General features: G+C 46.8%; 53 protein-coding genes, 1 tRNA gene and 1 pseudogene (1 of these 55 running past the window's edge). 31 read left to right on the forward strand and 24 right to left on the reverse strand.

Features of this window, described 5'->3' with window-relative positions:
- The 5 genes from BM202_RS05065 to BM202_RS05080 all read left to right on the forward strand — a co-directional run.
- On the forward strand, window positions 1–413 hold a 413-nt coding region (locus BM202_RS05065), incomplete at its 5' end, for a T9SS type A sorting domain-containing protein (RefSeq protein WP_143100634.1).
- A 358-nt stretch (window positions 414–771) separates the two neighbouring features.
- Window positions 772–915: a lasso RiPP family leader peptide-containing protein gene (locus tag BM202_RS36555; RefSeq protein WP_143100635.1), complete on the forward strand. Its 144-nt coding sequence runs from the start codon at window positions 772–774 to the stop codon at window positions 913–915.
- A 166-nt stretch (window positions 916–1,081) separates the two neighbouring features.
- The gene (locus tag BM202_RS05070) at window positions 1,082–1,294 is read left to right on the forward strand and encodes a PqqD family peptide modification chaperone (protein ID WP_245776530.1); all 213 of its coding nucleotides are present in this window, start codon (window positions 1,082–1,084) and stop codon (window positions 1,292–1,294) included.
- A gap of 27 nt (window positions 1,295–1,321) precedes the next feature.
- A complete protein-coding gene (locus tag BM202_RS05075; protein WP_093823695.1) occupies window positions 1,322–2,233 on the forward strand; it encodes a phosphoenolpyruvate carboxykinase (ATP) in 912 nt (303 codons plus the stop codon).
- Complete coding sequence (locus BM202_RS05080; protein WP_093823697.1) at window positions 2,234–3,403, forward strand: nucleotidyltransferase domain-containing protein; 1,170 nt, start codon at window positions 2,234–2,236, stop codon at window positions 3,401–3,403. It abuts the gene before it with no gap.
- Here the strand turns inward: BM202_RS05080 and BM202_RS05085 are convergent.
- Window positions 3,393–5,363 carry an asparagine synthase-related protein gene (locus BM202_RS05085; protein WP_093823699.1) on the reverse strand — a complete coding sequence of 657 codons (1,971 nt, stop codon included), beginning with the start codon at window positions 5,361–5,363 and terminating at the stop codon, window positions 3,393–3,395. The genes BM202_RS05080 and BM202_RS05085 overlap by 11 nt on opposite strands.
- A gap of 216 nt (window positions 5,364–5,579) precedes the next feature.
- On the opposite strand from BM202_RS05085, the gene BM202_RS05090 reads away from it, so the two are divergent.
- Entirely contained in the window at window positions 5,580–6,281 is a 702-nt protein-coding gene (locus tag BM202_RS05090) for a hypothetical protein (RefSeq protein WP_093823701.1), read from the forward strand.
- Here the strand turns inward: BM202_RS05090 and porU2 are convergent.
- From porU2 to BM202_RS39010, 5 genes and pseudogenes are all read right to left on the reverse strand, one after another.
- Window positions 6,278–9,529 (reverse strand): putative type IX secretion system sortase PorU2, encoded by a 3,252-nt coding sequence (gene porU2 / locus BM202_RS05095; RefSeq protein WP_093823703.1) that lies wholly within the window; start codon window positions 9,527–9,529, stop codon window positions 6,278–6,280. The two genes, BM202_RS05090 and porU2, sit on opposite strands and share 4 nt — an antisense overlap.
- A 445-nt stretch (window positions 9,530–9,974) precedes the next feature.
- Complete coding sequence (locus BM202_RS05100) at window positions 9,975–11,318, reverse strand: histidine kinase (protein WP_245776531.1); 1,344 nt, start codon at window positions 11,316–11,318, stop codon at window positions 9,975–9,977.
- A gap of 207 nt (window positions 11,319–11,525) precedes the next feature.
- Window positions 11,526–11,723 (reverse strand): hypothetical protein, encoded by a 198-nt coding sequence (locus tag BM202_RS37105; RefSeq protein WP_177236508.1) that lies wholly within the window; start codon window positions 11,721–11,723, stop codon window positions 11,526–11,528.
- Window positions 11,724–11,896: 173 nt separating this feature from the next.
- Window positions 11,897–12,373 (reverse strand): hypothetical protein, encoded by a 477-nt coding sequence (locus BM202_RS05110; RefSeq protein WP_093823709.1) that lies wholly within the window; start codon window positions 12,371–12,373, stop codon window positions 11,897–11,899.
- Window positions 12,374–12,492: 119 nt separating this feature from the next.
- Window positions 12,493–13,345 (reverse strand): annotated as a pseudogene (locus BM202_RS39010) (dienelactone hydrolase family protein).
- Between the two features lie 202 nt (window positions 13,346–13,547).
- Here BM202_RS39010 and BM202_RS05120 point away from each other — a divergent pair.
- Window positions 13,548–13,745, forward strand: a complete 198-nt coding sequence (locus BM202_RS05120) for a hypothetical protein (RefSeq protein ID WP_093823711.1) — start codon at window positions 13,548–13,550, stop codon at window positions 13,743–13,745.
- A 189-nt stretch (window positions 13,746–13,934) separates the two neighbouring features.
- Here BM202_RS05120 and BM202_RS05125 read toward each other — a convergent pair whose 3' ends face one another.
- Window positions 13,935–16,682, reverse strand: coding sequence for a M14 family zinc carboxypeptidase (locus BM202_RS05125; protein ID WP_093823713.1), 2,748 nt, complete (start codon window positions 16,680–16,682; stop codon window positions 13,935–13,937).
- 288 nt (window positions 16,683–16,970) lie between these two features.
- On the opposite strand from BM202_RS05125, the gene fumC reads away from it, so the two are divergent.
- The 5 genes from fumC (at window position 16,971) to BM202_RS05150 (ending at window position 23,259) form a co-directional block, all read left to right on the forward strand.
- Window positions 16,971–18,383: a class II fumarate hydratase gene (fumC, locus tag BM202_RS05130; RefSeq protein WP_093823714.1), complete on the forward strand. Its 1,413-nt coding sequence runs from the start codon at window positions 16,971–16,973 to the stop codon at window positions 18,381–18,383.
- A 325-nt stretch (window positions 18,384–18,708) separates the two neighbouring features.
- Complete coding sequence (locus BM202_RS05135) at window positions 18,709–19,140, forward strand: MarR family winged helix-turn-helix transcriptional regulator (protein WP_093823717.1); 432 nt, start codon at window positions 18,709–18,711, stop codon at window positions 19,138–19,140.
- A 1-nt stretch (window position 19,141) separates the two neighbouring features.
- Window positions 19,142–20,473: a TolC family protein gene (locus tag BM202_RS05140; protein WP_093823718.1), complete on the forward strand. Its 1,332-nt coding sequence runs from the start codon at window positions 19,142–19,144 to the stop codon at window positions 20,471–20,473.
- Window positions 20,474–20,501: 28 nt separating this feature from the next.
- Window positions 20,502–21,614, forward strand: a complete 1,113-nt coding sequence (locus BM202_RS05145) for an HlyD family secretion protein (protein ID WP_093823720.1) — start codon at window positions 20,502–20,504, stop codon at window positions 21,612–21,614.
- 85 nt (window positions 21,615–21,699) lie between these two features.
- On the forward strand, window positions 21,700–23,259 hold the full coding sequence (locus BM202_RS05150) for a DHA2 family efflux MFS transporter permease subunit (RefSeq protein WP_093823722.1): 1,560 nt from the start codon (window positions 21,700–21,702) through the stop codon (window positions 23,257–23,259).
- 158 nt (window positions 23,260–23,417) lie between these two features.
- On the opposite strand, the gene BM202_RS05155 is transcribed toward BM202_RS05150, so the two are convergent.
- From BM202_RS05155 to BM202_RS05165, 3 genes are all read right to left on the reverse strand, one after another.
- Entirely contained in the window at window positions 23,418–24,041 is a 624-nt protein-coding gene (locus tag BM202_RS05155; RefSeq protein WP_093823724.1) for a DUF2306 domain-containing protein, read from the reverse strand.
- A gap of 56 nt (window positions 24,042–24,097) precedes the next feature.
- Window positions 24,098–25,351 carry a DUF819 family protein gene (locus tag BM202_RS05160; protein ID WP_093823725.1) on the reverse strand — a complete coding sequence of 418 codons (1,254 nt, stop codon included), beginning with the start codon at window positions 25,349–25,351 and terminating at the stop codon, window positions 24,098–24,100.
- Between the two features lie 482 nt (window positions 25,352–25,833).
- Window positions 25,834–26,388 carry a hypothetical protein gene (locus BM202_RS05165; protein ID WP_093825104.1) on the reverse strand — a complete coding sequence of 185 codons (555 nt, stop codon included), beginning with the start codon at window positions 26,386–26,388 and terminating at the stop codon, window positions 25,834–25,836.
- Between the two features lie 531 nt (window positions 26,389–26,919).
- Here BM202_RS05165 and BM202_RS05170 point away from each other — a divergent pair.
- From BM202_RS05170 to BM202_RS05180, 3 genes are read left to right on the forward strand one after another with little or no spacing between them, the layout of a single operon-like run.
- On the forward strand, window positions 26,920–27,447 hold the full coding sequence (locus tag BM202_RS05170; RefSeq protein WP_093823726.1) for a YbhB/YbcL family Raf kinase inhibitor-like protein: 528 nt from the start codon (window positions 26,920–26,922) through the stop codon (window positions 27,445–27,447).
- A gap of 55 nt (window positions 27,448–27,502) precedes the next feature.
- On the forward strand, window positions 27,503–28,393 hold the full coding sequence (locus BM202_RS05175) for a helix-turn-helix domain-containing protein (RefSeq protein ID WP_177236509.1): 891 nt from the start codon (window positions 27,503–27,505) through the stop codon (window positions 28,391–28,393).
- Window positions 28,394–28,419: 26 nt separating this feature from the next.
- Window positions 28,420–28,944 (forward strand): DinB family protein, encoded by a 525-nt coding sequence (locus tag BM202_RS05180; RefSeq protein WP_093823730.1) that lies wholly within the window; start codon window positions 28,420–28,422, stop codon window positions 28,942–28,944.
- A gap of 311 nt (window positions 28,945–29,255) precedes the next feature.
- Here the strand turns inward: BM202_RS05180 and BM202_RS05185 are convergent, their stop codons facing one another.
- The gene (locus BM202_RS05185; protein WP_093823732.1) at window positions 29,256–29,693 is read right to left on the reverse strand and encodes a hypothetical protein; all 438 of its coding nucleotides are present in this window, start codon (window positions 29,691–29,693) and stop codon (window positions 29,256–29,258) included.
- A gap of 572 nt (window positions 29,694–30,265) precedes the next feature.
- Here BM202_RS05185 and BM202_RS05190 point away from each other — a divergent pair.
- The 3 genes from BM202_RS05190 to BM202_RS05200 all read left to right on the forward strand — a co-directional run bounded on the left by BM202_RS05190 (window position 30,266) and on the right by BM202_RS05200 (window position 32,750).
- Window positions 30,266–31,090 carry an SDR family NAD(P)-dependent oxidoreductase gene (locus BM202_RS05190; protein WP_093823734.1) on the forward strand — a complete coding sequence of 275 codons (825 nt, stop codon included), beginning with the start codon at window positions 30,266–30,268 and terminating at the stop codon, window positions 31,088–31,090.
- 74 nt (window positions 31,091–31,164) lie between these two features.
- A complete protein-coding gene (locus tag BM202_RS05195; protein ID WP_093823736.1) occupies window positions 31,165–32,052 on the forward strand; it encodes a helix-turn-helix domain-containing protein in 888 nt (295 codons plus the stop codon).
- A gap of 239 nt (window positions 32,053–32,291) precedes the next feature.
- Window positions 32,292–32,750 (forward strand): nuclear transport factor 2 family protein, encoded by a 459-nt coding sequence (locus tag BM202_RS05200; protein WP_093823738.1) that lies wholly within the window; start codon window positions 32,292–32,294, stop codon window positions 32,748–32,750.
- Window positions 32,751–32,922: 172 nt separating this feature from the next.
- On the opposite strand, the gene BM202_RS05205 is transcribed toward BM202_RS05200, so the two are convergent.
- Together BM202_RS05205 and BM202_RS05210 are read right to left on the reverse strand one after the other, a co-directional pair.
- On the reverse strand, window positions 32,923–33,297 hold the full coding sequence (locus BM202_RS05205) for a P-loop NTPase family protein (protein WP_218160517.1): 375 nt from the start codon (window positions 33,295–33,297) through the stop codon (window positions 32,923–32,925).
- Between the two features lie 45 nt (window positions 33,298–33,342).
- The gene (locus BM202_RS05210; RefSeq protein WP_093823742.1) at window positions 33,343–33,588 is read right to left on the reverse strand and encodes an ATP-binding cassette domain-containing protein; all 246 of its coding nucleotides are present in this window, start codon (window positions 33,586–33,588) and stop codon (window positions 33,343–33,345) included.
- A 189-nt stretch (window positions 33,589–33,777) separates the two neighbouring features.
- On the opposite strand from BM202_RS05210, the gene BM202_RS05215 reads away from it, so the two are divergent.
- The 7 genes from BM202_RS05215 (at window position 33,778) to BM202_RS37110 (ending at window position 37,499) form a co-directional block, all read left to right on the forward strand.
- Window positions 33,778–34,368 carry a Crp/Fnr family transcriptional regulator gene (locus BM202_RS05215; RefSeq protein WP_093823743.1) on the forward strand — a complete coding sequence of 197 codons (591 nt, stop codon included), beginning with the start codon at window positions 33,778–33,780 and terminating at the stop codon, window positions 34,366–34,368.
- 73 nt (window positions 34,369–34,441) lie between these two features.
- Window positions 34,442–34,894 (forward strand): nuclear transport factor 2 family protein, encoded by a 453-nt coding sequence (locus tag BM202_RS05220; protein ID WP_093823745.1) that lies wholly within the window; start codon window positions 34,442–34,444, stop codon window positions 34,892–34,894.
- Between the two features lie 66 nt (window positions 34,895–34,960).
- Window positions 34,961–35,353 carry a barstar family protein gene (locus tag BM202_RS05225; RefSeq protein WP_093823747.1) on the forward strand — a complete coding sequence of 131 codons (393 nt, stop codon included), beginning with the start codon at window positions 34,961–34,963 and terminating at the stop codon, window positions 35,351–35,353.
- 540 nt (window positions 35,354–35,893) lie between these two features.
- A complete protein-coding gene (locus tag BM202_RS05230) occupies window positions 35,894–36,154 on the forward strand; it encodes an iron chaperone (protein ID WP_317039686.1) in 261 nt (86 codons plus the stop codon).
- Between the two features lie 203 nt (window positions 36,155–36,357).
- A complete protein-coding gene (locus tag BM202_RS05235; RefSeq protein WP_093823749.1) occupies window positions 36,358–36,783 on the forward strand; it encodes a YybH family protein in 426 nt (141 codons plus the stop codon).
- 37 nt (window positions 36,784–36,820) lie between these two features.
- Window positions 36,821–36,931 (forward strand): VOC family protein, encoded by a 111-nt coding sequence (locus tag BM202_RS37770; protein ID WP_143100636.1) that lies wholly within the window; start codon window positions 36,821–36,823, stop codon window positions 36,929–36,931.
- 394 nt (window positions 36,932–37,325) lie between these two features.
- Window positions 37,326–37,499, forward strand: a complete 174-nt coding sequence (locus BM202_RS37110; protein WP_177236510.1) for a hypothetical protein — start codon at window positions 37,326–37,328, stop codon at window positions 37,497–37,499.
- 461 nt (window positions 37,500–37,960) lie between these two features.
- Here the strand turns inward: BM202_RS37110 and BM202_RS05240 are convergent.
- The 8 genes from BM202_RS05240 to BM202_RS05275 form a co-directional block, all read right to left on the reverse strand.
- Window positions 37,961–38,037, reverse strand: a tRNA-Asp gene (locus tag BM202_RS05240).
- Between the two features lie 185 nt (window positions 38,038–38,222).
- Window positions 38,223–39,431: a cellulase family glycosylhydrolase gene (locus BM202_RS05245; protein WP_093823751.1), complete on the reverse strand. Its 1,209-nt coding sequence runs from the start codon at window positions 39,429–39,431 to the stop codon at window positions 38,223–38,225.
- A gap of 72 nt (window positions 39,432–39,503) precedes the next feature.
- On the reverse strand, window positions 39,504–40,568 hold the full coding sequence (locus BM202_RS05250; protein ID WP_093823753.1) for a glycoside hydrolase family 43 protein: 1,065 nt from the start codon (window positions 40,566–40,568) through the stop codon (window positions 39,504–39,506).
- A 68-nt stretch (window positions 40,569–40,636) separates the two neighbouring features.
- Complete coding sequence (locus BM202_RS05255; RefSeq protein WP_093823755.1) at window positions 40,637–41,128, reverse strand: Fur family transcriptional regulator; 492 nt, start codon at window positions 41,126–41,128, stop codon at window positions 40,637–40,639.
- 121 nt (window positions 41,129–41,249) lie between these two features.
- Entirely contained in the window at window positions 41,250–41,546 is a 297-nt protein-coding gene (locus BM202_RS05260) for a hypothetical protein (RefSeq protein WP_093823757.1), read from the reverse strand.
- Window positions 41,543–41,896, reverse strand: a complete 354-nt coding sequence (locus tag BM202_RS05265; protein ID WP_093823759.1) for a DUF6686 family protein — start codon at window positions 41,894–41,896, stop codon at window positions 41,543–41,545. Before BM202_RS05265 ends, BM202_RS05260 begins: the two co-directional genes overlap by 4 nt.
- 23 nt (window positions 41,897–41,919) lie before the next feature.
- Complete coding sequence (locus BM202_RS05270) at window positions 41,920–42,255, reverse strand: hypothetical protein (RefSeq protein ID WP_093823761.1); 336 nt, start codon at window positions 42,253–42,255, stop codon at window positions 41,920–41,922.
- A gap of 348 nt (window positions 42,256–42,603) precedes the next feature.
- The gene (locus BM202_RS05275) at window positions 42,604–47,319 is read right to left on the reverse strand and encodes a translocation/assembly module TamB domain-containing protein (RefSeq protein ID WP_093823763.1); all 4,716 of its coding nucleotides are present in this window, start codon (window positions 47,317–47,319) and stop codon (window positions 42,604–42,606) included.
- A 132-nt stretch (window positions 47,320–47,451) separates the two neighbouring features.
- Here BM202_RS05275 and tsaD point away from each other — a divergent pair, with 132 nt between their 5' ends.
- The 5 genes from tsaD (at window position 47,452) to BM202_RS05300 (ending at window position 52,444) form a co-directional block, all read left to right on the forward strand.
- Entirely contained in the window at window positions 47,452–48,450 is a 999-nt protein-coding gene (gene tsaD / locus BM202_RS05280; protein ID WP_093825106.1) for a tRNA (adenosine(37)-N6)-threonylcarbamoyltransferase complex transferase subunit TsaD, read from the forward strand.
- An 87-nt stretch (window positions 48,451–48,537) separates the two neighbouring features.
- Window positions 48,538–49,440 (forward strand): MOSC domain-containing protein, encoded by a 903-nt coding sequence (locus BM202_RS05285; RefSeq protein WP_093823765.1) that lies wholly within the window; start codon window positions 48,538–48,540, stop codon window positions 49,438–49,440.
- Between the two features lie 76 nt (window positions 49,441–49,516).
- Window positions 49,517–50,287, forward strand: a complete 771-nt coding sequence (locus tag BM202_RS05290) for a UbiA prenyltransferase family protein (RefSeq protein ID WP_394333779.1) — start codon at window positions 49,517–49,519, stop codon at window positions 50,285–50,287.
- Window positions 50,288–50,354: 67 nt separating this feature from the next.
- Entirely contained in the window at window positions 50,355–51,350 is a 996-nt protein-coding gene (locus tag BM202_RS05295) for a 3-hydroxyacyl-CoA dehydrogenase family protein (RefSeq protein WP_093823769.1), read from the forward strand.
- Window positions 51,351–51,352: 2 nt separating this feature from the next.
- Window positions 51,353–52,444, forward strand: coding sequence for a dipeptidase (locus BM202_RS05300; RefSeq protein WP_262507661.1), 1,092 nt, complete (start codon window positions 51,353–51,355; stop codon window positions 52,442–52,444).
- 10 nt (window positions 52,445–52,454) lie between these two features.
- Here BM202_RS05300 and BM202_RS05305 read toward each other — a convergent pair whose 3' ends face one another.
- Window positions 52,455–53,564, reverse strand: coding sequence for a bile acid:sodium symporter family protein (locus BM202_RS05305; RefSeq protein ID WP_093823771.1), 1,110 nt, complete (start codon window positions 53,562–53,564; stop codon window positions 52,455–52,457).
- Between the two features lie 199 nt (window positions 53,565–53,763).
- Between BM202_RS05305 and BM202_RS05310 the strand changes: the two genes are divergently transcribed.
- A complete protein-coding gene (locus BM202_RS05310) occupies window positions 53,764–54,156 on the forward strand; it encodes a VOC family protein (protein WP_093823773.1) in 393 nt (130 codons plus the stop codon).
- 46 nt (window positions 54,157–54,202) lie between these two features.
- On the opposite strand, the gene BM202_RS05315 is transcribed toward BM202_RS05310, so the two are convergent.
- Window positions 54,203–55,138, reverse strand: a complete 936-nt coding sequence (locus BM202_RS05315) for an alpha/beta fold hydrolase (RefSeq protein ID WP_093823775.1) — start codon at window positions 55,136–55,138, stop codon at window positions 54,203–54,205.
- Between the two features lie 61 nt (window positions 55,139–55,199).
- A protein-coding gene (locus tag BM202_RS05320; protein ID WP_093823777.1) for a penicillin-binding protein 1A crosses the window boundary here: on the reverse strand, window positions 55,200–57,671 show its 3' portion. 111 nt of this gene lie beyond the right edge of the window; 2,472 of the gene's 2,583 nt are visible here — the last part of the coding sequence; its start codon lies beyond the right edge, outside the window; its stop codon occupies window positions 55,200–55,202.

A 57,671-nucleotide genomic window follows, 5' to 3' on the forward strand; every position in this document is an offset into this window, starting at 1 on the left:
GTTTCGAGCCTATTGGGGAGGTAAATGATGTGGCGGTGAACAGCACCAGTCTGAACACCTACAAGTTCACGGATGCCAATCCCTATCGGGGTACCAGCTATTACCGCTTGAAGCAGTTGGATTTATCGGGTACTAGCCGGACCTACTCAGCCGTACCGGTTACGCTTGATGGGGTGTATGGCGTGTACCCCAACCCAATAGCTTCGAATAACTTCACGGTCTCCCTGGATGAGCCCGCTAACGCAGTGCTGCAATTCTACAGTGCCACTGGGCGTTCGATTGAGGTGGAGAAATCGACGGTTGGTACGTCGAGTGTGGGGCTGAAGCCTACTGAGAAGTTGTCTTCCGGCGTCTATTTGTTACGGGTGGAAGAGCGTGGTCAAGTGCGCCTGCACCGGTTGGTCGTTCAGTAACTATAGAATATTTACTGAATCGAATTAAATTACGAGGGGTTTGGCATAATTGATATTTTCGATCTATATCGATGCTAATTCAGTTGCGGTCAACTAATTGGAGATTTTTAGCATATAAATTTTGTTTTCTATTCTAAGGTCGCTAAATTGTCCTCGAATTGAAAAAGCTATAAAACCTCTTAGCGAATTCAGATCCTTTATTTGTAACCAGTTGAGACGTTATATATCAGATTTATTGACTGACCATCAAGAAGCTAGGTCAGGTTTACAATTACCATTCGGTAGTATGTTTAATGGAGCTTCTTAGCAAGTTGAAACTTGAAATTCACCATTTTAAAGACCTTAAATTGAAAACATTATGACCACTAAGACAACTATTAGCAAGCTTTCAAGTGCGAAAAAAGACTATCAAACGCCACAGGTTAAGTCTCTAGGTAGCGTAAAAGAACTGACGCTGAAACTAGGCTCTATTAGTGATGGATCACAGCCTGGGTTTGCTTAAGCAATAGAAACAGAGTATAGATTATAGCTTGCTTAGCCACATATTTGGACTAAGCAAGCTATTTTTATGATTTATCAACTAATTTTAATCTATGATAATAAGTCCTAGTACCCGTGTCCAGATAGTATCGGGCCAGTCATCTTCAGTTCTCGGAAAAGAAACTATCGTGTTAAATTACGAATTGGGTAATTACTATGAATTGAATGAAATCGGTGGTTTTATTTGGTCTTTATTACAGGTAAATAAAATAATGTCTGTTCAAGAACTTCAAGAAGGAATACTTAATGAATTTGAGGTAGAAGAATCAGTTTGTCATAACGAGCTAAAGCTATTTTTAGAAAGTATGCTGAATGAAAAGCTTATCGAAGCAACTGCATAGCCATCGAAATTTTCTATTAAGTATGCAATGAGTAAATTTTATTATACGGCTTATGGCCTACGTATTGGTTCCGAAATTTCATTACCTCTTCTCAAAGAAATACAAACTGATACAGTTGACCTAACTGTTAAGTTTGGGAACATCTCCGAAATTCCCCCGCTGGCCCCTACTAAAATACATCGTGCTGGTTTAGATGCCCAATTCGCCCAATCAGATGGTCGATTGTGGTTAGACTGGTCACCGATTGCATGCTTTATGGCTGCAAACGGGAATGAGCTCATAGTGGATACAAATCAAACTGATGTGAAGATTTTGTCTTTATTTATTTTAAGTGAAGCGCTTGGGTTGATACTATTTCAAAACGGTTATTTATTGCTTCACGGCAGTGCTATTCAGCTAAATAATAAAGGCGTTGTGTTTGTTGGTGAACCGGGTGCTGGAAAATCAACCACTGTTGCCGCGTTTGCGCAAAAAGGAGTCAGTATTATAAGTGATGATATGGTTTGTATTCGAATCGATGAAATGGGTAAACCTTCATTGATACCTGCTTTCCCTCAAATTAAAATTTGGGAAAAGAGTGTTGAGGGACTACAATTATCTAAAAATGACTTAAACGTTTTACGTACAGGTAGTACTAAGTTTTCGTGGCATGAGTCTGTTTCATTTGAAGAAGCGGCTGTACCGTTGGAACAGATTTTTATTTTAAGCCCTCCAAAAGGAGAAAACACTGAAATTAGCCAACTTGACAAGAGTGAAGGTCCTGTTGCTTTGCTCAGCTATTTTCCTTTGCCCGATTTGCTTCTTCGTGGCGGACAACTGAAAGATCATTTTGAGAAGAGTGTAACTATTGCGCAAACCACACCGATTTTTAGAATGAGTCGTCCAGCAGACTTTGCAAAGCTTTATGCGTTTGTTGACTATATGAAAACAACGATTTAAATGAATGCTGGCCGCTCCTCTGAACTAGAATTGTTATTGATGACTTGTACGATGGACTTGTCATTGGAAAAAAAAACACAGCTAAGCCAATTTTTAGGAAAATACCAACTGAATTGGGATTTTCTTTTTTCATTGGCTGACCGGCATCGTGTAGCGCCTTTTTTGTATAGAACGCTCCAGGATTTGCCTAATATTCCTGCAAAATTTCTAACGAGGCTACAGCACGAATGTCAGATAACTGCAACGGACAGTATGCTCAAATTACATGAGTATCATCGGGTTGCAAAATTGCTCTCCGAGCATAATATTAAGCATATAGCGTTTAAAGGAGTCTACTTAGCTGAAAATAATTATCCAGATAGAAGTCTGCGAAGTATTGGGGATCTTGATATACTCGTAGAGAAAAACAGCCTTTTCGAGGTTATACAGCTATTAGAAGCTGACCAATATCAGTTAGGGCATCAGTATAAACACTATCTACAATATAATAAACGTATCATATTGGCTGATTTACAGGAAGTTAGTCTTTTTAAGCCATTCTTTAACAAAAGTCATTTCGATATTGACCTGCACTGGGAAATCGATTGTCTGAATAAGCAATATGCTTCCTTTTGTTTACAAGATATACTTACCCCACCACTCTTAGTCAAGGAACACCAGATCATTATACTAGTAATTCATCATGGTGTTATTAACATCTGGCAAAAGATTATTTACATAAATGATCTTTATTTTTCACTGAATAACAAAGATATTAACTGGTCCTGGCTATTACAGGAGTTACGTCAATATGGACTCGAAACGGTATTTCTGGTAGGTGTGCAATGGTGTCATCAGATATGGAATCTGCCTTTGCCAGCTTCAGTAGAAGAATTAATCGCTTCTGAACAAGTGAATTCCATGGCCGTAGCTTACGAAAAAAACTGGGAAGTAGAGAAGGCTTTACTCATAATCAATCCCGGGTTACGGCAAATCGCACTTTTTACAAGCGCTCAAACTCAATTCACGAAAAAACTGAAAATTTATACGGCCTATATCAGCCATTTCGTGTTCCGTTCCAGCCTGATTAAAATTGGTAGATACCGCTTCTACCTGCCCAGGCAATTCGGTTTTTTAACTGCATTTTTCCGTATCATTTACGGAGTATATAAGTCTTTATCTATTTCCTGATATGTTTGGTATTGGGTTGAGGCAGTGAACCGAGCCATAATGCAAGGTAAATAATGCGACTTAACAACCAATTATAGCGCGTTTTCTTCACAATTGGCATATGGGGATTAATGACAAAGCCTAAAATTTTTGCAAACTCCTTTCGATCAATAATCTCCCATATAGCATGGCTTGGTGATGCAAATTGCTCATGAGTGGCCTCATATAGTTCCCGGACTGATATATTGCCGTACTCAACGAAGTTGGCTTTTGTAACTCTTTCTACAATAATAGACGGCAGTATACCCTGTAAACCATTACGTATAAGCCCTCGCCCGCGGCCGTGATCAAAACCGACCACTAATGGCGTAGATAAGCCTAGTTCGATAATATTTTTATCAAAAAAAGGAAAGGAATAATCATGGCCATAATAGGCTCCAATATGATTGAATTGTTCGTTGCAGGTTACATTAGTTGTATTTAGAATTTGCTTGCCAATAACGTACTTGTCAGTCGACAGGCTCGTTGCCAGGCTTTCAGTCGATTGTTGCTGCCTGTGAGGGAAGCGTTGTTTAAAATCGGCTGTGAGGGCATCATCTATTTGAGCGCGGAACTGCCATTTATTTATTAGTCGATCATAAAAATAAGCAATAATAGCGGTCGCTGGAATATCGAAAAAACGGTTTTGATCCTGGAATGTGGCTAATAAGTTTGAATAAGCTTTTCCGCGAAAATTCTTTTTTATAGTAGACGTAATGGTATGTGCAAAATATTTTGTCAATTTCATCTGATGGCTTAATTGAAGCCATTTAGGATGAATATACGAAAGATTATAACCACAATTAGTAACAAACTCCTGACTGGCTTTTTGAAAGCGCTCCCAATCATTAGCATCAAACAGTTGATCCAGATATTCAAAGCAGTTGGCAATAACGCTGTCGCCATCATGCCCGGTTAAAAGAATATCGCAGCCAAGTTGTTGGGCCTGAACAGATACACTAAAGTGGAAACTGGAGGGAATAATAAACTGCTCGGGCCGATCAAACATATGACTTATCTTCAGCACAGAATCCACTACGTCAGGTAATGGACGAACCCGATGATGCTGAGTAGCGTATTTATCGACCACAGCCTGTACATATTTCTGTTCTTCAGCATAAGGTTGTTCAGTATCAATATTAAAGGTATGAAGGGTGGGTCGATGTTGACTCAATAATACACGTTGGGAAACACTACTCACGGACGATGAATCCAACCCGCCACTTAAATGAGAACCAACAAGTTTTTTTCCGGCTATACGATCAGAAATCGCTGTCGTAAAATACTCTCTAAACAGTGATGAATAATCTTCAGGGGTATTCAGACCATTAAATTTTTTGGTATTTACACTCCAATAAGAATGAGCCTTTACGTTCTGAGCACTGACCTGAAGATAATGTCCAGGCAAAACATTATAAATATCTTCGTAAAATGTTTCGATTGTATAAGGTATATATTGTGTTGGCCAGGTTAAATACTCTCTGAACTTGTTTTGATTAGGCTTCACCACAACTTCATGAAGGGCTAATAACGCCTTGATTTCAGAAGCAAAGGCGCAGAAGCGGCCAGGCTGGTATACATAATATAGGGGTTTCACGCCCATTGTATCTCTGCTGAGACAAAGCGTATAACGATTGGCATCCCAGATGGCTACGGCGAAATCAGCATTAAGTTCGTTAAAAGCTATCGGCCCGTTTCGAGTATATTTTGTGGTAAAAGGTTGATCAGGTGTAGCGTTGCCAAAAACGTCAGCATCAACGGTGGCAAAGGTTTGAGCAGGCTTATCCAGTTCAATTTTGCCACCAAATGCCAGAAGTATACCCTGGTCTATTTGATAGCTTGTTACATTACCCCGATGCCTCAACAACTTGGTTATGCTCAACGTATCGGATTCAACAATGGCTTGCCCATCAAATCGAACCAGTCCTGCTATTCCCCCCATAGTATTAAACAACAAAAAATAACTGTCTGACAATCACGAGCGTGAGTCTGCCAATAGTAATGACGTAACTACAAAGAAACGAAAAGCCCACATAAGGGCCAAGGAATGTTAGTTTGTCTGTTCAGCGTCACTGTTCAATTCATCTTTCGTATCTTCGCTCGGCAGGATGATATTTAAACACTGCTCGTACAAAATTAACGATTCGTAAGCTTGACGATGATAGTATATACCCGTCTCTATAGTGCAATTGTTTTGCTGATTTCAGTCATCATTGTCGGAGGGTGCCAAACTAATAATGATCCTGCACCTAATGACACGGCTTATTTCCCACTTGAGATCGGTGATTACTGGGTATATCAGGTGACACAGGCCAATTATGCAATTGCTAGCCCAGTTATAAATACTTCTTATCAGCTGCAAGAGAAAATTGCTAGTTCATATACCCAGAATGGCCAGTTGTTCTTTCTTGTTGAAGAATCCATAAAGAAAACAGAACAAGCGGGCTGGCAACTTAATGGCATTCACACTGTGTATAAAAATCTAACAGAAGTCGTTAGTCAGGAACATAATGTACCAGTCGTAAAAATGGTTTTCCCTATTAGCGCTGCAACATCCTGGAATATCAATGCATACAATGCTAACCCCGATACGTTGCTTAAATACCAAGACAATGGTAAAGCATTTGCCGTAGGAAAGTTGAACTTCAACCAAACTATTTCAGTGGTAGGGCCGAATGATTCGACCCTGGTAAATCAGGAGAAATACCGGCAGATATACGCCCAGAATGTTGGCTTGATTTACCAGGAGAACGTATCATTGGCTTATTGTCAGTCGTCCGCAGACTGCATCGGCAAAGCTATAATAGAGTCGGGTACTAGGAAGAAAATAGAGTTGCTCGCTAGTAACCGGCTGCCTTAATTCTGCCAGAGAACTTTGCCTTTATAGGTTTCCATCCGACCTCCTTTCCAGGTTAGTAAGAGTGAATAGAGGTAAATTCCTGGCGACGCCCCCTGCCATAAAAGAGAGTTCTTTCCGGTTGATAAGGAAAACACATCCTCATAAACCCGCATACCAGCCAGGTTATAAACCATCAGGCGGGATTCCACGGGTAACTCCTGTACATTTAATGTTAGTTCAAATTTTGCATAAGTCGTGGCAGGATTTGGATAGGCGCGTAGTATAATTGGCTCGTCGTTTCCTAACACGGTAAGATCAAGTGTATAAGGCGATAACGTTCGGTTGCCAGCAGCATCCTTACCGAAAATAACAAGCTGATACGTGCTGCCAGCCTTTAGCGAAAGACTCGTAGCTATGCGCAACTGATTATCCGAAGTTGATGAAATCTCAAACGTCTTCGGCGAAAGCTTGAGGGGTGTACAGGTGTCGCAACTCTTTAGGTATACATCGACAGCCGACGTGTCTTTCGCAGAAAGGGCATTCTGATCCAGTAAATAAATTTCTACGTGTGGGTTTGCATCCACGGTAGCCTTATTTTCTTTAATGGCTCCATTCACAAATACCGTAATTGTTGGGCTTATCGCATCTGGTAAAGCGGTGGTTGGGTAACTGCTCCCCTGTACCTGGGTCCAGTCGATAGCTAACGTAGCGCTATTATTGGTTTTGCTTAGTTCGACAACCTTATTATCGGGGTCAATAAGTATCTCTATTTTTTGCAGATTGAGATCTTTAGCAATCGTGACGGTCAGCGTGTCCTGATAGCGGAATGAACCAAAGTTTACTATAGTACTCGTAGAAGACGTAGCAGTAGTCTTTTTCACAGATAGTGAGATGGATTGACCAGACACAAATTTTCCCAGGTTGGCCATGGGTATAACCACCTGTATGGAATCACTGCTTTTGATAGCGCTGCCAACTACTGAGGACTGGAGGTAGATCCCTTTCTGACTAACCAGAAAATCGGGATTGGGTAAGGGGTAAACGCTTAAAGCGGGGTCACCCTGCAAAATCATCTCAAGCATTACTGATTCGACGTAGGCATCCATAGCTCCCTTGTCGAGATCCTGGTTTAATCGTTGCTGCACTCTGCCAAGCGACATGCCGAGGGTGCTGGCGTCAGCAAATAAATCAGTATATAATTTCGTCAGATATAAGGTGGTTGGTTGTTCGAAACTCCAGTAGGAGTGGGCCAGTACTATTCCTGCGCCCTTTTGGGGAGCTAGTAGCCAATCCGTTGAAAGCGTGTTGAAACGGGAAAAAATCTCACCAGCTCCGCAGCCATTGAAAATCATGAGCGGATAATTATTCTGATTGTGAAATCCGTTTTCCGGAGGTGAAGCGAACCCAAAATTCATGTCGGTAATGCCTGGCCCAGCATGACCAAAAAAGGTAATTAGGCTTACGCCGTCGTTAACCTGGGGGGAAATATTGATATTCTGTACTTCAGCTTCAATAGTTTTACTGAACGACGTTACTTGTCCACCCAGCAATCCATTGGTAAACGTTTTACCGGCCTCTACCAGAGCCGATCGTAAACTCTGTGCCTGATCCTTGCCGTTGCCGCCACTAATGTGTAGAATGTGTTTGCGCCATAAGCCATTTAAGGCTGGTGTCTCAAGTTGTTTTACTTTTTCCAGATAGGCAAGCACCTGATCGTTCGTTGTTACGTTAAGCCGCCCCGTCGGAATTGCCGGAGAATTAGTTGGGTAACTTCCCAGACCAGCCGTCAGTAAAATATCTGAACCTGGATAGCCAATCGTAGGTACCAGATCGTTCGCCGTGTTTTTCACGTAATAGGGATAACTACATGCCCGACCCACCAGGAGCATGTACTTGACGCCCGTGTTTGTGAGCATGTAATCAGCAAATCGTCGTAGGGCCAGTGGACTCTTTTCACCATAATTGAACTGATCGTAGAGCGAATCTGGCTCCACAATGAAGGGCGTGTAATGACCACCTTGGTCCGATGTCCGATAAGCAGCGTAGGTGGCTGCCGATTGCCGAAGCGAAGCGTGCGTAAGAATTAAGTAATCAGTAGCTTTTGGGAATGTAGACGAAAAGCGAACGGCCTTAATGGCCACTGGTTTTGCTAGTTGATTGCTGACGAAAATAGTCCGGTTCCGATCTGCCTGACTGACGACTATCTGTGTTTGTGTAGCTGTTATCTGCGTAGCCAGGTAACGGCAATTGGCCTTGTCGGTAATGTCGTAGGCAAGCGAAGAGGCCGGAGCATTTGTAACAGATAGTAAGGCTGTTAGCCCTGAATTCGGCAGGATGTGAAAGGCTTTAGTAAGCTTACCCGTCATATCCAATGCCTGTGGGTAGGTGAGTTTTACGTATGTTATCGAAAAATTATTGGTTGCGTAGCCCGTTTTAACCGGTGTGAAACGTAATGTGAGCTGTTCATTTTGGAGTGCCGACGCCGTAATAGTTTGCTGAAACGTTTGACTGGCAAAGCCCAAAAAAGATAAAGGTAGGGTTGACGTAGGACCTACTTGGACTTGAACGCTATGAGGCAAATTGTCCCTGCCATTGATCATGCCATCCAACTTGATTGGCCAGTCGTTCACAACGCGGCCTGTCAATTTCAATTGAACGACGCCAACCGAATCCAGCGTGAGGTTGTTCCCTGACCAACCTTCGCCCGGCTCAAAATAACTTTGTTGTAGATACGGCTCAATGCCTTTAAGGTTGTTGAATGTATACTCGCTGGTGAAAGCCTGTACGGTTTCCTCAACGTGGAATTTTTCGGGAGTAAGACCCTGTGCTGAATTGTTAAGTTCCACCGCTCGTTTGCCTGCTCCTGTGGAATTGGTTAAGAAATAGGCGGTTGTATCAGAATATAGTGTTTGGTAAGGGTGTAATCGTTTTTTAGGACGGTATAATAAAGAGTCCTGGCTGCCATCGTTTCCTTCGCCATAAAACTCAACATAATCCTGAACGTCAAATAGACCATCTTGCTGACCGACCACCCGCATGGAGATTTCCTGCCCTCTAAAAAATAATTGCCAGTTGACCGGATTTGTCGCAAGAAAAGATGCGTCTGCGTTTTTAATGTCCTGATAACTTAGTCGGTAAATGCCCGCCTGAGCTACTGAAACCTTTATGTATTTCTGATTATACTTTACCCATTCGTTCGCAAATCGACTCTGGGCATTTGCCGCCAGCGAACATCCTATAAACAATATCGATAGTAACCAAATTCTCATATTAGACTAACTAAATTAATGTTTTACGCTGATTACAGGTATTTAGGGGCTTGTAAACTTTACCGAATTAGCAAATTGATGCTCCTTCTTCACCTTGACAGACTAATCATGAGCTGGTCTAGTTCGATACGTTAAGCCGATTTGTGCTACTGGGTAAGATGAAAAGCACACCTTAATTTAATACGAAAGCGTGGTGAATAATGTGGCAAACAGTTTAAGCTAATAGATAGATGCACCGCATTTTATCAGTTGTACTCCAAAGATAATGAGATCGCCTGAAATAATGGGCAGTTGTGGGCCGTATTGCTACGTATATACGAATAGAAACCTACTTCAGTTTTTGAAGCGAAATAGCGTAATTTACTCAATGAATATGGATAATTACGGCCATGAATTATTAAGTGCTACGTGCCGTATAGGTGGTATAGCTAGATGGGAAGGGTTTCTAAAAAGTCAATTGCGCTTTAGCGGGAATCAAGGGCACAATTACATCAAATGCCTCATCCGATTCACAAATATCTATCGTTGGCTGGTTTAAGAGCCGATACTTCATATTAATATTTTGAAGCCCTTTTTTGGTGGAAGAAAACCGATTAATGCCTTTACGTTGCAGGTTGTTCCGTACCACCAAAAGGTTCTCGCTATTCGTGAAAATTCTGATCGTCAACGGACTGCTAGACGAAACTACATTATGCTTTACCGCATTTTCGATCAATAACTGCAACGTCAGCGGGGGGAGCAAGCATTCCTCATGCGCATTGTCGATCGCAATTTCTAAACGAATACCCTGGCCATAGCGTGTTTTCAGCAGATGATAATAGGAATTGATGAATTTCATTTCCATAGACAGCGAGGTCAACTCCCGATCATTAGCCTGAAGCAGATAGCGGTACACACTTGATAGCTCATCAACAAATTGCTCCGCTTTTGTTGGCTCATCAGCAATCAAGGCTGACAAGGAATTGAGGCTATTAAACAAAAAATGGGGGCTTAATTGTGCCTGGAGCGCCCGCATTTGCATTTCGGCTACCTCCTGCTGTAGCGATTGCACAGTCTGATTGGCCTCCGTATGATCATGATGTCGTAGTTCGCGCTCCCGAAGAAGTGCCTGTTGAATTAATGACTTTTTGAGCACATCACGGCGATGACGATAGGTTAAGCCTATGGAAAAAAACAATAATTTCAGCACGATGCCAGCTTGAAGATAGGTTAATGGGGTGAACCAGAAAACCCCCGAACTGATGTTGGCTAATGACATTGTCAGAATCATCGCTACCAGGGCGCCCAGCACGAGCATAGATGAACCGGTAATGAAAAACCGGGAAATGATATCTTTCTTCTGGTAAATGGTAACGACAATGTAGCCAGATAAAACAGCTAGTCCTGTCCGCACTACCGTGTGAATGAGTTCGTGGATTGGCAGTTTCCAGTAATCGGAGAAAAAGCAAAAAACGACTTCTATTACGAGATAGGTGACTAAGCCAGCTTGCGTAATACGGAACAGACGTAATAAAGCAGGATGACGATCCTGGAGGTTAAGAAAAGCAATCGTGAAATCATAGTAAACGAAGTAGGCGGCCATTGGGCCAATAATTCGCACAAAATCAGCGGTATGGGCAGAAATATTCTCAGCCTCGCGCAACGGAAAATAAAGGAGCCAGACTAGCAGGTAAACCGTGTAAAGACCATAGATTCGTTCACGGTAAAGGCACCATTGCACAAGGTTGTACAACAGTATTGCCATCATCATACCCAGGAAAAGAAACAGCCATGTTTCGTACCGCATCATCTTTACTCACTGTAGATTAAAAAGGCAGTTTAAAGTTAACAAAAATGGAATTAGCTACCGACTGAATAATTAACCAACGGCAATTATTCAGGCTTGTCGGTTTAAAAGGATACGACTGCTGGTTCAAATAAGGGCCGTGCTGGCTGCCAAACAACAAAGGCCCCCACTAGTGAGAGCCTTTGCAAACTTATAAAATGACTTAATCAACTATTTAATCGAATCTTTCTTGGTTGTGTCAGTTGACATCGTCGACGTACTGTCACCACCCATTTTCGTCGAATCCATGCTCATTGTTGAGGTGGAATCCGTTACAGTCGTGGCTGATTCGGTTGTTTCAGTTTTTGTGCTAGAGCAAGCTGTAGCCAAAGCCATCATCGATAGAAGGAAGAATGCAGATTTTACCATGATTACAATGAATTATAGGAGTTGATACGTTTTAACCTATTAATGCGCCATTAGAAGAAAAGTAACCCATTGTGGGCGTCGAAATTTCTAATTTTGCCAACTATTTATAAATAAGTCATTAGGAATTCATTTGTTTATCCCTGTTTAACAGATATCAGTCAATAATTTCCCCTTTAATCTTCTTTACTGATCGCATCATATACCAGACCGGCGGCTACAGCATAAACCGCGTGATGCAGCGCATCGATAGCCACAGTTTTTGGGTCCTCCTTTGTAACGGGTGGAGCAACATCAAGTGAAGGGAGCATCGTCAACTCAGTGGCCCAGATCGCGGCAAAGTGAAGCAGCGTGGCTGGCCATCCCTGCACACCAGCCAGAGCAATGAGCCCTCTGGGAATTCCCCAGGACGTTCCATAGGTCCAATGAATCTCCTGGGAGACGGTCTCTTGTTTATCTTTTCGGGTTGGCTTTACCTTAAGAACTTTAGAAACCGCTTTCACAGGCGTGGTGCTGGGTGAACGCTTGGTCAGACGCATTTCAATCATCTGCGATACCGTAATGGCCGCCGTTCCTGCTATTCCCGCCAGAATACCCGCCCATATCGCCAGGCTCAACCCCTTCACTGGATTTTCTTCTATTGTGCTTTTCATACGTTGTAGTCGTTTGTTTTTGGTCAATACCCATCTACCACATAGAAGCAGATAAGGCTACTGATACATAAACAGATACTCGATAAATTGTTACTATTTATTACTGAATGGGCAATTTACTACGTCAGCTTTGTCTTCAAAAACGTTATAGTACGTTCCCAGGCCAGCCTGGCGGCTGCTTCATTGTATCTCGTTGGAGCGGTGTCGTTGTTAAATGCATGTTGCGCGCCCTCATATACATAGATTTCGTAAGGCACTCCGGCTTTTTTCAGCGCTTCTTCGTAAGCTGGAATTCCGGCATTAATATGTTCGTCCAGACCACCGTAGTGGAGCTGCACCGCCGATTTAATTTTTGGTACATCGGCTGCGTCGGGCTGGCGACCATAGAAGGCAATCGCTGCTTTCAGTTCCTGGTCATGAACGGCCAACTGATTCGCCATAGCTCCACCCCAGCAAAAGCCCACACACCCCAGTTTGCCCGTACTATCGGGGCGGGTTTTTAAGAAGTCGAGGGCTTTCACAAAGTTCTCGCGCGTCTTTTGAGCGTCTAGTTTGCCAAATAATTCCCGCATCTGGCTTTCTGGCGTTGGCACCCGATGCCGAGAGGGCGTCGGGTGCCAACGCCAGAAAGCCAGATAAAGCAAGTCGACGTGTTATGTCCTCTATGTGCGGATTTAAGCCCCTATTCTCGTGAATGACCACTACGGCTGGATACTTGCCAGCGGCTGCCGGACGGGCCAGATAGCCTTTCATGGTTGTGTCTGATCCCGGAAACGTAACGGACTCCGTTTTGATACGGTCGTCATGAAGCGAAACCGTTGCAGCCTGCGCATAATTGACTTCCAGGAGCGGCAGTACGCTCAATGCCGAGGCCATACTACCTGTTAAACTAGCCAACCGTTTTAGGAATTCGTCGCGTTTAAGGGGTTTGTGCGTGTATTCGTCGAAAAGGTTAATGATTCGCTGATCCATGAGTTGTTTGATTTTGGGCTTATAATGAGTACTTAACGTAACGGTAATCACCTATATCGGCTAAAAATGTCGATTGAGTCAAGAAACTGCTTCAGGCGTATTAGATTAGGTAGAATAAATTTTCCAAATATTTATCATTATCGTAAATCCGTTACATAGTTGTTTTCGTATATGGAGAAATGTTTATCTAACGCTCACTGCCATGTATCAAGACGATGAATTTAAATTCGATTCGATCTGCCAGGAAGTTGTAAGCTTTTCGGAGTTCAAGCTTCGTTTTGCTCAGTACAAAAGAGCAGTGCATGAAACTATGTACCGGTTGAACCAGCCTAAACCGTTTTTCTCTAGTCAACAACAAGACAGCCGCTCCAGCCTGGCTTATAGAGAAACTGATCAGTAAGTGCTGTCAGTAGATTAAGTTTGTCAGACTACCCTGATAAGCTTAAAGCCGAATTGTCCAGGAAGTTAAGTTATACGTATCAACATTACCTGAAAGATTGAAATCCTTCAGGTAATGTCGATACGTGTTCATGCAGATTTTTCGTAAGGCAACGTACATCGAATTTATATCCTGGCGCTTGAATATCAATTAATTCTCGTCCGACGACACTGGCGGAGTTGGCACGCTCAGGTGTTGCCCAAATAAAATAGCATTTAGAAATAACCGCGACGTGCCGTGCCAGTACGACCTAAAATTTGGATTGTCCGCGAACAGCACTACTCGCCCCTGACCTTCTGTACTGACCACAACCGCTGCCGAATTGCTGATTTTCTTCTTGTTTTCAGTGGAGACAAAGCCACTTACGTAAGGCGATGCCGTATACTTTACTACTGTACTATATGGACTGCTGCTCGGTTTAAGGAACGTAGTGCCATTGCGAAAGATAAAGATTTTACGGTCGCTGAAACCGAAACCTATAGGATTTGTAAGGTCTAAGTCAGCCGTGTAAATTGAGCCGGCCACTGCTCGGGGACCTTCTCTGAGCGAAATGTTAGCAAAATCGACCCGGTCTGGACTGACCCGGTCTGGACTGACCCGGTCTGGACTGACCCGGTCTGGACTGACCCGGTCTGGACTGACCATTTTTGTCTGGTCTGTGGGTTTAGCCGCACCTGCTGTTTTTACGGTGTCAGCCCGACTGGGAACAACAGATGCCAACAGATTTTCTTTTACTAATCCCTGCCGAATGGCCCATTCCGATGCGTTTTTAGTTGTGATTAACGTACCGCCATTTTCGACCCAACTTTTCAGTTTGCCCACCATAGTTTTATCCAGCGAATTGTACTGGCCACCGACTAACACAACCGTGTTGTATCGGGTCCAGTCAACTCGGCTAAGACTGTTTATATCAATTTTGGTTAGCGGCAGGTTCAATTGGTCGCTTAACAGAAACCACACTTCTCCTGCTTCAGACGGATTAACGCCCTGACCCACCAACATGGCTACTTCCGGCTTTTTTAGCATACGAATATTATTGCTACCCAGGTCAATTCCTTTGGCATTCAAGCCAGTAGGTACGCCAACAAAAGGTACACCAGCCTGTCTGCTAACCCGGCCAATCAACGCATATAAGGAGTCCGGTGACAGTTTCTGTCCGGCTACCGGTACCACGATGGAGCCATAACTAAAGTCCTGAATACGGGAGTCATTGGTCATCTGAGGCCCAGATCCGGAACGTCCACCTGTTTCAACGCTGAATGGCCGCATGGCCACTTTGGTTTGTACATCAGCCTGTTGCAACAGCGACAGGGCTTTTGAGGCATGGAAATCGCTCCAGTTCAATACGTATGCATAGTTCGATGGTCCGTTCAGTATCTGCCCGGCCACGGTCTGTCTTGTCCCAATAGGTTCTCCTTTTACTAAAGCAACATCCTTCAACTTGGCGTAGGGGAGGCCATAGCCATGAACCAGCGACCAGCCCGTTACATCATAAAATACGCTGTCATGAAAAGCCGTCACTTCTTCGAAAATTGAGTGTACCAGACGGTATTCCGGCTGATTCGTTGGCACGACGAAGGCACGCCCCTTGTCAAATTTCTTAGCGTCTACCGTTACGTTCTGGGGTAAATCATAGACCTTAATTTTGTGCAGAAGCAGCGTTTCCAGAAACCGGTTTGTCAGATTTTCGTCGGTTGAGCTGCCGAATACATAGGCTTTGGTCGGAAACTTCTGTGCATCAATCAGCGCGGAAGCGTAGAAATCGCGGAGGTGTTTCAGATACAGTTCCTTCTCTTCGACGGCCCCTTTCACGGCCGCCAATCCCGTGGCCAGGTGATTGCGGATAGTGAACGGGAACGTAACGATACCGTTGCTACCTTCCTGAGCCAGCCCTCGTGAGCTACCCACTTCGAAGGTTACGCCCACACCGCCCGTAAAATCAGGGTAGGTTGACCCATAAATAGGCGACAGGTTGTCGAACTGTTCTTTTGTCCAGTACAACGAGCCCAGGTTGTCGAGTGCTTTCGCAAAATACCTGGCCAGGTGGACATTCAGTACGTCGTACGTAGCGCGGGGAATCAAATCATTTTCTGTGCTGTAAGGTTTCGAGGGTTCAAAATAATACGTACTGCTGGTGCCCATTTCGTGAAAGTCGATCATTACGTTTGGGTACCAGTCGCGGTGGAAAGCCATTCGGTTTCGGCTTTCGATATGAGCCAGCGGCAACCAGTCGCGGTTAAGATCGTTCAGGTAATGGTTGAACCGCCCGCCCGGCCAAAGTTCATTGTGCTCCCGATCGAGTGGGTCCGTTACGGGCGGAAAGGATTTGTGCTGATTAAACCACTGCACAGCCCGGTCGCGTCCATCCGGATTTTCGGCAGGATCGAGACTGATAACGGCATTCTGGAGCCACAGGGCGGTTTCGGGTGCCGTAGAGGCTGTCAGATAATAAGCCGTCAGTAAGGCCGCTTCGCTACTGGAGTTTTCGTTTCCATGAACCGTGTAGGCCAGATGCACAACAACAGGTAGCTTTTTGTAGTCGGGAGCGGCTGCTTTGGGATCAATCAGTTGAAGGTGCTCCGTACGTAGCGATTCTAATTTTTTCTGATTTTCGACTGAGGTAAAAAAGGCAATAACCTGTGGCCGCTCTTCGTAAGTCTTACCAATAACCTTGAAACTGACTTTATCCGACAGGCGATCCAGTTCTTTCAGATAATCGACGATTCGATCATAGCGGGTATAATGCGATCCAACCGGATAACCCAGAAACTGTTCCGGAGTTGGAATGGTCGCATCAAAACCACCAGTATAGCTGGGAAAATAATATCGGTTCTGCGCCTGCGCCGAACCCAATCCCAGCCAGATAGCCGAGAAAAAGAAGAGGTACTTGTTGATCATGGTTGTATGAGAGGAAGTAAGTTGGAAAATATACGGAACTGAGCTATGATTTTGCAGTAAATCCGGCTAGCAGCAATATCGTCAAACGAAATTGGAAATACGCACTTCTATCAGTAGGCGATGCAAGTTTGTGCCAAAGGGTTTAGATTACGGAAACCTATTGAACCGTATGGTAAAACACAAGCCCCCGCCTACCTTTGCAAGTATAGTCGTTGGTCGGGAGTCGACAGGAAAACCCGCCGATACCTGTTACTAACGACTACTGACTAAACACTATCGACTATTTTCATGGAATACCGCATCGAAAAAGACACGATGGGCCAGGTACAAGTCCCGGCCAACGTTTATTGGGGCGCTCAAACTCAGCGTTCTATCGAGAATTTCAAAATTGCTCAGGACATCAATAAAATGCCCCACGAAATCATCAGGGCGTTTGCGTACCTCAAAAAAGCGGCTGCGTTAACGAACCTTGACGCAGGCGTATTGCCGCAGGAAAAGAGTGACCTTATCGGTCAGGCCTGCGATGAAATTCTGGCTGGGAAACTGGACGACCAGTTTCCACTGGTCGTGTGGCAGACAGGATCGGGCACCCAATCGAATATGAATGTAAATGAGGTCGTTGCCTATCGTGGACACGTATTGCACGGTGGTCAACTGTCCGACGAAAAGAAGTTTCTGCACCCCAACGATGATGTAAACAAGTCGCAATCGAGCAATGATACGTTCCCGACGGCCATGCACATTGCGGCCTACAAAATTCTGCTTGACGTAACGATTCCGGGCATTACGAAACTGCGCGATACGCTGGCGGCCAAGTCGAAACAGTTCATGAACATCGTGAAAATCGGTCGAACGCACTTTATGGATGCTACACCGCTGACGGTAGGGCAGGAGTTTTCGGGCTACGTATCACAACTCGATCATGGCCTGCGCGCCATCAACAATTCACTGGCTCACCTGAGCGAACTGGCGCTGGGTGGCACCGCCGTTGGAACGGGCATCAACACGCCCCCAAACTACTCAGAGAACGTAGCAAAACACATTGCCAACGTAACGGGATTACCTTTCATTACGGCCGAAAATAAGTTTGAAGCGCTGGCTGCCCACGATGCTATTGTGGAAGCCCATGGTGCACTGAAAACCGTAGCGGCCAGCCTGATGAAAATCGGCAACGATATTCGAATGCTGTCGAGTGGCCCGCGGGCGGGCATCGGTGAACTGCATATTCCTGATAATGAACCGGGTTCGTCGATCATGCCGGGTAAAGTAAATCCAACACAGTGCGAAGCCATGACAATGGTGGCGGCACAAGTAATGGGCAACGACGTAGCGATTAACATTGGCGGTATGAACGGGCATTTTGAACTGAACGTGTTCAAGCCGGTCATGATCTTTAATTTTCTGCACTCAGCCCGGCTCATCGGCGATGTTTGCGTATCATTCAATGACAAGTGCGCGGAAGGCATCGAACCCATCGAAGCCAATATCAAAAAGCACGTCGATTCATCGCTGATGCTGGTGACAGCCTTGAATACGAAAATCGGTTATTACAAAGCTGCCGAAATCGCCCAGACTGCCCACAAAAATGGCTCGACCCTGAAAGAAACTGCGCTACAACTCGGCTATCTGACCGAAGACGAGTTTAACGAATGGGTAAAGCCGGAGGACATGGTGGGTCGGTCCAACGTGTCAGGAGATTAAGCCATCTCAACGCACACTTATAAAACGTATTACAAGAGGCTGGTCATGCTATTGACCAGCCTCTTTTCGTGTTCGAGGTGAACATGGCGATGATGTTAAAATTTCATTAAAAAATCAGTCGTCATCCCTCTTAAAGTATACTGCTAAGTGGCTATTTGTCCAATGAATAATATTGTATTATTCTTATAATAGCATTTTGTTGTACTAAATAAAGCTAATTGGCCTTTCTTAACGTTTACAAGGGATTTCGATGATTACTTTTCCTCGTTTAAACGAAATTTGTTTAAACGAATATTGGTTATACCTTTGACACGCCCTACTGAATATGGAAATGCAACTAGTGAATGAATACCACCGGCTGATTAAAAACCTGCATATGACCGATGGGTATATCTTCAACTATTTTGGACAAAAGCTAGCTCCGTTCGATCTGTCGGTTCAGCAGTACATTACCTTACGACGTCTTTCGGAGGTTTATCCCAGCAGTTTAACCGCCGGGGAATTGAAGGAAAAAATGACGGATGTGAACTCAGATATGACTCGGTTGACCGACCGGCTGGTTGCCAAAAACTTGATCGTTCGCGAAGTTGATCCGCAAAATCGTCGTCGGGTGAACCTACGGCTCACTGAAGAATCCTACCGGTTTGTAGAAACCGTTGCTATAGAGTTCAAGAATTTTGAATCGATCGTGAGCCACCTGACTGACGACGAAGTACGCACAATGAACACACTCCTGGAAAAAATTAGAAATCGGTAAAATGAAAAAGTACGTAATAGGAGCGGGCTTGTGGTTGCTGAGTTTGGGATATATAACCGCCCAGCCAACACCCTCTGTAATGCCGCTCGACAAGGCCATTCAACTGGCCTTACAAAACAACAAGGGCATTAAACTGGCCGATTCGCGCACGCTGTCGGCCGAAGCCCGTTCGCAGGAAGCGAAGGATCGTAGTTTGCCAACGGCGAATGCGTCACTGGCTTATTCCCGCTATAGCCTGACGGGGCCGTTCTCATTCGGGCAGGATGCCGATGGAAAAGCCCTGGCCAGCATTCCGGCTGGCGCCTTCAATGCAACTATCGGGGGTGTTACGGTTGCCAAAGAAATATTTGGTGGTTTTGCGGAACGGTCGGCTGAATTGTCGGCTAATTTATTAGCACAAGCTAGCCATCTGGATGCGAAACGGAATCGCTCGGAATTAGTCTATACGGTAACTGATGCTTATTATAACATCGTTAAGCTGATTAAGTCAACGACTGTAATTGAGCAGAGTATCAGGCAGTTCGATGAGAAAGAACGCGAAGCCAGGAATCTGGAGAAGGAGGGTATCGTAACCGCCAACGAAGTGTTGAAAATTCAGCTGCAAAAGAATAACCTGCAACTGAGCCGTTTACAGGTTGACAAAGCCCGACAGACAGCACTATACAATTTTAATCTGCTGGTTGGTTTGCCGACCGAACAATCTGTGGCGGTTGATACGACGCTGACGAATCCCATTACTACCGTCGAACCACTAAGCAATTTCCTGACGCAGGCTGTGCAAATACGTCCTGAAGTACAGGCTAATGTACTACGTGTCCAGTCGGCCGAGGCTCTGTTGCGTAACACCAAAAGCGTTATGTACCCACATCTTGGTGCATCGGTAGGGTATAACTACATCAACCCAACGGCCAAACTCATTCCTGAAGGAAGTTCGTTTGTAAGTGCCTGGAACGTAGGACTGGGGCTGACGTATAATATTGGTTCGCTCTATAATCTGAAAGGCAAATTAAACAGTGCTAAAACGGCCATTGATCAGGCTGACCTGCAAGGCCAGCAACAAACCGATCAAATCCGGTCGGAGGTAGTTACGGCGTATAACAATTACCAACTGGCGCTGGAGCAACAGAATGTGATACGTACCGCTGTTGGGCAGGCGCAGGAAAATTACCGCCTGACCGAATCCCGGTTTCGCAATGGGCTGGTCGGTTCGACTGACCTGCTGGAGGCTGACAGCTTCCTGCTGCAGGCACAACTTAATGTTATCAACGCCACCGTCGATGCGCAACTGGCCTATCAGCGCCTGTTAAAAGCCACGGGCAACAACCTTAATTAATCTCGTTTCGTAAAGCGATAGACTAACCATGAATACCAAAACTTTAATCCGTGTAGGGGGCATCATTGTCCTGGCCATCGCCCTCTTTTTTGGGTACAGTGAATTTAAGTATCTGCAACGTCATGAAACCACCGATGATGCGCAGATTGACGGTGACGTAAATCCGGTCATTCCCAAGGCAAGCGGCTATGTAAAAGCTATTCGTTTCAAAGACAATCAGTTCGTGAAAGAAGGCGATACGCTGGTCGTATTAGACGATGCTGACTACAGAATCCGGGTAGCTCAGGCCGAAGCAGCTTTGCAAAGTGCGATGGCTTCCGACCGGGTTTCCCGTTCGCAGGTGAACGTAGCACTGGCAACAGTACAAAACTCGCAGGCAGGTGTTCAGACGGCTAAAAATCAGGTAGCTACTGCGCAGGCTAACGTAGCAGCAGCGCAGGCTCGTGCTCGCAAGGCCAATCAGGATTTTGAACGTTACGGTCGATTGCTGGCTGAAAAAACCGTTCCCCAACAGCAATATGACGCCATGCAGGCCGAACGGGATGCCGCTCAGGCTCAGTTACAAGCGGCTCAGGCTCAGTTGCAAACGGCTCAGTCGCAGGTGAATGCGGCTGGTACACAAACGGGTGTTACCAGTTCGCAGAGTCGGGCAACCAAAGGGCAGATTTCAGTGGCTCAGGCGGCTATCAAACAGCGTCAGACGGACTTGGATCTGGCTAACCTTCAGCTTTCCTATACGGTTGTGCTGGCTCCGGCTTCGGGTGTTGTTTCAAAGCGGTCGGTGCAGGTAGGTCAACTGGTTCAGGCTGGACAAGCGCTTTGTTCAATCGTTAGTAACTCGACCTTGTGGGTAACGGCTAACTTCAAAGAAACGCAGTTGAACCAAATGCAGCCTGGTCAGAAAGTAGACATCGACGTAGATGCTTTCGATGGCGAAAAACTGACGGGGCATGTTGGTTCGTTTGCCGGTGCGACGGGTGCGAAGTTTACCTTGCTGCCTCCTGATAACGCTACCGGTAACTACGTGAAGGTCGTACAACGGGTTCCGGTACGTATCGATCTGGATAAAAATAGTCCGCTTTACGCCCGGCTTCGTCCTGGTATGAGTGTGACGGTTGCCGTGGATTTACAGGAAAAATAGTATTGGTTTTCGGTATTCGGTTTATGGCGGACCGTAGCGACGGACCCCGTACATTGAATACCATAAACCGAAAACCATTGAAATTATGTTCAAGTTAGGTTTTGATAAATGGGTTATCGTTTTGACCGTAACGATGGCTGCTTTGCTGCAAACGATCGACTCATCGATTGTCAACGTTACGTTGAACCAGATGATGGGTAACCTCGGTGCATCGCTTGGCGATATCAGCTGGGTTGTTACGGGTTACGCAGCCGCCAGTGCGGTTATGATCACCATGTCGGGCTGGCTGACATCCAAACTGGGCCGCCGAAATTACTTTGCCGCGTCGATCGTCATGTTCACGATTGCGTCGATATTCTGTGGTACGTCTACCAACGTATGGGAGCTGGTATTTTTCCGGGTAGTGCAGGGTATTGGCGGTGGTGGTCTGCTGACCACAGCCCAATCGATCCTGATTCAAACCTTTCCTAAAGAAGATATCGGTATTGCCAACGCCATCTTCGGGATGGGGGTCATCATTGGCCCCTCCATTGGCCCAACGCTTGGGGGGTACATCACCGATAACCTGTCGTGGAACTGGGTATTCTACATCAATATCCCGTTTGGTATCCTGGCCACATTCCTGACGTATACCTACATCAAGGAGCCTGCCGAGAAGGTTGCGGCCGGTAAGATGGACTGGCTGGCGCTGATACTCCTAATCATGGGTATTGGTGGATTGCAGATCATTCTGGAAAAAGGCGAAGAAAAAGACTGGTTCGATTCACGCTTTATTGTCGGTATGTCTATTGCGGCCGGTGTTGGTCTGATAGGCTTTATATGGCGACAACTGGCCGTTAAAATCCCCATTCTGGATTTGAGATTACTACTTCAGCGCCGGTTTGCAGTGGGTACGTTGTTCAATTTCATTCTGGGTTTTGGACTGTTTGCATCGGTCTTTATTATTCCGGTTTTCTGCCAGACCATTCTTGGGTTCACGGCCAGCCAAACGGGATTGCTGCTGATGCCCGGTTCCATCGCGACGGGGTTGATGATGCCAATTGTTGGAGGATTGCTCAGTAAGAATTATATCTCGCCGATCTGGTATGCCGCCATTGGCTTTTTAATGTTCTTTGGTTTCTGTTTCGATTTGTCGGCAATTAGTCTTGTGGCCGGTCCTGATTATTTCTTCTGGCCGCTCATCGTTCGGGGTATTGGCATGGGGTTGATTTTTATTCCGCTGACAACCATTACGTTATCGGATCTGAAAAACATCGAAATTCCCCAGGGGTCGGCGCTGACTGGTATGATTCGTCAGTTGGGTGGTACGTTCGGAACGGCTATCATGACGACCTATATTTCAACGCGTACCATGTTTCATGCATCGCGGTTGGGGGATAATGTCTCGATTTATAATCCATTTTCAGTCGAGCGTATCAAGCAATACACTGGCCTGTTTCTGTCGAAAGGTGATGCGCTGATGGCAGCCACCAGCAAAGCCTATGGCATAATGCAGGGAGCCGTTATGAAACAGGCTCTAGTGATGACGTATGCCGACGCTTTTTTGGTTATCGGCGGTTTCTTCCTGGTCTGCGTGCCGTTGCTGTTATTGTTTATCGGTAAGAAAATTGAAGCACCTGCTCATACCGAGATGGTGATGGAGTAAGGGCGGGAAAAGAGCTTACGTTTTGTTGTTTCTTGTTTCAGCATCGGGTAGTCGAAAGATTACCCGATGTTTTTTTTGGTAATTGGTTCGCTATTAGAATATTACGCTTTGATGGCTTATTGTTGAAAATAGTATATCTTCTTTACGCAGGCAACCTACTAAGAAGTACCCATTCCTAGCTGCTTACGGCTTAACCACCATTCGACGACGATCAGATTGGGCACCCAGCAAAGCCAGGCAACAATAGGATAGGCCAGACTAAATGGTAAACCCAAAAGCACTAACTCAACGGGCAAAATGATACGTAACGTAACTGCCGCCAGGGTAACGGCGTAACTTCGGTACATCCAGGCCCGATGCTGATCAACCTGCTTTTGCCGGATGGTTTGATAAGCGCGTAGGGTTGTGTAAAACCAGGCAAGCGCCAGCATCGCGAAACCTAAACCAGCGATCCAGCCCGTATCGGCGAAAAAGGCCGCGTAAAAAGCGCACACGCTGGCCACCAAAATGCTGATTACGTATAACTTACCTAGCTGCCGGTGCAGATTTAAATTACGTTGCCGCCGTTTAACGGACAATTGAAACGGACCCAGCGCCAGCGCTAAAGCACCTAAGCCAACGTGCGTCCAGAAGGTAACTCGCCACAACGTATTATCTAGAGGTTTGTGTTGTAGAAAAGGCGATTGGTAATTTGGAATGAAATAAGTCAGGGCGTACAACGCCACAACCATAATCAAGGCATAGGCTACATAAAGGAGTGCTTTTTTTAGGGAAATAGTCATCGCTTTGATCGTATTTTTGTCCTAAATTACTGGTTAGCAATGAGTTTTTATATTTTTCAATACGTTACCAACTGCATTAACCAGCCGGTAATCAGGCCCCCATATACGCCCAATACATGGCTGAGAACGGCCAGCAACACACCCACAGGAGCCAGCGCCGGATGGAAGATTGACGCGACAGCCGGAGCAGTTGAAACCCCGCCAATGTTAGCCTGACTGCCTACTGCTACAAAAAAGTAAGGTGCCCGAATGATACGTGCCGTAATGAGCATGATCACGATGTGAATGAACATCCAGATGACCGCAACCAAAAACAGGCCCAGGTTGCCGCCTATGTTGGAGAGGTCAAGTCGCATGCCGATGGTCATGATCAGAAAGTAGACAAACAACGTAGCGAGGTCTGTAGTGCCGAGTTTTTCGAGTTTGCGCAATCGGGTGAATGAAAGACCAATACCGAGCGAGGTAGACAGAATAACAACCCAGAGAAAATTAGACGTGAACGGGTCCAGTCCATACGTAGCGAGGGTCGTTTTATACGGTTGCAACGTAGTGGAAATCCAGTAGGCAAACCCATGAGCGAGTGCACCACCCCCAAATCCCAGGGCCAGTATGGTGCTCAAATCCAGCAAATTGGCGGGCCGGTCGGGTTCTTCCTTATAGGCCAGTATTCGCTGCTTTACCTCCTCGATTGAGGTAGTATCGGCTTTGAGCCAACCATCAATTTTGTCTTTATAAGCAGCCCCATAAATCAGGCAGGCGGTCCAGGTTGTTGATACAACGGCATCGACCACCAGAATAATTGCAAAAAGTGCTTCGCTGCAACCGTATATTTCCTTTAGGGCGAGTTGACTGCTGCTGCCGCCAATCCAGCTTCCCGAAATGGTTACCAGTCCTTTCCAGTATTCGTTGGCGATGGCCTGTTCGCGAAAGCCGGGTATCAGCCACATGACCAGAAAAAAGGCAATCGGTGCGCCGATGATAATGCCCACGGTCCCCGACATAAACGTAATCAGGGCTTTGGGGCCAAGCCTGACAATGGCCCGCAGGTCGGCGGTAGAGGTAAGAAGGATTAAAGCCGCTGGCAATAGATACGTAGTGGCGACTTTGTACAGGCTCGATTGCTCCCCCGAAATAACGCCAAAGCTGTTCATCGCAGCCGGAAAAATATAGCAAAGTAACAGCGATGGTACGTATGTGTAGGCGCGTTGCCAGAAAGGATGTTTCGACTGGGACGTTTGGAAAATCAGGGTGAGTAGTACCAGAAAAATGCCTAGAATGATGGCATCATTGGTGATGAGTGGTTCGTTCATTGCCCGGTAGCGTGACAGGTAAAGCTATTTCAATACTCAGGCAACCGGCAGACGTAGGCAAGTTTACATGAGGTAGTAAAAGTCTAAACTACAACATCTGACCTATACCACCTTACTGGGCAGCAGATTATTGACTGACCTCTTCCCACTAGACGGGCTCTTACGCACTTCGTTCTATGTCGGTGGGCTCAACTTCGTTGGCGTGACCTGTCAATTGATAGCGACGGCATTTCGCCAGGCACACATAATTAATTCTACTTGCGTACATAAAACTGTCGCACGAACTCATCTGCGACGCTGAAAATGGAACGTTGATTTGTGAGATAACAATTTGGGGCTTTCTTACAAAGTTTCTTTGATTATGGGCATGACATTGGTTTCTTTCTCAAAAAATGGGCGTTTTAAGAAACAGCTATACACCTACCTTATTGCTAATCCTCTTTACGTTTAAAGTCCGTGAGGGTCATTCCATCATGCTTTACTCAGCAACCGCCTTTGCGAAGGGCACGTTTATACATTAGTGTACTATCTCTTTCTACATAGTCGCCCGATACGATTGGATAGGAATACTTGGGTGCGTGCGATACACTATGGCTTCTTATTATTAGGTTGTCGTTAACTTTCAGACTATGCAATGGCTGAAATTCATTGGTAAAATTCTTGTCAGCCTTTTCCGGACCGAAACTAAGAATATAATCCTCCCCGTTAATCCTGACCATCACGCCGAAACCTACTCTTGAGCCTGGCGGCAGAGATAGAGAGGTTACAACAGCCTCCATATGGGTAAAAGCACTGATATGCTTCCTTATTTTAGCTTCACCCGCATACACTTTTTTACCTTCGGGAGATACTTCCCATTTTTTGTACTTTATCCCATCAGGGGTAGCCTCCCATTTTTTCGATGCCGCTTTCCTTTCAGCAGAGAGGGACTTTGCTGTTAACTTTTTAGACGCTTCATGTTTACCTTCACGACTAGCCAATACGAGTCCGCTGACCACAACCAGCGGTAGGATCAGCGCATAAATGATTTTTTTCATATTTTTTGTCGATTTAAATAACATAGATTTATCAGGAGATAAATCAAATCCGTTTAAGGATTCTTTTTATTTTCAAGGATTTCACCAAAGCTAAAAGTTTCTATCCTGTCGTCTGTTAATAACCTGTAAAAGAAGGTTAACAAAACGTAAAAGCCGATTTTACACTCAGTTATGGATTTTGGCGCAGTTGGTTATACAACTGTCTTACAAAAACGCTCCCGCTTGAGACGAAGACCTTCGTATATCTGCTTCTTGAATGAGTCGTTAAAAGAGATTAGCCACTACTCAATCTCTGCTACCCAAACTGGCTTTCCCTGGGTTAGCCGCTGCTGTCCAATCAGAACGATTCGATTCGTATAGATTTTGGACCCGTGCTTCGTGATCCTGTTACTAGTTAGGCCAGACAACCAGTCCTACTTATCAATAAATTGACCGTTTAGCAACACTTTTTGGTCGTTGACCCATCCGCTTGCACGTATCGCTATATCTACCTTTGTCAGGAAATCTATTAAAACACTAACCAACAAGCTAATGACAAAAGTAGTCGATGAGGTTCTGAATGGCCAGGCCAGCGAACACTCATTCACCTTGAAAAGCAACGAACTTGGCGGTCAACTGGCCCAACAACACTACAGCAATGGAATGGGGTTTGCTGGCCAAAACCAGTCCCCACAGCTTTTCTGGGAAAATCCACCCCAGCACACCAAAGCGTTTGCGGTGACCATGTATGACGTAGACGCTCCAACCGGTAGCGGCTTATGGCATTGGGTAGTATTCAACATCCCGGCAGGAGTCCATGAACTCAAAGCGGGTGCCGGGGACCCGACTCAGAACTTGCTGCCCCAGGGAGCCGTACAAAGTAATTCAGATATAGGCGTTCCTGGCTATGTAGGGGCCGCCCCGCCAGAAGGACCCGCTCACCGGTATTTGATTACAGTCTATGCCCTCTCTCAAAAACTAGAATTGGATCAACAGGCCACGCCAGCTCTGGCCGGATTTAGTATGCATTATGCCACACTAGCCAAAGCCTCCTTGCTGGTTTATGGACAAAAGCACTAACCCCCATTCAAGGTGTTTAGGTAATGCCTGCATTAATTGGAACGAAGTAAAACCCATGCACACACATACTCCTCAAATCGAACAGCAGCCCTCGCGTCTGGGAACTGAAACTGAATCGATCACCATCTTTCACTATGAGTCCCAGGCGGTCAGCATCAAGAACCAGATTACGCTCCGCCAGAACCTGTTCAGTTTCCTGTTGGAAGGCGAAAAAACGGTCTATTATGCGGGGGCCAGCGTGCAGATCAAGCCGGGTCAGTTTCTGTTGCTTTCAGCCGGAAACTGCTTGATGAGTGAAAAGACAGTGGGGAATGCCGGACGTTATCAAAGCATATTGATCTCTTTTGATAACCAACTACTGAGCGATTTTTTCATACGGCATTCGGCTACTCTTCATGCGCCTAGTAGCAAGGTAGACGAGGAGCCTTTTCTCCAGTTTGAGCAAGACGGTTTTCTGACTAATTACCTTCAATCACTTCATCACCTATTGATCACCGATGGGTCAATATCACCGGGTATGCGGGCGGTTAAATTGGAAGAATTGCTGTTGTACCTGAATCAAACCCATCCCGGCCACTTACAGACGCTGCATCTGAAAAGCCAGGAAGCTACCGATGAGCTACTGATTCGGCAGGCCGTGACCGCTAACCTGGATCGTCCGGTTACCGTCGAAGAACTCGCCTTCTTGTGTCACGTCAGCTTATCAACGTTTAAACGGCGTTTCGCCCATCTTTATGGCAACTCGCCAACCAAATGGTTCCTGGAGAAACGGATGCAGAAAGCTGCCCGTTTGCTCAGGCAAGACAAATTGAAAGCCAGCGAAATATATGACGAGCTGGGCTACGAAAATCTGTCGAGCTTTATCCAATCCTTTAAGCAAGTGTATGGCATGACGCCTAAGCAGTATCAGGTATCAACTGTTGCCGGGATTAACCCTACTCAATAAAACTTCATCACGAATACCTTATAAAAATGAGCAGAGATTATTTCTTGGACGTAGCGGACTATAACCTCTGGGCGAGTGGTATTGCTATCAGTTGGTTGAATCAGCTGACCAACCAACAATGGAACCAGGTCATTACCAGCAGCTTTGACAGTGTCAAACAAACGACCCTTCACTTGGTCAGTGCCGAAAAAATCTGGTTGGACTATTGGCAACAGGTTCCTAACCCCGTGTTTTTATCGACCCAATTTGAGGGCACGAAAGAGGATTTGATTCAGATTTGGATGCAGACCTCAGCGGCTTTAAAAGAGTTCGTGCAAGTCTATCCGCCGGAGAATTATCAGCAATCCGTACGCTTTAGTTGGCGGGGAGTGGAATGGCAGATGGCTTTTTGGCAGACGTTTGCTCACTTCATCAACCACGCTACGTATCATCGTGGGCAGTTAGTTACCTTACTGCGTCAAGTAGGTTTCACCAACCTATCCTCTACTGATTTGGCCACTTATTTTCGAATGCGCCAACCCCTGGGACCCACCCTTTCTGAATGTTTATAATCTTTTCGGCAACGAACCGTCCCCTGATCAACGACCACCTTATGGCAGAGAGTGGCTCGCTTTCGAAACACATTCCTCTCTAACGATCTCACAAAAGGCTTCTAAGAGAGACGATGGAAGCTTGCCGTGATGCCTCAGTATTCGGTGGAGTTTTTGTCCCTTCAGTTATCTCGCAGACTTCAGCATTCAGTATTCATTAAGGCCGGTCCACCGATTGTGGTGGACCGGCCTATCGTTCAGCATCTATTGGCTGGAGTCTGTTGCTTGGGTGGCAGATGTAGCTGGTTGCCCCGGTTTGGAGCGTTGATTTTTTAGGCCGATTTTGGTACAGCCACGATCAACCTCCATTTCCGTTGGTCCCAGAAACGGTGCCAGACCCCAGCCTCATCCGCCTTATAAAAGCCGGATTTCCGCTCATGCTTGCCTGGTTCAATGATCGTCCAGCAATCTCCTTTCAATAACCCACACAGCTTGTGTATTGTACCCGCCTGTACCTCGTGAGTTGTCCCTGGTAGGCGCTTCACTGTTATCAAGGCAAACTTTCCATCCTCATTTAGCTCCGCCACAACCTCAACGTATCCGCCCGATAAAACGGTACTGCGAAAGGGCCATGGGTGGTCATGAAACAGTTCGTCCTTAGCCGCTGTAAAATGATGCAGTACCCGGCCATCGCCTAGGTGATATTTGGTAAACGTTTTATTCATTCGCTCAACGCGAACGATGCCTTCCGGGGTTGAATATGATTCCATACATTTCGTTTAGCCTGAGCATTGGGACGCCCTACAGGCTCTTGTTGATAAAGGCACTAATCCAACCGGCCGCTCCCGCCTTGTTTTCAACTACAAAAATAGCAACGCAGGTAGTTGGGAGGAAAAGTAAATACGCCTTACGCGTCTACCTAGCTTGGAAATTTCAGTGCTACTGACCCTGCCACGTCGGCCAGCCAATTCCGCAACGAGCGGACTGGCCTTTCAGTCGCTCATTGACTATGTCCCCAACCAAGAGCCGTATGGTGGTTTATTGTAGACGAATTTAACGGCTGCAGTGGCCCATTGGTTAAAGATACTGAAATCTCCAGGTAGAATTCAGTTTTCAGATAAGGCTTTTGCTTGAGACGAAAGAGCGTTCATGAATCGACTCCATAGTTGGCCGGTGTGGGCTTTTTAGGTGACGCTTCCGCCACTAGTCATCCTTTACAAGTTGGTACTGAAACAGCCTTACTTCGGTTTCGTCGTAAAAACGTATCCGTATTCTGCTGTTTTGTATAAGGAGCGCTGATGGTCTACAGGGTAATTTTGCCTCATCAAAAAAAGAAGAGGCAATGGCTAAGACAATTTTTATTACGGGAGCATCCCGCGGATTCGGACGAATTTGGGCGGAAGCTTTTTTGGAGCGGGGTGATCAGGTCGTGGTTACCTCGAGAAAGGGAAGCGGACTAAGCGAGTTGGTCGAAAAGTATGGCAGCGCGGTGCTGCCGCTGGAGCTGGATATAACCAACAGGGCAGCCTGCTTTTCAGCACTGGAAAAGGCAAAATCTCATTTTGGTCGGGTGGATGTCGTGATCAATAATGCGGCTATGGGTGTCGTTGGCATGGTGGAAGAACTCGGCGAGCAGGAGTCGAGGGACATCATCGAAGCGAACCTGTTTGGTACACTATGGATCACCCAGGCTGCCCTACCCATACTAAGAGCACAGGGCAGCGGCCATATTCTGCAACTATCCAGTGCGCTGGGTGTCTATACATTTCCTTCCGTGGGTATCTACAGCGCCAGTAAATTTGCGGTCGAAGGCTTTAGTGAAGCCCTTTCCCTGGAAACCAAAGACATGGGTATTCATGTAACGATCGTCGAGCCTAATGGATTTTCTACCGACTTTACTGCATCAACAATTCAAAGTAAGCCCCTTCCAGCCTACGATCAGGTGCGGACCGCGCTTTATTCAAATCCGGCCATGACCGAAAGCGATACCTACGGTGATCCAAAAGCAACGGCGGCAGCTATTCTAAAGCTGGTAGATGCAACAAATCCTCCGCTGCGCCTGTTCCTGGGCAAAAAAGCGCTCCCGCTGGCCAAAGCGGTTTATCAGCAGCGGCTGGCTAGTTGGGAAGAGTGGAATACGGTTGCGATAGAAGCCCATGGCCTCTAGTGGTATCAAGTAATCGTCCGTTTATAACCGATCAGCCTACGCACAGGCCTAGGCTGATCTTACCATTTCATACGATGCATTTCAAAAGCCTGAGTGATGTACATCGCTGCAATAATTATCCAGGGCCGGAAAATCCGCTCCTGACGCTCTTTACCTGTAACCCATTGCGGAGCGTATCCAGCTATGAAGTGACGACGGATTTCTATATTATCGCCTTGAAACGACTTCGCTCAGGGGAGATCCGATATGGCAGGACTCGCTACGACCACGAGAGCGGATCCATGTATTTTTTGAAACCACAGCAGGCCATCCAAATGAGGGATATCGCCCTGGAAAGTGATGGCTTCGAGATATGGTTTCATGCCGATTACTTAAACGGGCATCCGCTGCATACGGCCATTAAGAAGTACAGCTATTTCAACTACGAACTAAATGAGGCACTTCATCTATCCCCAAAGGAGCAGCAGATTATTTGGGAGCTTTACAGGAAAATAGAGATCGAATATACGAACAACCAGGACGAGTTCACCAGGGACATTATTCTGGGCCATATTGAATCGATCCTCAACTACTCCCAGCGCTTTTATAAACGACAGTTCCTAAACCGTACGATCGTATCGGGGACAACAGCGACTAAGTTTAATACTGTGTTATCAGCCTACCTTGACCAAGGATTGTTACAGAAAAAGGGGTTACCTACCGTGGCTATGTTTGCGGCTGAGCTGAACATGTCGGCACGGTACCTGAGCGATCTGCTGAAGCAGGAAACTGGGAAAACTGCGCTGGAGCTCATCCACATCGCCTTGGTTTCGGAGGCCAAGAATCTGCTCAATGGCGGAGATTATACCGTGGTGGAAACTGCCTATCGGCTTGGTTTTGACAACCCACCTTACTTTTCCCGCTTATTCAAGAAACAAACAGGGGTTAGTCCTAACCACTACAAAAAGCATTATTTGAATTGAGGCCAAATCTGAGTATGGCGCAGTTCGTAAGCTCCGGATTGAGTCGAACAGTTATTGAATTTAAAAGGATCATGCTCAAAATCCCCTCGTTATTGAGACAGGATGGATAGTCTCTCCCCTAAATAGGGCTTTTAAAGTGACGACAGGTTAGGGCATAACATCAAAAATTTGTTCGAAAAGCATTAGTAGGAGTCGTGCTTTCCACAGTTGCCTTTAACTTTGAGAAAAACGACTCGTCTATGAAACGAATGCTCATCCTGTTTCTCGTAATTTTAGGCAACTGTAAGGCCTTTGCTCAGATCGATACGACCAGCTATCCGAAAGAAAGACAGGAAATCAGGGAACTCATGCGTCAGCGAAAACCAGATGTATCTATTGACTGTGATGATTTCATCCCTGTTGGCCCAAAAGGCGACATTTCCTTTTCTCATCAACAATGGCAAGGGGCACAAGCGAAGGAAAAATTGGTTTTTAAATCTGTGCGGCCAGTGCCAGGCCATGAATTTATTCGCATTTATGAGGGTAAAATGGCCGTGGTTAATTTTCTGGCCAATGTCCAACTGGTGGTAGACGGCCATGATGTGGATTTGAAGGTAAGACGCTTGGAAGTCTACCAAAAGACGTCCAGTGGCTGGTGTCGAGTAGCTGGTCAGGGCACCGAAGTGGACGAGAAGCTGTTTCCGGTAAAAAGGAATTAACTAGGATTTCGTAGATCACACTTCTTTGTTAACCGTAAAGATATCTCACGAAAACGCTCTGCTTAAGACGAAGGAGTGCTTATATATTGGTACCCCGAAGGATTGGCCATTTAATGCTAGAAACCAGCTATTTCTTATTATGCTTGCTGCGAATAGCTACGTAATCGTTGGATCATCTACGACTGGGCAAATAACCATGTTTAGTCAATTCGTCCTTCATCTCAATGGGCAATAATAACCCATCAACCAGGATATAGTTCCGATTCGTTGCCGCCCAGACGTTTTCGTAATAATGGTCGGTTACAAGAATATCCTTACTAGCCCTTAAAGAGCCAATAAGGTCCTTCATGATCGGGTGATAAAGGGGATCGATCATGGAAAACGGTTCATCCAGTATCAGGCAAGGGTGATCTAGATAAGTTACTAAAAGAAACTCCAGGAATTTTAGTTGACCAATGGAAAGCGAACCAATCCGTTGATTGTCAAAGGAGGCCATACCCGGCGAATAAAATACCCGATTTTGAGCTTCCCCATCAGGAATCATCAAGGGAATAAGATCCCTGACTTTGAGGCCACCCGGTAAGAAGCTATGTTAGGGAAGATAAGCGATGAGCTTTCGAGCAATATTGGTGGCGGGATTGAACGGCAGAGTATCCAGATAAAGTGAGCTGGCATTTGCCTTCATGGTTCCAAACAGGATCTTCATCAAGGTGGATTTGCCTAATCCATTTCGGCCGGAAATGCCGATCGTTTCCCCTGTTGTTAGCGCTAGATTCTCCAGTTTGAGGATGGCTCGCTTGCCGAAACATTTCTCGAGTTTGTCGATGGCTAAGTGCATATCAGCTAAGTAGAAAGGCTCTCATTAGTATCGATATGCTCAGATTCACAAGCCAAGCCGTAAATATTAGACGCGCTTTTGATAGGTTTCTCACATCCATTTTATAAGTTGCAGTAGGCTACCAACACTGAATGACTTTCCATCAAGGGTGAGCAATTGATTAGCTTTGTAAGCGTGTTTAAGGAAGCTATGACTAATCCGTTTGACCAAGTTCAGCAAGCCATACAGGTGCTTAATCCGCGGATTACCCCCCAGGAGTGGGCGTACTTTCGGCAGGGATTGACCGAACGTGTTCTAGCGCCAAAAACCTTCTTCATTGAAGCCGGTAAGCCCAATCAACTCATCGGTTTTCTCACCAGAGGGCTCATCCGGGGCTACTATCTCAACCAGATGGGGGAAGAAATCTCTACCACCTTCGTACCTGAAAATAGTTGGGTCACCGACTATCCCTCCTTGCTGATGGGTAAGCCTAGCCGCTATTACTTTCAGTGTTTGGAACTCACGACACTCGTTACGGTTTCCTACCAACATGTTCAGCAGGGATACAACCAGTTTATGGGCTTTGAGCGAAATGGACGCTTGATTGCCGAAGCGATTCTGCAACAACAGCAGCGTCGAATTGAAAGCTTTCAGTTCGATTCAGCCGAGCAACGCTACCTGGACTTCATCCAAGAGAACCCTAGCCTATTTAACCGTATCTCGCTGACCCATCTCTCGTCTTACTTAGGCATTGAGCGGCCTTCGCTGAGTCGCATCCGTCGAAAAATCGTAGGTCTGTAGCGCTTTGTAACCTAGGTTACAGGGGAAGGCCTGTAGCTCAAATACCTTTGTGCATCACGTAAACCAAACGGTCATGTATAACTACATTGTGGAACAACAGGTAAAAAAGTCATTTACTCTGGTCAACGAACGACGGTTTGATGAGCTAGTCAAAAGCATGGCCCTCAACGTGCGCCATAGTTTTGCGGGCGACCATGCGCTGGGGGGTGTTCGCCACGATCAGGCGGCTGTGCGGGACTGGTTAGATCGCTTGGCTCGTTTAACGCCTAATCTGCATATTACCGTCAATAACATCATGGTGAAGGGCTGGCCTCATAAAACGCTGGCCATCGTTCGTTGGACAGCTACAGCCACGCTGCTCAACGGGGATTCGTACATTAACAAAGGCGTGCACTTCATTACGTTAAAGTGGGGGAAGATTACTGAGTTGGATGTCTATGAGGATACGTTGGTGGTCTATAACGGGTTAGAGAAACAGTTTAGGTCGGGTATTGAGGAAGCCCATGCCCCTCAAATTATCAGCTAGTACTTTTTCAGGCAAAATAAGGTGCTTTGGCTAACCAATGATATAGCCTGGGTACGCAAGTAAACAATGGTCATACAGATAGCAATTGAGGGCAACGCCATCAACGACATTGCCTCCTTTTATGAAGAGATCAACCGGGTATTCATGAGCGGAGAAAGTTGGCGGATCGGTCCTAGCCTCGACGCCTTTAATGATTTGCTGTTTGGTGGCTATGGTGCCCTACAAGGTGCCCAATTGGCTGAACTTGTCTGGCACAACATTGACCACAGCCGGCAAGCGTTAGGCTATGAGACTACCCGAGTTTACTATTTGGAAAAGCTGAGGCCCGGATCGCCCTATAATAAGAAACTGTTTGAAGAAAAGCTGACCGCTCTGGAGAGTGGCCGTGGAGAAACGTATTTTGATAGTATACTGTCCATTATTGCCGAACATCCGAGCATCAGGGTGATTAGTCATTGAAGGTAGTTGTGTTAGTTACGACTTAAGCTGAGAGTTGATTGTTCTCCTGCTCTGAAGCCGTGAGTACTTATTCTCAAAAATGGCTCCCGATTGAGACGCAGGAATTCATATATCTGCTCATTATTACCCCGTGAATAATTTTGTAAAGTCTTTTACAGTGTCTACACATTACTCAGGATGTAGAGGCTAAAATCCTCTTCACGCCCTTTATAGACTTATTTATTCCTCTGTAACATTATTAAATCGCTGACGGTCCGGCCTAGTTTAGAACACTTGTAAATGGTCATAAAACACCTGCTTTTTGTCGTGATTGCCCGTTATGGACTACCCTCCTCCGATTTAACTTTGTGCTAACGGTGAACAAATCGCAAATCAAATGAGAACGATCCTATTACCGATTAATAACCATACATCGACAGGACCATGGATAAACCTAACACCATTGAGGAGTACATCGCTGGCTTTCCGGAAGACATTCAGGAGAAGTTGCAACAGATTCGCCAAACCATAAAAAAGGCAGCGCCCAACGCCTAGGAAACCATTAAGTATGCCATGCCAACGTTCACGTTGAGCGGTAACTTAGTTTACTTCGCCGGATTCAGGAATCACGTCGGTTTTTACGGAACACCGAAAGGAAATGCCGCTTTTCAGAACGAACTTTCGGCTTACAAACAAGGTAAGGGATCGATTCAATTTCCACTCACCCAGCCCATGCCGTTGGATTTGATCGCCAGAATGGTGACGTTGCGGGTTGAGGAAAACGGGGATAAAGTGGCAAAACCGAAAACCAGGAAGCCTTAAACGGTTTTACTGATTCTCCTAAATCGCTCCTTCTTCAAACAAGAGTAGCTGCTTGGATGTGTTTGGAAATTAATTTTCAGAGAATGAGTCTTAATACACCTGATTAACGTACACCAGCCGGATGTACTCCTCTAGTAACAGAAGAAAGCGCAAACCATTAGGTCACCACCAAGTTGATAGCAGGTAATCAAACCGCTAAGTCAATGTCGAACCAAGAACAAATCGAACAACTCATTCGAGGGCAGGAACAGGCTGTTCAACAGAAGAATATCGATGGGGCAATGGCCCACTATGCAACGGATGTCGTTTCGTTCGATGTGGTTGATACCTTACAAAAAGAAGGCATACTGGCTTGCCGAGAACGCTTAGAAAGCTGGCTGTCACAGTTTCCAGAGACTTTTTCCTACGCGATTGAAAAGCTTTCCGTTGTGGCCAACGACGAGCTTGGCTTTGGGTATTCCTTTAACCATGTAAAAGGATTATTGGCGAATGGAGATGAGATTGATATGCGTTGGCGGTCAACGGTTTGTTTACGTAAACAGAGTGGTCAATGGCTGATTACTCATGAGCACAGTTCAGTACCGTTCGATGCTCAGAGCGGTCAAGCGTTAATCAAGCTAGAAGCCTAAACGCGTAGGGATAATAGTGAAAAAAAGGCAATCCATCATGAACAACATCCCTTCCACCATTGCTTCCCTGGAACTGGCCCAAATTGGTTGGGTAGTTGCCGACATTCAGGCCGCTGTAAACTTTCTGACCAATGCGTTAGGTATCTAGGGCTTTCCTGAGCCGGAGCATATCCGCGCCCAGGATCTGAGCATGAGCTACTACGGTCAGCTCATAGCTGGTGACTGGCTAACGACCCAGCCTATACCGGAGGAAGCTTCATCGAGCTCATCCAGCCACTGTCAGGTCAGAGCATGTTTCATGATTATCTAGCCCAGCATCCAGCAGGGGGCACTCAGCATCTGGCATTCCGGTTGCCAATTGAGGATTATGAGCAGGTGACCCACGATTTGGTCTAACAGGGTTATGCCCTTATCAGCGAAGTTGACCCTTCCATTGCCCGGATGAGTTTCTTTAACACGTATCAAGTGCCAGGTGTTGCCACCGAGATTATGGGCGGGTTTTGTTTGGTTGGCCGTTGGTGCACTGTCTTAACTCTGAACGCTTGACCGCTATACAGGGGCGCGCCGTGATGCTGTTCCCGGACTTATCGAAAGATGGTAAAGCCTATGCCCGGTGGAGCCAAGTAGCAATTGAATTGAATGTACAAGGCTATCAAATAAGTATTTCGACGTTGTTGGAAGATAAAGCCAACGATGAGGAGAAACAGCAGGATTAGAGCTTGCTGACTATTTGCTCAAACAGCCACCTAACGCCAGCTAATTGGCAGAACAGGAACTCCGGCCCAGCTCTGTATTTACACCGAATGAACTTCAGATCGAACGATTGACAGTTGTTCTAGTCAATAGTTGCCCTGTTGAATGGGATAAGCCAAACGAAGCTGGTGCCATACCTCAAATACGGGCAATCAAATCATGTAACTACTTTGAATGACAACTGTAATATCAGCCCCATAATCAGGTGGGTTTAGCATCCTTGCCAGTGAACAAACCACTATTATAACCACTAATTCAGTGAAGCCATGAAGTGTAGAAGATAGTTTTGATTTTTAGAATTGGCAGATGGCTACCTAGACGGGTCTATCCAAGAAGAAATCCTGCAGTAAGAGTTATGTAAACCATCGTGTAAACCGAAAACAAAAAAAGCACTTACCATTTCTGATAAGTGCTTGATTTACAGTGGCGGTCCGGACGGGGCTCGAACCCGCGACCCCCTGCGTGACAGGCAGGTATTCTAACCAACTGAACTACCGAACCAACTTTGATTTTCAGTTGACGTTGCCGTTTTCCTTAATCGTGGCACAAAAGTAGGCGCTTTGGCTATTCCATGCAAGGGTCTACCGAAAAAACTTTACGCCTAAAACGTACTGTTTAGGCATATCCATTGGAAATCAGTTGATTCGTTCAGAGGATTTTTTGCATTTAGCTCCGAATACTAATACTTATTTTCCAGTAGCCTGTTTAATGGACGTAATTTCAGCTGAGTCAACGGGCGTTCCATCCTGTTTAAAAACCTCGTGGAACCAGATAGCTGGCTCGCGACCATTCACGTAAGGCTTCTGCCAACTGTCCCACGGTAGAAACGTCTGCGTTTTGCCTGCCACAAATCCCCAGTTGATCATGCCAACTTTTTCTTTTTTGGCAATGGGAAGGTGGGTCTGGAACTTACTGTCGACACCTCGAGCCATGTATTCGGTGCAAATAAGCGGGCGACCTAATGTACGTAGCGCCGGAATGACTTTCTCCAAATCAGATGCTTTTGAATACTGGTGAAACGTAATGATGTCGGAGTCTTCAAATTGTATTTTTTCCATCGGCGACCATTTCGCCGGATTCTGCCAATCGGCAGGTGTGCGATAAATCCATACACCCGATGTTAATGGTTGCGTTGCTCCGGCAACCCTCGCCCACTGGAATACCTGAGGAAGTAGCTTCCTGATTAGAGCTTTCTTCTGGTCTTCGGGTAATTCAGTTTTCAGGTGATTCTTGCCGTAGCTGTTCGCATTGGTGTTGTCAGGCTCATTCCACATGTCCCAGGCTAGAATCCGTTTGTCGTTCCTGAATGCGCCCACAACACCTTTTACATAGGTTTCCAGACGCGGATATTGTGTTGTATCCTTAAGAGCGGCTGCACCTGGGCTTTGTACCCAACCCGAGTTGTGAATTCCAGGTGTTGGCGCATGTTGTTTGCCCAGCTTAGGGGCAGGGTCCCAGCAGGAATCGAATAATACCAGCATCGGGCGGATTTTATGCTTGTTGCAAATGGTCAGGAACTGATCGAGCCGTTTGGTGAAACCGGTGGAGTCCTGCCAGAGTAGATCGTGTAGGAAAACGCGCATGGTATTCATGCCAATACCTTCGGCAAGGGCCAGTTCTTTGTCGATAGTTTTTGGATCGAAGCTATCAGCCTGGAACATTTCCAGCTCGTTAATGGCTGTGGCAGGCATATAATTAGATCCAACCAGAAACGGCTCTTGGGCGTACCAGGCATTTGCGCGTTCGGCCGACCAGTGTTCTGTAGGAGTAATCGCTGTGTCACTGTTGGCTACCGCAAGGGAGTCGACGGCTCTCTGTTCGTTTTTGTTCGCCGATTTACACCCATTCAGACTAAACAAAGCGGCCAGGATAACCGGGAAAATAAGTTTACGCATTTGGCTATTGACAATTAATGAATGAAGGAAATTACAAGTTAATAATGATTATTAGTTATGGTGGCTCATTCGTCATGGAATGGGCATTGGCGTTTTAGGAACTGGCTTGCCAAAGTTAGGTGACCCATCCGCGTTCCAGGTAAAGGGCTGAATGTGGGGTGCACGTTTGTTGCCGCAACCGTCAGTAGCGGAGGGATTAGCATGATAAATCATCCAGTCCTGGCCCAGTCCGCCGTCGCGGCTAGAGGAGCGAAAGAAGCCACCATGCCCCGGTGCCCAAACGCCATTTTCGGGTGCCTGGGTAAATACCGCTTGCGCGCTTTTGGTCCAGCTTTTGGGATCGAGTAAATTGCCTTTGCCCTCATAGGTCAATAACCCGAGGCTATAGTCGAGCCAGCAGGCATTGGCCGAATACACAATAAACAGTTTGTTGTCATGACGCAGAAATTCCGGTCCTTCGTTCACATAGATCTTAGGTATTTCGCCGTTCTTCTGCCATTCCTGTGGTACGTCGCCGTGCTGTTCCCAGGGCTGGTCGGGCTGCGAAATCTTAACCCGGTCGCCGTCGATAGTCCATGGATTTTTCAGCTTAGCCAGGTAAATATCCTGCCGTCCGTTAGTTGGACCTTCCCAGCCCGACCAGGCGGCATAAAGCTGACCATCGAAATCGATAACTGACATGTCTATCGCCCAATGATCGCCTTTATCGCCAATTTTTCCTTTCATCGTCCATTCGCCCTGCATGGGGTCAGGCGATGTGTTTTCGATCACCCAAACACGGTGGGACAGATTATTGAGGGAATCGGCTGAGAAATAAACGTACCAGCGGCCATTGAACGAATGGATTTCGGGCGCCCATAATTCTCGTGAGTAGGGTTTCCCGGCTGGAGGGGTATAGATGATTTTGCTTTCGGCCGTATTGAGATCGGCCAGATTCCGGGTCTTCCAGAGGGTTAGATTTCGCCCGGTAGTATTCATGTAATAATACCAGCCATCTTTCTGCAGTACCCAAGGATCAGGACCGGAGTTTTTAATGGGGTTGGTGAACGTACGCTGGGCTACTACGTGATGGTTCGTGAGAATCAGTAAAAGAAGCGCACTGACAAGAAACCAGGACTTAATTCGGGAAAAAGTCATGATGCAGAAAACGAAGTTTTGGTAAGAAAAGACCAAAATCGCCGTTTTTACCCCTAACGCTTCTTAAATCAATTCGCCGGCGTTCCGTTGCCAGGTTTGGCTTCGCAGTTTTCGTCGATGCATTGCCCGTACAGCACGAACGAATGCGACTCTACTTCAAATTGAAGCGTATTTCCTACATTCGTTTTTATCAGGTGTAAACGCGGGTCGCAAAATTCCTGTACCCGGTGGCAGATCGTGCAAACCAGGTGCGCGTGCTGTTGACGCCCAAGCGATTTTTCGTAACGGCTTTTGGAATTATCATCATCACCAAAATGGTGCCGTCGCACTAAATGGCAATCAACCAGGACTTCCAGCGTATTATAAACGGTTGCCCGGCTAACTGGATACGATTTCTGATGCATGGCCTGATATAAGTCCTCTGCATCGAAATGGTCGTTGCGGGAATACACCTCGTCTAAAATGGCGAAGCGTTCTGCTGATCGACGTAACCCTTTCGCCAGCAGTGATTCTTCCAGTTTGGCTCGGGCGGTGGCAAGCATTGAAGGAGTTTCGTTCATGTCTGATTTAAAGTTGAGAAAGGAACTGGTCAGTGACCAATCCCTTTTCTTTTTCTACTAACCTAACTATGATTTATCGTCTAGATCGTGGTTGTACACGTATCATATTTCTTATGGAAGCCTACCAGTCGAGCCGTAAATAGGCTTCCTGTATGACCAAGCTCAGTTCGTCATATTCCTTGAGCGTTATCTGGAGGTTTTTCCCCTGAAATCCGGCTCGAATGCAGGTATCCCGTACGTCTAAAAGGCCAATTCTGTAAAATACAGACCACCACCATTGCTGCTGACAATTGAGCAACGCATCGACTTCATGCCGACTCAGGAACAGGGGGATTCCTCTGAACAAAACCTCCATTACGCCCTGCTGATGGAGATCGCTGGCATTGGTGTCCTGTACAGAAATACGTTGCTCGATCATCCGTTTTTCTGGCTATTCTTTTCCGTTGGCGTTTGCAAAAGCTGGTTTACCTGCATCAATAAGCTGGCTTCGTCTATCAGTTGGATGAGTTCGTTTATTTCGTCGTCCGAGAACATCATGAAGTAGTTCTGCATGGGTGTTTTCAGGAGCCATTCCTTACCATGTGTCGTGAAAAAAGGACGCATGGCCGTTCGTTCGACGATCACTTCGCGGTAATATGTGTATTCGTCTTCCGACAGAATGAACAGCGAATTCTTGTAAGCCAGGTTGTAGGATCGACACCCGGCGCAGTAGCCTATGTACCCGTTCTCATATTGGGTCAGCGTTTTCAGGTGATGCTGATGTTCCATACGTATGTGATGTTGAGTATGAGCTAGTTGGATTGAATTTTCAGCAGCTGATAAAGATTCATACGACGTAGTGCCTGCGACAAGCCAACTCGAAATCGCTCAAATTCTATTCGTGATAAGCTAAACTGAATATCTGGATGGCCCGTGTTGACAATCATATGTAACTGACCATCGGGCATGAGCGCACTACACCGCTCGAAATCTGCCTGATCCATGATGCGGCATAATCCGACGAACTCATCCTGTGAGAAACCCAGTAAAAGATTCTGAAACGTTAAGCCAACTCGTTGGCAATGATGGCACTGGGCGATGCAAAAATGATCGTTATCGAACAGTACCGCTGGTTTACAAGGGTTCATACGCAGGTGAAATTAGGATTGCCTAGTTTGTGCCTGTGACCGGAATGGGTTGATTCGCGCATCTCAACCAGACTAGTTTTCCCGGTACACAGGGCTTAAGATTATGAAGTCATTGCTTTCGCCTTATCTACTTTGTTAGCTAAATACTATTTAGACTAATTTTAAACAAACATAATTCAGGAAGTTTATAGACGCAAGAATTTATTGAAGAAGTTTATTGAAAAATGAACGATGAATTGAATAACTGCCCCAAAAACAGCCTGTTATCAATACATGGCTAGTGTCAATCGGACACAGGCATTTCACTGGCAGTATACCAGGACGTACAGAAAAGAAATGCGTATGAAGCTACTGAAATACGTCCCGGCTAGTACCATTGAACGTGGAAATAGGACTGACGGTAGGAGCGGGGGCGGGCTCGTCGCCGGGTTTATTGGGCGTTAGGCCGGGTGCGTTACGTTGTCCGCCGAAAAGACGGTTGAACGAACGTGTATAAAGCAAACTCAACCCACCACCTGTGGTGATGGTGCTGTTGGTACTGTACTGGCTCAGAATACTTTGCTGATTGCGGTTGTACACTTTTGCCCGAAAACGCCCGTCAGACGTAATGAAATATTCGAGCGTCCACTCACCCAGTAAACTGGCTGCGTTGTATTGACTCTGTCCGTATGTAAACCCACCATCGCGACTAATGCGTAGCCGGTCGTTTAGCAGCCGATACGAGAACCGAAGTTGAAGGTTATTGAGCAGATTTTCGTTTTGGGTACCGCTTGTGAAACCACCGAACGATACGCCCACGTCCAGATTTTCGTTCAGGTTCGAGGCCAGGCGGCTAATCTGATTGGACAATAGTTCGCTCACGCTGTTGGCTACACCCGAGTTGACTTGCCCCTGTTCGAACAGACTGGTATTTTCAGATAGTAACTGATTGAATAAGAGAACGCTGCTTACTTGCCGGGTCAGCTCCTGATCGTTACTTTGAAGCCGCGACTCAAACGCGGTTACAGCCTGCCGGAAATCGGATGAGGACGGGTATTCTTTAATATCCAGATCGTAACTGATCGTTGGATTGCCCAACTCACCATTTAGTTTGATTACCAGATCAACTGGATACCGGCGGGTTTGATCGGCACTGGTTTTCTGATTACCCAGCAAAGGTGCCAGAGACGTATATTGCGTGTAAGCTGCTGTTACATCCAGAAGCGCTCCATATGGATCACCCGTCCAGGTAATACGGCTGTTGGGGCGGATCTGGAAGCGTTTGTTGATGATATTCTGGAACGTGAAAGTGTAATCTCCTTTCTGAATCTCGTAATTACCCGTCATCGTGAAATCACCCTTCGTATCGACTTTCATGCCCACCCGACCCTGGCCGTACGCTTTAATGATGTCGCCGGTTTGGCGGTCCAGCTGAATTTCACAGTAGGCATCGGGCGTAATGTCAAAGTTAAAATCCATCTGAATTCGGGATAAATCAATATCGCTTTCCGCAACGGTATGAGCTGCGGTCTGGCTGGTTGGCTTCCCGGAAATTATATTCACGAATCGAATCTGATCATCGGCCGCTACCGACGTAGCACCATCCAGCGGAATGTAGATTCGAGTGCCTTTGTTGCTGGCTACATTGGCACGAATGGTCAGGTTATCCGTTGGGCCATAAAGCTCGGCTTTACCCGTCACGACGGCCTGTCCGTAGAACGCATCGTTGTCTTTCGCAACCGTATTCATGATCTTGAAGTTCTTAAAATCGGCGTCGAAACCCAGGGTGAAGTGCCGGAACTCGTCATGGTAAACGCCACCTTTCAGTACGGCTGTATTGCCTTGCGGATCGCGCAGGGTCAGTTGCTGGGTGACAATTTCATTTTCGCCGACATAAATGTTATCGTCGAAAGTGAAGTCCGCTTTCAAATAATCGAATCGTCCGCGGCCACCTTTGATGGCAACCTGACCCATTAATGTGGGCGATGCTGGTTTTCCCGTAACGGATACAACGCCATTGGCAATCCCGCCAAGGTTCGAAAAAAGTCCTGTTGTAAAGGGTTCCAGCAGTGATAAATCGGCATTATTGACTTTCGCTTTCAGCGATAGCGGGTTTGTTCTGCGCTGGGGTGTATAGGTACCCAACAGTGTCACTACGTCGGCCCCGTTGCGATTTACACGTGCATCGACGTTAAGCCGCTGCGCCTGCTGGTCCCACTCGCCCTGCGCGCGCACATCGCCAATCAGCGCTTTCTGGTACGATAATTCAGCAACGGTCAGCGCGCTTTCAACAATTGGGGTGTCGTAGAGATTACGAACCGCCAGTGTGCCGTTTAACGTACCGCCTACCGTTGTATTCAAGACGGAATTGAGTGAAGCCAGCAAGAAATTCTGAGCTTCTACATTGAGGTTTTGTATCGAATCCGGTGAAATTTTTCCGGATGCCATAACCAGTTGATGTTGGTTCAGCAGGGACAGGTTCCGAATCGTGTATTCGTCGCCTACTTTGCGGATCAGACTTTCTGGATTAAGCGTCCAGTTACCATCCAGCACGCGTATTTTCGACTGTCGAAAAGTCAGGTCGATGGCATCTCCTTTGAAACGCAACTCGCCGTTCAGGTCAGCGTGGTTAGCGAACAGACCACTGCTGTCTGCCTGGTCAATAGCGCTCGTAAAATCAATATGGTCGACGTCCCACGACGCTTCCGCCTGCAGATTTCGGGTGGGCAGAAGTGAACTGAAGGATTGGCGTTTCGACGAAATAACCGCCGAGGCCAGCACTTCCTGACTATACGTGAATTTAGATGTCGTTAAATCGAGGTCGCTTGGGCCAAAGCCAATTTTCCCGAACTGCATCGAATCGGTTTTGACCGTAGCCGTTAAAAAGGACGTATTATCTTCGGTAAACCGACCTTCCATCCGGGTTGATGGCGCTACATAAGCCGACATGCCCAGAAAGATCAGAAGGGGCTCACTTTGTTTTGTTATGATTTGATAATCAACGCCATATCGTTGTGCTGATGCTACCGACCGCTGTTTAGCTAACCGATCCGCCTGTTGACGTTTCTGTTCATAATACCCATTCATCCCGGCCACGTCGCCCTTAAAATAAAGCTCATATTCGCGCACTAATCGGTTTAGATCGTCAATCGTGCGTTGCGGCTGAAAGGTGCCCTGTAAACGGGTTGTCAGAAAGTCAGAATCGAGATTGAAATATCGTTGCCTATCGGTTGCCTGCTTACTCGGTATAGTCGTAATCGAGTCAGTACTGACTGCACCAACAGGCTGTTGTTCAATTGACGATATCAGCGTGAGTTTATCTACGTTGAGTGTACGACTATTCAGTTCGAGCGTAGCATTATTGAACGTAGCATTTCCAACAATATCATCAAGTTTACTGCCTTCCAGCCGAATGTCTACGTTCGTTTTGACCGTCAGTGAGTCACGCATAAAACCGAGGGCTCTCAGGTCGGCGTGTTCTATCGCTCCGCGAAAATCGTAATGATTACGAGGAGCTTTTAGATTGAACTCGCCATCGAGATCAAACGACAGATTCGGGTCGTGAACATGCATCTGCCCCTCAAATAGGGATTTCTGCAAATTACCCCGAGCCGCTACGTTCTTATAGGCATAGCCCTGCCACCCAAACCGCCCAAACTGACCATCAAAGTCAATTGTGGCTAGTTCGAGGTTGGTTCCGCGTCCGGTGATACGTCCCTGACCATCAAGTTTGCCAAACTGATCGGGTTGATTGATTAATTGGCCCAGATCCAGGTTTTCCCCCCGCAGATTAGCCGTATAGGTCGTCAAATCAGACTCGTCGGCAAGTCTTAGGGCAAGATCACCCGTTACGTTGCCAATGGCTGTCCGGAAGGTGCCTTTCGTTTTGAAATTATCAAAAGCGCCCACAAACGTAGCGTTAAACGATGCCGTCCCTAGTTTCTGAATCGTGTGGTTAAACGACGAATCGGGGTAATACTGCCGGATGTCGGCCATGTTGACCACCGAGGGCGTAAAGGCAAAATTGACCGTCGTTTTGTCCATATCGGGCAACCCTTTCCAGTCGATCGTTCCCGCTAAACGGCTGCGGCCGTTGGGGCCAAATCGTAAATCAGTGTTCCGAAGCCGGAAGTCATTAACCGTGCCCGTGAAGTTGCTCGACAGCAGCCAGGTTTCGTTCAGATCGCGCAGGTAGTCCGAAAAGTAACCCAAATCTTTAGACTGCACTTTGCTGTTTCGGAACCGCGCCTGCATGAGCACCTTGCTATTGAAATCACCGAAGGCTGATGGTTTATCGTAAAGAAACGTAAGCTCATTTCGGATGATGGAGTTGCCAATATGGGCATTTAACTGCGCCAGTTCCATTTTGGTATTGCAATACAGAAAGCGCGTGTCCAATTGCCGAATCTTCAGTCGGGTATCCCGATCAATACCCGATAACCCTTTGACATCGAACGCAATGGTATCGCCCAGGACCAGGAATTCGCTGACTTCGCCGGTAAGATTCTGAAGTGCAAAATGATTGTAATCGAAACTCTTTTTATCCCGTATCAACGGCTCGCGGGGGTCTTCGAGTGTGTACTTTCCTTCGACCAAATGGATATGGCCGATGGTGAAGGGAACATTCTGATTCGGGATACTTGGTTTGGTCGGATCAGCGGTTAGTTGCTCAATTCGGGCAATGAAATCGTCGAGGTTAGTGTCGCCGTTCGTCTTGTTTTTTATCATCCGGACATCGGGCTTATACAACACGACCTCATCCAGGTGGAGATTGTGTGCCGATGAATCGAGCAGGTTCCGAAGATTGTAATCGGCATCAAGTCGGCCAATGGTTATCATCGGTCGTCCCTGACGGTCTTTAATTGTAAGCTTTTCGAGGGTTAACGAGTCAAACCATTTTATCGAAACCCCCTCAATATCAACCGGAAATTGTAGTTTTTCGGATAACCACGTAGCGCCTTTCTGAGCGAGTTTCGTTTGAACGGCGGGAATTTGTAAGCTCAGTAGTATTCCTAATGCTAAACCCAGTACCGTGAGGAGCGAGTAAAGCAGCGTTTTAAGAAATATGGCAAAAAATTGACGCATTCAGAATGGAAAGACCTAATATACAATGAATAACGGGACCTTGTATAGGTTACACCACTAAATGAGGGAACGGTTTACAGGCAACTTCCATTGTCTATTCTCGGGGAAATCATTATCCATTATTTTTGTTCAGTGAATATTTTAGCCATTGAGTCTTCCTGCGACGAAACGTCGGCGGCTGTTTTAGCCAACGGGCTTATCCAGTCCAACGTAATTGCTACCCAGTTAATTCATGAGCAGTATGGGGGGGTCGTGCCCGAATTAGCCTCGCGAGCGCATCAGCAGCATATTCTACCGGTGGTTGAGCGCGCCTTAGCTGACGCAAATTTATCGAAAAATGACGTATCGGCCATTGCATTTACGCGGGGGCCGGGTTTGCTGGGTTCGTTGCTGGTAGGTGCTTCGTTTGCCAAGGCGCTGGCGCTGGGGTTAAATGTTCCGCTTATTGAGATCAACCATATGCAGGCACACGTACTGGCTCATTTCATTGAGTCACCAACGCCAGTTTTTCCGTTTATGTGCCTGACCGTGAGTGGTGGCCATACGCAAATTGTACGTGTCGATGGCCCGCTTGATATGACGGTAATCGGTCAGACAATGGACGATGCGGTGGGAGAGGCCTTCGATAAATCGGCTAAATTGCTGGGCCTGCCTTACCCCGGCGGCCCACTTATTGACAAGTACGCAAAAGAAGGTAATGCGCTGGCTTTCAAGTTTCCGATGAGCGAGATGCCGAATCTGGATTTTTCGTTCAGCGGTATCAAAACCGCCATTATGTACTTCCTGCGTGATAATAGTAGAGCAAATCCTGATTTTATTGCCCAAAATCTGCCGGATATTTGCGCCAGCATTCAGCATACGCTGATACAAATGCTGTTAATCAAGTTAAAGAAAGCCGCCCGCGAAACGGGCATTCGCGAAATGGCCATTGCCGGGGGCGTGTCGGCGAACAGCGGTTTGCGTACTACGTTGACGCAGCTTGGCAATGAGTTGGGTTGGAACGTATACATTCCACGATTTGAGTATTGTACCGACAATGCAGCCATGATTGCAATGGCCGCAAAATTCAAATACGAGCAAGGTGATTTTACGGCCCAGACCGTAAGTCCGTTGCCGAGAATGAGTATGTAAGTTGCTGGTCGTTAGTCGATAGTCAAGAGTAAGCCTTGATAAATTAACGTTCAGCTAATGCCTAGAGACTATTGACTTTTTACCACCATGACTATTTCAGAACTGCTCATTTATCCCATCAAATCGCTAGGCAGCATTTCGATGACGGAGGTAATTGTGGAGCCTAAAGGCTTTCGGTATGATCGACGATTCATGCTTGTCACGCCAGAAGGGAAATTTATAACCCAACGCGCCTACCCGCAGATGGCGCTGATTGACGTAGCCATAACCGAAACGCCGGACCGTGCTGATACGCTACGTGTCTGGCATCGAAACCACCCCGACGATGTAGTGGAACTGCCATTAGTGCTAAGGGATGAGACTGCTACGTCCCGAGAAACGATGCTGGTCGAGATTTGGGACAGTAAAGATGTGCCTGCCTTAACGGTTAGTGACGCAGCCGATCAGTGGTTTACGAATGCCATTGGTACGTCCTGTCGGTTGGTGTTTATGCCTGAAACCACCACCCGTGCTGTCGACCGGGATTATGCACGCGACCCTGAACAGGATGCGGTCAGTTTTGCCGATGGTTACCCATATTTGCTGATCGGCCAGTCATCGCTCGACGCACTCAATCAACGCCTTGAGGAGCCTCTTACGATGCTACGTTTCCGGCCAAATATTGTCGTAAGTGGGAGTGTACCAAACGACGAAGATGCTTGGGACCAGTTCCGAATTGGTGAAATTGATTTCTACGGTGTTAAACCCTGCGCCCGCTGTGTGTTGACGACTATTGATCCCGAGACTGGTCAGAAAGGAAAAGAACCACTAAAAACGCTGACGACCTATCGTCAGTGGAAACACAAAATTCTGTTCGGGCAGAACGTCCTGGCCAGATCGACCGGCGAAAACACTTTAGGGAGTCTGCGTGTTGGGCAATCAGTTGAGATAATCAGCCGCCAGGAACCTTGGCTGGCTCCACCTACGCCCATTTCGATTTTAAATTCCTGATTCGTTGCTTACTTATCTGCGTACCCTTTATTACTTAAGTTTCCCCGTCGTGATTGGGGCTGTATTGTCCAATCGAATGGTTACACGTCTGTCTGACGTAGATCCGATTCACTGGGCTACGCCCGTTGTGCTGGCTTTAGTCGTTTTTGTTATTTATACTGTTGATCGGCTTCTTGATGTCCGAAAATACACCGTTGATCCATCAAGTCAACCCATGACGGCCCGGCATCGGTTTCATCAACGCTACGCTACGTTGCTTTGGACTGTCGTTGGCATAGCCGCTGGTTTAGCACTAGTCCTGACGTTTTTTCTGCCGGGAAGCGTAGTCAAATTCGGACTTGTATTGGGAGGCATTTGTGTGGCCTATGTCGGGGCAGTTTTTCGACTCCCGGCGCGGCACCCGGCTTTGCTATTGAAAGAACCACTCGTAGCGGTACTTTATGCCGTCGGTATCTGGGGCAGCGTTTGGGTGCAACGTACCACCGTGAGTAAGGTAGAGATAGCTGAGTTTCTGATGTTTCTCGGTATTGCGTTTCAGAATCTGCTTTTGTTTGCTGTAATGGAGCAACACGAAACACCAGATCAATCTACGTTTTCACTAGCAACAGTCTGGGGTGAAGAACGATGTGAACTTATACTTAACTGGTTAACCGCCGTCATTGTGGCAACCGGTTTTACACTTTGCTTTCTTACAACAGATCGGTTTGCACAACGCTCTGCACTGATGCTTGGGCTGATGAGTTTAACCCTCTACGTCATACAACGGTATCCTGCTTATTTTCTTCGGAATGAACGCTACCGCTGGCTTGGTGATGGAGTCTTCTGGATGCCTGCGTTAGTACTATGATTGTTTCTGGCATGAGTAAATACGCGTGCCAGATTCGCAAAACCATAACCAGACAATAAATCAGTCAATGAATCCGACACAGATACCAATTGGCGTAATAGGCTTAGGGTTAATGGGCTGTAGCATTACTACGTGTTTGTTGATAGCCGGGCATCCGGTGGTGGCCGTCGCGCCAATTCCGTCCGACATGGGAATGGCGGAGCCGCGTATTCATGGCCACTTGAAGGGTGCGCTTCAGGAAGGCTTAATAACTCAACTACCGGACGTTTATTTCGAAAAGTTACGTATCACGGAAGACTATGGGCTGCTGAAAGGTTGCGCACTCGTCATTGAATGTACGCTCGAAAATATTGACATTAAAAGAGATGTTTACGCCAGAATTGAAGCTGTGGTGTCTGACGAGACCATCATTACCAGCAACACATCGGCAATTCCAATCAGCTTGCTACAGAACGAAACGCGGCTGCCTTCCCGTTTCCTGGGATTGCACTGGATGGAACCGTCACATACGACCCGTTTTCTGGAAATTATCTGTGGCGATTTGAGTAATGTTCAATATGCCGAATGGCTCTATGAACTGTCGCACTGTTGGGGTAAGGAGCCTATCCTGGTCCATAAAGACATTCGGGGTTTTATTACCAATCGCCTGATGTATGCCATGTATCGGGAGGCTTTCAATCTGGTTGAAAATGGATATGCTACAGTCGAAGACGTGGATCGTGCCTGCCGAAATAGTCCGGGTTACTGGATGACGCTGGTTGGCGTGTTTCGCTGGATGGACTTGACGGGCGTGCCAGCTTATCATACCGTGATGAAGGATTTGTTTCCTACGTTGAGTAATCAGACGGACATGCCAAAATTGATCGACGATATTGTTAAGGCGGGTGGTAAAGGTGTCCTGAACGCAAAAGGGTTTTACGACTATACACCCGAAGAAGCCCAGGAATGGCAAAAGACCTACGAAGAGTTTAGCTACGAAATTCGTAAGCTGGCGCTGAAATACCCCACCGACGTAGTAAAAACAAGATTAGCCCAAAAGAACGACGAAGACCCCTCGAAATAACCGTGAAAACATCTCCCTTTATTGTTGATGCTCATTTAGATATGTCGCTGAACGCCCTGGAATGGAACCGGGATTATCGGCTGTCGGCCCACCAGATTCGAGAAAATGAAGCTGGCATGAACGATAAAATTGACCGGGCGAAAGGTACGGTATCGCTGCCCGATCTTCGACGGGGAAATATTGGGTTGGTAGTAGCTACGCAGATTGCCCGCTTTAATCAGACGAATGGCAATTTACCCGGTGCTGGCTGGAATTCGCCCGAGCAGGCGTGGGCCATGACTCAGGCACAACGAGCCTGGTATGAGGCTATGGAGGATGCGGGCGAGATGACCCAAATTAAGGATCGTGCAGGGATGGAACGCCATTTAGCCCTCTGGTTTGACGAAACTGTTCCGAATGAGCAGAAACCCGTTGGATACATTCTAAGCCTGGAGGGCGCCGATTCATTTGTTAAACTATCGTATCTCGAAAAAGCCTACGGATATGGCCTGCGTGCTTGTGGACCAGCGCATTACAGCACCGGACGTTACGCTCCTGGCACGGGATTAAGTGGCCCATTAACTCCGCAAGGTCGTGAGCTGGTACAGGAAATGGATCACCTGGGGATGATCCTAGACGTAACGCACCTCACGGATGAAGGTTTTTTGGAAGCACTGTCTCTCTACAAAGGGCCGGTCTGGGCGAGTCATCACAACTGCCGGGCGTTGGTGCCACACCAGCGTCAACTAACCGACGACCAGATCAAGCAGTTGATAGAACGGGGAGCCGTTATCGGCGGCTGTTTCGATGCCTGGATGATGAAGCCGGGCTTCACCCAACGTACGAGCAATCCGGCGGACTTTGGCATCAGTCTGGAAACCATCATCGATCATTACGACCACATTTGCCAGATGACCGGTAACTGTCTGCATATTGCTATCGGCAGTGATCTCGACGGTACGTATGGCCTTGAGCAATCGCCCACGGATCTGGACACAATCGCTGATTTGCAAAAGCTAAATGGCTTGCTGACAAAACGGGGCTACAGCTCCGATGATATTGATAATATTTTCCACGGCAACTGGCTGCGGTTTCTGCGAAACGCGTGGACGTGAGTTCGCTGCTTTATACTTCCGCAGTCACTACGTGCTGGGTTTCCTGAACGTCGTCTTTCGGCGGTCGGCGGTGCCACCAGGACGCAAGTATTGAACCTGTAATGTTCATCAACGGTCCGAATACAGCTGGCGCTAAGCCAACCGTGGCTACTTTACCCATCTGATTGGCAAGTCCCGATGCGAGTCCGCCATTTTGCATACCGACCTCGATAGCGATGGTTCGACAGTCGCGCTCACTCATTTTGAACAGCCGTCCAGACCAGTAGCCGAGGAAATAGCCCGACAGATTGTGAATCAGTACTAATCCGATCAATGCCGGGCCAATGGTTAGTAGTTTGTCCCGGCCAGCCGCCGTAATAATGACAATGATAAACCCAATGCCGAACATTGACACCAGCGGCATCGCATCGTCCAGCCACTTTGCTTTTCCACTCAGAAACTTGTTGAACAGCAGTCCGGCCCCAATTGGGAAAATCACCATTTTGAAAATGTCCCACATCATATCCAGTACGTTGATATCAACCAGCGCACCCGCGTAAAGCTTCATGAGCATGGGCGTCATGAACGGAGCCAGCATGGTTGAAATGGCTGTTATGGTAATGGATAGGGCCAGATTTGCCTTCGCCAGATACGAAATAACATTAGACGCCATGCCGTTGGGTGAGCAGCCAATCAGGATAATCCCGGCGGCAATTTCGGGAGGGAAGCCGCTCATGCTGGCAATCAGGAAACCAATGGTAGGCATAATGGCAAAGTGGCTAACTACGCCAATCAGTACGCCTTTTGGCATTTTCACTACACCAACAAAGTCTTCGAGACTCATCGACGTACCCATGCCGAACATGATAAGCTGGATCAGGGGTGTAATTAATTTGCTGAATTTAAAGCCGCCCGTTTCCACAAAATAAGTCGGGTAATACAAGGCTGTGGTAACAGCGGCAAAAATCATAATTGTATAGGCAAACCCCTTTAGAGATTCTGATCCCCGAAACGCCAGGGCGATGGCCAGGAAAAAAAGAATTGCCAACGGACCTGCCTGGGCAAGATGACCCGTAATAGCCATGCCGATAGTTGCTGCGAAGCTCAAAATTGCTACGCCCCAAAATAATTTAGACATCATTCTTATCTAGACGAATTTATTGGAAAAGAGAGGTTTCGGTATATGCTGATCGCGATCTTATGTAAAAGAGAAAACACCCCGTTCATTACTTATCACAACATAAATAGGCAGTGAAGAGCCAATTCAATACGTTGATAGCGTAGCAATTCCTATCAATAGAGACGTAGCAGTAGCTGGAAAATCAGTGGATCTTTGCGGCATGAAAATTGAACATCTTGCCATGTGGGTTCGCGATCTGGAACAGATGCGAGCTTTCTACGAAACGTATTTTGGTGCCACCAGCAATGATAAATACGTTAATCCGCGTAAAGGATTTTCGTCCTATTTCCTGAGTTTCCCTGATGATGGGCCGCGCCTGGAACTGATGCAGATGCCGGGCATTTTGGATAGGCCAACGGATGCTCAGACTCAATACATGGGTTTAGCACATATTGCCTTCTCGGTTGGAAGCATAGCCGCTGTTGATGAGTTGACCGAGAAACTTCGACAAGCAGGACACGTCATTGCAGGCGAACCGCGCCGAACGGGTGACGGCTACTATGAAAGTGTTGTGCTTGACCCGGAACAGAACCGTATCGAGATTACGATTTAGAGGAGAAAAGGGGAAATAGGCACTCAGCTTTTTTTCATTTCCTTCTTTATTTCACGGCTATGCCTCCGGCCTGGACAGTTGCTTTAACCGCGCGCCCGGTCAGGATATCGAGTATGATTTCAGTGATGTACTCGCGTTTGTTAAAGACAATATCGTGGCGGTTCTCCGGGAGTAAAAACTGCTTCACCCGTGCATTCACTAGATGCCGCTGCGCAAACAGAACATTCGTTGGATACACCAGTTCATCAAGTTTGCCATGGAGCATGGTAATGTTGGCGCGGATTTTGGGCCAGTCAGGCAAGATAGCTTCCAACGCTTTCCGATGCGCTAATTTCTCGTCGTTTGCCAGCCGAAGCAGAGGAGGAACACTCCAATGAATGAGTGGGCTGTCGGCGAAGTAACTGATTGGATAAGTACGTTCCAGACCCGGCCCCAAGGCCGACGAAACAAAGACGACATGGTTGATACAATCTGGATTATTCATGGCCAGCCGAGCTGATACCGAACCACCATATGACGATCCAACAACCACCAGATAGGGAGCTTTCCGGTAGCGCTCAATCAGCGGCTGAAGTAACTCCGCCTGATGGATGATAGAGGTTTCCACCTGACCGAAATCGGAATAGCCGTAACCCGGCCGATCGACCGCTACCAACTGAGCGCGGTTAAGCAGCAACGTATCTTTGAAAAATTCCTTGAAGAACGATAGGGAACTTGGAGCGCCATGCACGAATAATACGACGGGCAAGGCTGAATCGCCGATGCTACCCGGAGTTTCGATAAACCGTATGGTTCGTGATTCGCCAGCCTTACCCACGTGATAATAATGCACACTTGGGCGAATGCGTTGTCCCTGAAACTCTTCGGCCAATTCCTGATCGCTCTGGCGGGAGTCAACGAACCAGGCAATAACCACCACGGCAACGGCTAATACGGCAAGGGTAAGTAAGGACCAGCGAAGAATTTTCAGGAACCGTTTCATGGGTGTTGAGTAACTAGGACCAACCAGGTTGGGCTTACTTCACAATATACTAATTTTTTGTTTACTGTCTGATCGTCGTGTCAGGTGGCGCGGTTGGGTCTGGTGCCGGGCTGGTTGGAACAAAAGTCGAGTCGTTCACCGCGCCTATATCCGTCGAATCCGATTCACTGCTTTCTTCCTCATCACCCGAGTAGCCACAGTTCAGGTATTCTTTCGTAATGCCAACTGCCTTAGGGAAAGGGCCTTGTAAATTTTTGAATTTAGGATCAGCGTACACTTTTTCCAGAAAACGACCCACAAGCGGCAGGGCCGTTTTGGCACCTTCGCCGAGGTCAGTCGAACGGAAATGTATGCTGCGGTCATCGCCACCAACCCAGGCACCCACTACTAAGTTATTGGATACACCCACAAACCAGCCGTCGGAGTTATTCGACGTAGTACCGGTCTTGGCACCCATTTCATTGTGGTTCTTGAACAGATCGAATGACCACAGGTTCTGCGACGTACCGCCCGATTCCTGTAAACCGCCCTGCAGCATGTACCGCATCAGAAAAGCCGTTTCGGAACTGATAACCCGTTTGTGCTGGCTTGTAAACGTTTCCAATACGTTCCCATCCCGATCTTCAATGCGTTGAACAATAACGGGGTCTGTCGATTCTCCGTCGTTGATAAATGTACAGTAAGCGGCAACCAGTTCGTATAAAGACACATCCGATGATCCCAGACCGATGGACGGCACCGCTTCCAAACGGCTTTTTATACCCATTCGATGCGCGTACTGAGCGACCCGCTCGGGCGTCACGCGGTCGGTGAGTTGGGCTGTAATGGAGTTTACGGACCGAGCCATTGCCCGGCGTAATGTCATGTTGGAATAGGTATAATAACCCGTCGAGTTTCTGGGCTCCCAGACTTTATCCTCGCCATTTTCCCGGTATTCTTTACGGAACGGACGATCCTCGATTCGGTCACAGGGACTGAGGTTAATCAATGTATCGTCGATGGCCGTTGTGTAAACGAACGGCTTAAACGTCGACCCTGGCTGGCGCTTGGCTTGTTTAACGTGATCGTATTTGAAATAATCGTAATCCAGACCCCCAACCCACGCCCGGATATAACCCGTGTGCGGGTCCATCGCTACCATACCCGATTGCAGAAAATGCTTATAATAAGCAATGGAGTCGTAAGGCGTCATGTTTGTCGAATCGTACCCACGCTTACTGTTCCAGCTAAATACCCGCATTTTGTATTTCACTTTTTTCATGTAATACGTGATCGAATCTGGGTAAAGAGGCATAAACCGTCGGCTAAGAGTTTTGTAGCGTTCCGTGCGCCGTGCCACTGAATCGATGAAGCCCGGTAGTTCATTTCCATCCTCGTCCGTCCAGGGATTACGGCCGCGCCAGTGGTTGTCGAACGTTCGCTGCAACTGCTTCATTTTCTCGCTGGTCGCTTCTTCGGCATAAGATTGCATGCGCGAGTCGATGGTGGTTATAATCCGTAATCCGTCAGTATTGAGGTCGTACCCGTTTTCTTCACCCCATTTCTTCACATAATCCTGAACGGCGTTTTTGAGATAAGTAGCTGGACCCGAATATGGATTTTCGGGTGTGAAGTCGGTAACTAAAGCCAGCGCACTGATCGAGTCAGCTTGGGTTTTGGACAGAAACTTATACTTAGCCATTTGCCCAAGCACTACGTTTCGTCGTTCGCGGGAGCGGTCCGGATGCTTAAGGGGGTTATAATTTGTGGTGGCTTTCTGCAGGCCAACCAGAACCGCACCTTCCTGCACGTTCAGGCTGTCCGGCACTTTATTGAAAAACGTTCGGGCTGCGGTTTTTAGCCCAAAAGCATTGCTGCCAAAATCAACGGTATTGAAATAATACGTGATAATTTCCTGTTTCGAAAAATTGCGTTCCAGCTTAAGCGCCATCAGCCACTCTTTCGATTTATAGATAACTTTTCGAATAAATGGAATCCGGGTCAATAAGCCCGTATTGGTTTTTCGACGCGTTTTGAATAGATTTTTGGCTAACTGTTGCGTAATGGTCGATCCGCCACCTTCACGTCCTAAACTAATGACGGCCCGGCCAATAGCACGCGGATCAACTCCACCATGATCGTAGAAACGGGCGTCTTCGGTGGCAATCAACGCATTTATAAGCTGCTTCGGAATGTTTTCATACTTGATGGGCGATCGGTTTTCGGCATAAAATTTACCAATCAGTATCCCATCCTGCGAATAAATTTCGGACGATTGATTGAGCTTCGGATTCTTTAGCTCTTCAACACTGGGCATTTCGCCCGTCAGGTACAGGAAGTTGTAGTTGAGCGTAAAAACGTAAAGCCCTAAAAGCAGAAAGGACCAGAAAAAAACCTTGACCGCTGTTTTAAGATAGGAATAATACCAGGAATCAGGATCGATGTACTGATGAACAAACGAGCGTAGACGATTGCGGTATTTATGGTACGTACTTGACAACGAACTGATACGTTCCTCACCAGCAATTCGCGCCGTTTGCCGATAAATACGTTG

Origin of the sequence: Spirosoma endophyticum, from assembly GCF_900112365.1 — a bacterium.
Lineage (GTDB): Bacteria > Bacteroidota > Bacteroidia > Cytophagales > Spirosomataceae > Spirosoma > Spirosoma endophyticum.

Excerpts from the sequence above, each read along its gene's own strand:
- BM202_RS05190 (WP_093823734.1), top strand. The coding sequence starts at position 30,266 with ATGGCTAAGACAATTTTTATTACGGGAGCATCCCGCGGATTCGGACGA.
- BM202_RS05195 (WP_093823736.1), top strand. The coding sequence starts at position 31,165 with ATGCATTTCAAAAGCCTGAGTGATGTACATCGCTGCAATAATTATCCA.
- BM202_RS05140 (WP_093823718.1), top strand. The coding sequence starts at position 19,142 with ATGAAAAAGTACGTAATAGGAGCGGGCTTGTGGTTGCTGAGTTTGGGA.
- fumC (WP_093823714.1), top strand. The coding sequence starts at position 16,971 with ATGGAATACCGCATCGAAAAAGACACGATGGGCCAGGTACAAGTCCCG.
- BM202_RS05290 (WP_394333779.1), top strand. The coding sequence starts at position 49,517 with ATGGTTACACGTCTGTCTGACGTAGATCCGATTCACTGGGCTACGCCC.
- BM202_RS05215 (WP_093823743.1), top strand. The coding sequence starts at position 33,778 with ATGACTAATCCGTTTGACCAAGTTCAGCAAGCCATACAGGTGCTTAAT.
- BM202_RS05200 (WP_093823738.1), top strand. The coding sequence starts at position 32,292 with ATGAAACGAATGCTCATCCTGTTTCTCGTAATTTTAGGCAACTGTAAG.
- BM202_RS05275 (WP_093823763.1), bottom strand. The coding sequence starts at position 47,319 with ATGCGTCAATTTTTTGCCATATTTCTTAAAACGCTGCTTTACTCGCTC.
- BM202_RS05110 (WP_093823709.1), bottom strand. The coding sequence starts at position 12,373 with ATGAAAAGCACAATAGAAGAAAATCCAGTGAAGGGGTTGAGCCTGGCG.
- BM202_RS05225 (WP_093823747.1), top strand. The coding sequence starts at position 34,961 with ATGGTCATACAGATAGCAATTGAGGGCAACGCCATCAACGACATTGCC.
- BM202_RS05135 (WP_093823717.1), top strand. The coding sequence starts at position 18,709 with ATGGAAATGCAACTAGTGAATGAATACCACCGGCTGATTAAAAACCTG.
- BM202_RS05150 (WP_093823722.1), top strand. The coding sequence starts at position 21,700 with ATGTTCAAGTTAGGTTTTGATAAATGGGTTATCGTTTTGACCGTAACG.
- BM202_RS05165 (WP_093825104.1), bottom strand. The coding sequence starts at position 26,388 with ATGAAAAAAATCATTTATGCGCTGATCCTACCGCTGGTTGTGGTCAGC.
- BM202_RS37770 (WP_143100636.1), top strand. The coding sequence starts at position 36,821 with ATGAACAACATCCCTTCCACCATTGCTTCCCTGGAACTGGCCCAAATT.
- BM202_RS05155 (WP_093823724.1), bottom strand. The coding sequence starts at position 24,041 with ATGACTATTTCCCTAAAAAAAGCACTCCTTTATGTAGCCTATGCCTTG.
- BM202_RS05090 (WP_093823701.1), top strand. The coding sequence starts at position 5,580 with ATGATAGTATATACCCGTCTCTATAGTGCAATTGTTTTGCTGATTTCA.
- BM202_RS05270 (WP_093823761.1), bottom strand. The coding sequence starts at position 42,255 with ATGAACCCTTGTAAACCAGCGGTACTGTTCGATAACGATCATTTTTGC.
- BM202_RS05210 (WP_093823742.1), bottom strand. The coding sequence starts at position 33,588 with ATGCACTTAGCCATCGACAAACTCGAGAAATGTTTCGGCAAGCGAGCC.
- BM202_RS05255 (WP_093823755.1), bottom strand. The coding sequence starts at position 41,128 with ATGAACGAAACTCCTTCAATGCTTGCCACCGCCCGAGCCAAACTGGAA.
- BM202_RS05220 (WP_093823745.1), top strand. The coding sequence starts at position 34,442 with ATGTATAACTACATTGTGGAACAACAGGTAAAAAAGTCATTTACTCTG.
- BM202_RS05180 (WP_093823730.1), top strand. The coding sequence starts at position 28,420 with ATGAGCAGAGATTATTTCTTGGACGTAGCGGACTATAACCTCTGGGCG.
- BM202_RS05285 (WP_093823765.1), top strand. The coding sequence starts at position 48,538 with ATGACTATTTCAGAACTGCTCATTTATCCCATCAAATCGCTAGGCAGC.
- BM202_RS05250 (WP_093823753.1), bottom strand. The coding sequence starts at position 40,568 with ATGACTTTTTCCCGAATTAAGTCCTGGTTTCTTGTCAGTGCGCTTCTT.
- porU2 (WP_093823703.1), bottom strand. The coding sequence starts at position 9,529 with ATGAGAATTTGGTTACTATCGATATTGTTTATAGGATGTTCGCTGGCG.
- BM202_RS05235 (WP_093823749.1), top strand. The coding sequence starts at position 36,358 with ATGTCGAACCAAGAACAAATCGAACAACTCATTCGAGGGCAGGAACAG.
- BM202_RS05245 (WP_093823751.1), bottom strand. The coding sequence starts at position 39,431 with ATGCGTAAACTTATTTTCCCGGTTATCCTGGCCGCTTTGTTTAGTCTG.
- BM202_RS05305 (WP_093823771.1), bottom strand. The coding sequence starts at position 53,564 with ATGATGTCTAAATTATTTTGGGGCGTAGCAATTTTGAGCTTCGCAGCA.
- BM202_RS05145 (WP_093823720.1), top strand. The coding sequence starts at position 20,502 with ATGAATACCAAAACTTTAATCCGTGTAGGGGGCATCATTGTCCTGGCC.
- BM202_RS05265 (WP_093823759.1), bottom strand. The coding sequence starts at position 41,896 with ATGGAACATCAGCATCACCTGAAAACGCTGACCCAATATGAGAACGGG.
- BM202_RS05085 (WP_093823699.1), bottom strand. The coding sequence starts at position 5,363 with ATGGGGGGAATAGCAGGACTGGTTCGATTTGATGGGCAAGCCATTGTT.
- BM202_RS36555 (WP_143100635.1), top strand. The coding sequence starts at position 772 with ATGACCACTAAGACAACTATTAGCAAGCTTTCAAGTGCGAAAAAAGAC.
- BM202_RS05160 (WP_093823725.1), bottom strand. The coding sequence starts at position 25,351 with ATGAACGAACCACTCATCACCAATGATGCCATCATTCTAGGCATTTTT.
- BM202_RS05175 (WP_177236509.1), top strand. The coding sequence starts at position 27,503 with ATGCACACACATACTCCTCAAATCGAACAGCAGCCCTCGCGTCTGGGA.
- BM202_RS05080 (WP_093823697.1), top strand. The coding sequence starts at position 2,234 with ATGAATGCTGGCCGCTCCTCTGAACTAGAATTGTTATTGATGACTTGT.
- BM202_RS37105 (WP_177236508.1), bottom strand. The coding sequence starts at position 11,723 with ATGGTAAAATCTGCATTCTTCCTTCTATCGATGATGGCTTTGGCTACA.
- BM202_RS05170 (WP_093823726.1), top strand. The coding sequence starts at position 26,920 with ATGACAAAAGTAGTCGATGAGGTTCTGAATGGCCAGGCCAGCGAACAC.
- BM202_RS05120 (WP_093823711.1), top strand. The coding sequence starts at position 13,548 with ATGTATCAAGACGATGAATTTAAATTCGATTCGATCTGCCAGGAAGTT.
- BM202_RS05185 (WP_093823732.1), bottom strand. The coding sequence starts at position 29,693 with ATGGAATCATATTCAACCCCGGAAGGCATCGTTCGCGTTGAGCGAATG.
- BM202_RS05315 (WP_093823775.1), bottom strand. The coding sequence starts at position 55,138 with ATGAAACGGTTCCTGAAAATTCTTCGCTGGTCCTTACTTACCCTTGCC.
- BM202_RS05100 (WP_245776531.1), bottom strand. The coding sequence starts at position 11,318 with ATGATGCGGTACGAAACATGGCTGTTTCTTTTCCTGGGTATGATGATG.
- BM202_RS05310 (WP_093823773.1), top strand. The coding sequence starts at position 53,764 with ATGAAAATTGAACATCTTGCCATGTGGGTTCGCGATCTGGAACAGATG.
- BM202_RS05075 (WP_093823695.1), top strand. The coding sequence starts at position 1,322 with ATGAGTAAATTTTATTATACGGCTTATGGCCTACGTATTGGTTCCGAA.
- BM202_RS05295 (WP_093823769.1), top strand. The coding sequence starts at position 50,355 with ATGAATCCGACACAGATACCAATTGGCGTAATAGGCTTAGGGTTAATG.
- BM202_RS05125 (WP_093823713.1), bottom strand. The coding sequence starts at position 16,682 with ATGATCAACAAGTACCTCTTCTTTTTCTCGGCTATCTGGCTGGGATTG.
- BM202_RS05260 (WP_093823757.1), bottom strand. The coding sequence starts at position 41,546 with ATGATCGAGCAACGTATTTCTGTACAGGACACCAATGCCAGCGATCTC.